The following is a 57671-nucleotide window of genomic DNA, read 5'->3' as shown; positions in this document are numbered from 1 at the left end:
GCTCGCCCTTCTCCAGCCGCTCCAGGACGGCGGCGCGGGGCGTGCCGTACCGGTTGCCGGCGAATTCGGCCCACTCCAGCAGCTCGCCGTTGGCGATCAGCTTGTCCATCTCGTCGTCGGTGACGAAGAAGTAGTGGACTCCGTGCTGTTCACCGGGGCGCGGCTTACGGGTCGTCGCCGACACCGAGAGCCAGACCTCGGGGTGTTCCTTGCGCATATGGGCGACGACCGTGCTCTTGCCGACCCCGGAGGGGCCGGAGAGCACGGTCAGCCGCGGACGTACGTCCGGGGGCTCGGGGGTCGTCCCCCGGAATGTTGCAGCCATGCAGCGATTATTCCAGCAATCCCGGGGTGCCCGGGACTCCCGGTCCGGTGCGGGGCCGGACTCAGGCGCCGGTGCTGCCGAACTCGCGCTCCAGGGAGGCGATCTGGTTGGAACCGAGACCCCGCACACGGCGGCTCTCGGAGATGCCCAGACGCTCCATGATCTGCTTGGCGCGGACCTTGCCCACGCCCGGCATGGACTCGAGCAGCGCGGAGACCTTCATCTTGCCGATGACGTCGTTCTCCTGGCCCTGCTTGATCACCTCGTGCAGGGAGGCGCCGGAGTGCTTGAGTCGATTCTTGACCTCGGCCCGCTCCCGGCGAGCCGCGGCGGCCTTTTCGAGCGCGGCTGCGCGCTGTTCAGGGGTAAGGGGCGGAAGAGCCACGCCTACGTCACCTCGGATGTCGAACTGTCGGATACGGACCGGTGAGGAACCTAGTCGCCCCACACCTGGGGAGCCACGAGCAACACGCTTGCCCGTTCACCCTCGCTCGGAGACTAGCGGCCAAGTCCGCCAGAGTCAGCGAGAACAGCGGAAAAGTCCTGGTCAGCCTCCGCCAGGCCGGACATTTCAGACATACTGCCCTTGTTTTGAGGATGTATTCACCCTCAAGTCGGCGCCGGTCCGCTCAACCGAGCGCCTCGGGGCGGGTGTCAGCCTCCGGCGACGGCCGTCCTGATCTCCTCCGCGAAGCGTTCGGCCGCCGCCCGCAGCGCCCCGACGTCGGGTCCGTGCCGCAGCACGCCCCGGCTGACGTTCGGCACCACATTGCGTACGGCCGCCCCGAAGACCCCCGGGAGGTCCGCCGGGGTCGCGCCCTGGGCGCCGATGCCGGGCGCGAGGAGCGGGCCGTTGATGTCCAGGTCGTACGCGGACAGATCGCCCAGCGTGGCGCCGACGACCGCGCCGAAGGAGCCCAGCGGCTCCGCTCCCGCGTTCTCGGCCGCCAGGTGGGCCAGCATGGTCGCGCCCACGCCCCGGCCGTCGGCGCGCACCGCGTGCTGCACCTCGCCGCCCTCCGGGTTGGAGGTCAGCGCCAGCACGAACAGCCCGGCGCCGTTCTCCCTGGCCAGCTCCACGGCGGGGCGCAGCGAGCCGTAGCCGAGGTACGGCGAGACGGTCAGCGCGTCGGAGAACAGCGGGGCGTCCCGGTGCAGGAACGCCTCGGCGTAGGCGGCCATGGTCGAGCCGATGTCGCCGCGCTTGGCGTCCATCACGACCAGGGCGCCGGCCTCGCGCGCCTCCTGGACCGACGTCTCCAGGACGGCGACGCCGCGCGAGCCGAACCGCTCGAAGAACGCGCTCTGCGGCTTCAGGACGGCCACCCGGTCGGCCATGGCCTCCACCACGGTGCGGCTGAACCGCTCCAGGCCCGCGATGTCGTCGGCGAGGCCCCACTCGGCGAGCAGGGAGGCGTGCGGGTCGATGCCGACGCACAGCGGGCCGCGCTCGTCCATGGCGCGGCGCAGCCGGGCGCCGAAGGGCTCCAGCGACGTCATGCGGACTTCCTCACGTCGGCGCCGACCGCGTCGGCGAGGGTGGCGTACGGGCTGGTGCGCAGGCGGGCCGCGAGGCCCTTGTGGATCGCGCGGCACCAGAAGGGGCCCTCGTAGATGAAGGCGCTGTAGCCCTGGACCAGCGTGGCGCCGGCCAGGATGCGCTGCCAGGCGTCCTCGGCGGTCTCGATGCCGCCGACGCCCACCAGGGTGATCCGGTCGCCCACGCGCGCGTACAGGCGGCGCAGGACCTCCAGGGAGCGTGCCTTGAGGGGCGCGCCGGACAGGCCGCCGGTCTCCCCGGTCAGCGCGGCGGGCGACGCCAGGCCGAGGCCGTCGCGGGCGATGGTGGTGTTGGTGGCGATGATGCCGTCCAGGCCCAGTTCCACGGCCAGGTCGGCGACGGCGTCCACGTCCTCGTCGGCGAGGTCCGGGGCGATCTTCACCAGGAGCGGCACGCGGCGGTGCGCGACCACCCGGTCGGCGGCCTCGCGGACGGCGGTCAGCAGCGGCCGCAGGTGGCCGACGGCCTGGAGGTCGCGCAGGCCGGGCGTGTTCGGCGAGGAGACGTTGACGACCAGGTAGTCGGCGTACGGCGCGAGGCGCTCGGCGGACTTCACGTAGTCGGCGACGGCCTCCGCCTCGGGGACGACCTTGGTCTTGCCGATGTTGACGCCGACGACGGTCCTGAAGACGGGCTCACGGGTGGCCAGGCGGGCCGCCACGGCCAGCGAGCCGTCGTTGTTGAAGCCCATGCGGTTGATCAGCGCGCGGTCCGCGACGAGGCGGAACAGGCGCTTTTTGGGGTTGCCGGGCTGCGGCTCGCCGGTGACCGTGCCGATCTCGACATGGTCGAAGCCCAGCATCGACATGCCGTCGACGGCGACGGCGTTCTTGTCGAAACCGGCCGCGAGCCCGAACGGGCCGTGCATCCGCAGCCCGAGCGCCTCGGTGCGCAGCTCCTTGTGGCGGGGCGCGAGGGCGGCCGCGACGAAGGTGCGCAGCACGGGGACGCGCACGGCGAGCCGGATCCAGCGGAAGGCGAGGTGGTGGGCCTTCTCGGGGTCCATCCGTGTGAAGACCAGACGGAAGAACAGCTTGTACATCGTGGGGAAGTCCTCTGGGGTCCTCATGAGCACCGAGGGGGTCCTCATGAAGAGGGGGACACCGTTTCCGGTGTCCCCCTCGGGGCTGCTAGTCGCGGGCGGCGGTCAGATGCCGTGCGTGTTCCTGGAGCGAGCGGACGCCCACGTCGCCGTGGTTGAGGGCGTCGATGCCCTGGACGGCCGCGGCGAGCGCCTGGACGGTCGTCAGGCACGGCACGGAGCGAGCGACGGCGGCCGTACGGATGTCGTAGCCGTCGAGGCGGCCGCCGGTGCCGTACGGCGTGTTGACGATGAGGTCGACCTCGCCGTCGTGGATCAGCTGCACGATGGTCTTCTCGCCGTTCGGGCCGGTGCCCTCGGACTGCTTGCGCACCACGGTGGCGTTGATGCCGTTGCGCTTGAGGACCTCGGCGGTGCCGGAGGTGGCCATCAGCTCGAAGCCGTGGGCGACCAGCTCGCGGGCCGGGAAGATCATCGAGCGCTTGTCGCGGTTGGCGACCGAGATGAACGCGCGGCCCTTGGTGGGCAGCGGGCCGTAGGCGCCCGCCTGCGACTTGGCGTAGGCGGTGCCGAAGACGGAGTCGATGCCCATGACCTCGCCGGTGGAGCGCATCTCCGGGCCGAGGACGGTGTCCACGCCGCGGCCCTGGATGTCGCGGAAGCGCGACCAGGGCATCACGGCCTCCTTGACGGAGATCGGCGCGTCCAGCGGCAGTTCGCCGCCGTCGCCGTGCTTCGGCAGCAGGCCCTCGGCGCGCAGCTCGGCGACGGTCGCGCCCAGCGAGATGCGGGCGGCGGCCTTGGCGAGCGGCACCGCGGTCGCCTTCGAGGTGAAGGGGACCGTGCGGGAGGCGCGCGGGTTGGCCTCCAGGACGTAGAGGATGTCGCCGGCCATCGCGAACTGGATGTTGATCAGACCGCGCACGCCGACACCCTTGGCGATGGCCTCGGTGGAGGCGCGCAGCCGCTTGATGTCGAAGCCGCCGAGGGTGATCGGGGGCAGGGCGCACGCCGAGTCGCCGGAGTGGATGCCGGCCTCCTCGATGTGCTCCATGACGCCGCCGAGGTACAGCTCCTCGCCGTCGTAGAGCGCGTCGACGTCGATCTCGATGGCGTCGTCCAGGAAGCGGTCGACGAGGACCGGCCGGGACGGGCTGATCTCGGTGGACTCGGCGATGTAGGCGGCCAGGCGGGTCTCGTCGTAGACGATCTCCATGCCGCGTCCGCCGAGCACGTACGAGGGCCGGACCAGGACCGGGTAGCCGATCTCGTCGGCGATGGCCTTGGCGCCCGCGAAGGTGGTGGCGGTGCCGTGCTTGGGGGCGGGCAGGCCGGCCTCGGCGAGGACGCGGCCGAAGGCGCCGCGGTCCTCGGCGGCGTGGATGGCCTCCGGGGAGGTGCCGACGACCGGCACGCCGTTGTCCTTGAGGGCCTGCGAGAGGCCGAGCGGGGTCTGGCCGCCGAGCTGGACGATCACACCGGCGACCGGGCCCGCCTGCTGCTCGGCGTGCACGATCTCCAGGACGTCCTCCAGGGTGAGCGGCTCGAAGTAGAGCCGGTCGGAGGTGTCGTAGTCGGTGGAGACGGTCTCCGGGTTGCAGTTGACCATCACGGTCTCGTACCCGGCGTCGGACAGCGCGAAGGAGGCGTGGACGCAGGAGTAGTCGAACTCGATGCCCTGGCCGATGCGGTTGGGGCCGGAGCCGAGGATGATGACGGCCGGCTTCTCGCGCGGGGCGACCTCCGACTCCTCGTCGTAGGCGGAGTAGAAGTACGGCGTGCGGGCGGCGAACTCGGCGGCGCAGGTGTCGACCGTCTTGTAGACCGGGCGGATGCCGAGCGCGTGCCGGACCTCGCGGACGACGTCCTCGCGCAGGCCGCGGATCTCGGCGATCTGCTGGTCGGAGAAGCCGTGCCGCTTGGCCTCGCCGAGCAGTTCGCCGGTGAGTTCGGCGGCCTCGGCCAGTTCGTCCGCGATCTCCTTGATGAGGAAGAGCTGGTCCACGAACCAGGGGTCGATCTTCGTGTAGTCGAAGACCTCCTCCGGAGTGGCGCCCGCGCGGATGGCCTGCATGACGGTGTTGATCCGGCCGTCGGTGGGCCGCACCGCCTCGCGCAGCAGCGCCTCCTTGTCGCCGGGGTCGCCGGTGAAGGTGAACTGGCTGCCCTTCTTCTCCAGCGAGCGCAGCGCCTTCTGGAAGGCCTCGGGGAAGTTGCGGCCGATGGCCATGGCCTCGCCGACCGACTTCATGGTGGTGGTCAGCGTGGAGTCGGCCTGCGGGAACTTCTCGAACGCGAACCGGGGCGCCTTGACGACCACGTAGTCGAGCGTGGGCTCGAAGGAGGCCGGAGTCTCCTGGGTGATGTCGTTCGGGATCTCGTCCAGGGTGTAGCCGACGGCCAGCTTGGCGGCGATCTTCGCGATCGGGAAGCCGGTCGCCTTGGAGGCGAGGGCCGAGGACCGCGACACGCGCGGGTTCATCTCGATGACGATCACGCGGCCGTCCGCGGGGTCGACCGCGAACTGGATGTTGCAGCCGCCGGTGTCGACGCCGACCTCGCGGATCACGGCGATGCCGATGTCGCGCAGGGTCTGGTACTCGCGGTCGGTGAGCGTCATCGCGGGCGCGACGGTGATGGAGTCACCGGTGTGCACGCCCATGGGGTCGAAGTTCTCGATGGAGCAGACGACCACGACGTTGTCGTTCTTGTCGCGCATCAGCTCCAGCTCGTACTCCTTCCAGCCGAGGATGGACTCCTCCAGGAGCACCTCGGTGGTCGGCGAGAGGGTGAGGCCCTGGCCGGCGATGCGGCGCAGCTCCTCCTCGTCGTGCGCGAAGCCGGAGCCGGCGCCGCCCATGGTGAAGGAGGGGCGCACGACGACCGGGTAGCCGCCGAGCGTCTCGACGCCCTTGAGGACGTCGTCCATGGAGTGGCAGATCACCGAGCGGGCGGACTCGCCGTGCCCGGTCTTGCGGCGGACCTCCTCCACGACGCCCTTGAAGAGGTCGCGGTCCTCGCCCTTGTGGATGGCCTCGGGCTTGGCGCCGATCAGCTCGACGCCGTACTTGGCCAGAACGCCGTTCTCGTGCAGCGAGATGGCGGTGTTCAGGGCCGTCTGGCCGCCCAGGGTGGGCAGCAGGGCGTCGGGGCGCTCCTTGGCGATGATCTTCTCGACGAACTCCGGGGTGATCGGCTCGACGTACGTGGCGTCGGCGATCTCCGGGTCGGTCATGATCGTCGCCGGGTTGGAGTTGACGAGGATGACACGCAGGCCCTCGGCCTTGAGCACGCGGCACGCCTGGGTGCCGGAGTAGTCGAACTCGGCGGCCTGGCCGATGACGATCGGGCCGGAGCCGATGACCAGGACGGACTGGATATCGGTGCGCTTAGGCACGCTGGCCCTCCATCAGGGAAACGAAGCGGTCGAACAGGTAGGCGGCGTCGTGCGGGCCGGCCGCCGCTTCGGGGTGGTACTGGACGGAGAAGGCGGGCTGGTCGAGCAGCTGGAGCCCCTCCACGACGTCGTCGTTCAGACAGACGTGCGAGACCTCGGCGCGGCCGAACTTGGTGTCGCTGACCTGGTCGAGGGGCGCGTCGACGGCGAAGCCGTGGTTGTGCGCGGTGACCTCGACCTTGCCGGTCGTACGGTCCTGGACCGGCTGGTTGATGCCCCGGTGGCCGTACTTCAGCTTGTAGGTGCCGAAGCCGAGGGCGCGGCCGAGGATCTGGTTGCCGAAGCAGATGCCGAACAGCGGCGTGCGGCGCTCCAGGACGGCGGTCATCAGGGCGACCGGGCCGTCCGCGGTGGCGGGGTCGCCGGGGCCGTTGGAGAAGAACACGCCGTCGGGGTCGACGGCGTAGATCTCGTCGGCGGTGGCGGTGGCGGGCAGCACGTGCACCTCGATGCCGCGCTCGGCCATCCGGTGCGGGGTCATGCCCTTGATGCCGAGGTCGATCGCGGCGACGGTGAACCTCTTCTCGCCGACCGCGGGGACGACGTACGCCTCCTTGGTGGCGACCTCCTCGTAGAGGCTCGCGCCCTTCATGTGCGGCTGGGCCTGCACCCGGGCGAGGAGTTCGGAGTCGGCGGCGAGCGCCTCGCCGGAGAAGATGCCGGCGCGCATGGAGCCGCGCTCGCGCAGATGGCGGGTGAGGGCGCGGGTGTCGATGCCGGAGATGCCGACGACGCCCTGGCGCTCCAGCTCGTCGTCCAGGGAGCGCTTGGCCCGCCAGTTGGACGGCACGCGCGCGGGGTCGCGGACCACGTAGCCGGAGACCCAGATGCGGCCCGACTCGTCGTCCTCGTCGTTCCAGCCCGTGTTGCCGATCTGCGGGGCGGTGGCGACGACGATCTGGCGGTCGTACGACGGGTCGGTCAGGGTCTCCTGGTAGCCGGTCATACCGGTGGAGAACACGGCCTCGCCGAAGGTCTCCCCCACGGCCCCGTAGGCGCGGCCGCGGAAGGTGCGGCCGTCCTCCAGGACGAGTACGGCGGGAGTCTTCGCGGCTCCCCTGGTGGAGGTCGTCATCGTGCGCCTTCCGTGTCGTGGATCATGTGGTTGAGCGTGTCGACCCATGCGGGGTGCTCGGCCGCGTGGTCGGAGCGGAAGCCGGAGTCGATCAGTTTGTCGCCGTGCGCCCAGGTCACCACCAGCAGTCCGCCCTCGGTGAGGACCTTGCCGGCGATGCCCTTGTCGAGCCGGGCCTCGCGCAGGGCGGCGGCGGGGATGAAGAAGTCGTTCGCGCCGGGGCGTTCGACCTCCAGGCCCGCGTCGGTGAGGGTGAGCTCGGCCAGGCTCCGGGTGCCCAGGCCGTGGGCCACGATGCGGTCCAGCCACTGCCCGGCGGTGGTGGAGCCGTGGTAGCGGCCGTTCATGGTCAGTTTCACCGGGCCGGTGTCCTCGGGCGCGGTGGGCAGCTCCGGGATGTCGCTCTGGAGCGTGGCGCGCCATTTCCAGCCCTCGCGCATCAGCCAGTAGACGAGCGCGATGAAGAGCAGGAGTCCGACGAGCCAGCCGATGCGCGCCGGCCAGTCGGTGACCGGGGCCGACTTCTCTGCCTCGGCCAGGAGGATTACAGGTGTCACGTGAGCTTCCCGTCGACGAGCGTGGCCTTGCCCCGCAGCCACGTGTGCGTCACACGGCCCGGCAGCTCGCGCCCCTGGTAGGGGGTGTTGCGGCTGCGCGAGGCGAAGCCCGCGGGGTCCACCTGGCCACGGTATGCCGTGTCGACCAGGGTGAGGTTGGCAGGCTCACCGGCCGAGACGGGACGGCCGTGTCCGGTGGCCTGTCCGATCTGCGCGGGCCTGGCGGACATCCGGTCGGCGACGCCGGCCCAGTCCAGCAGGCCCGTGTCGACCATGGTCTCCTGCACCACCGACAGCGCGGTCTCCAGGCCCACCATGCCCATGGCGGCGGCGGCCCACTCGCAGTCCTTGTCCTCGTGCGGGTGCGGGGCGTGGTCGGTGGCGACGATGTCGATCGCGCCGTCCGCGAGGGCCTCGCGCAGCGCCCTGACGTCGCGCTCGGTGCGCAGCGGCGGGTTGACCTTGTAGACGGGGTCGTAGGTGCGCACCAGCTCGTCGGTGAGCAGCAGGTGGTGCGGGGTGACCTCGGCGGTGACCTGGATGCCGCGGGACTTGGCCCAGCGGACGATCTCGACGGAGCCGGCGGTCGACAGGTGGCAGATGTGGACGCGGGAGCCGACGTGCTCGGCGAGCAGGACGTCGCGGGCGATGATCGACTCCTCGGCGACGGCGGGCCAGCCGCCGAGGCCGAGTTCGGCGGAGACGACGCCCTCGTTCATCTGGGCGCCCTCGGTCAGCCGGGGCTCCTGGGCGTGCTGGGCGACGACGCCGCCGAACGCCTTCACGTACTCCAGGGCGCGGCGCATGATCACCGCGTCGTCCACGCACTTGCCGTCGTCGGAGAAGACGGTGACCCCGGCGGCGGACTCGTGCATGGCGCCGAGCTCGGCGAGCTTCCTGCCCTCCAGGCCGACGGTGACGGCACCGATGGGCTGCACGTCGCAGTAGCCGTGCTCCCGGCCGAGCCGCCAGACCTGCTCGACGACGCCTGCGGTGTCGGCGACGGGGAAGGTGTTGGCCATGGCGAACACGGCGGTGTAGCCGCCGCTCGCGGCCGCGCGGGTGCCGGTGAGGACGGTCTCGGAGTCCTCGCGGCCGGGCTCGCGCAGATGGGTGTGCAGGTCGACCAGGCCCGGCAGCAGCACCTTGCCCTCGGCCTCGATCACCTCGGCGCCCTCGGCGGACAGTCCGCTGCCGACCTCGGCGATGGTCTCGCCGTCGACCAGCACGTCCCGCTGCTCGCCGCCGAGCACCTTCGCACCGCGGATCAGGATCTTGCTCATGTTCTTACTTCTCCTCAGCGCGAAGGGGGGCGACGGCGGGCTCGTTGCCGCCGAGCAGCAGGTACAGGACGGCCATCCGGATGGACACGCCGTTGGCGACCTGCTCCACGACGGTGCAGCGGTCGGAGTCGGCGACCTCGGCGGTGATCTCCATGCCGCGCACCATCGGGCCGGGGTGCATCACGATGGCGTGCTCGGGCAGCTTGGCCATGCGGTCGCCGTCGAGGCCGTAGCGGCGGGAGTACTCCCGCTCGGTCGGGAAGAAGGCCGCGTTCATCCGCTCCCGCTGCACGCGCAGCATCATCACCGCGTCGCACTTGGGCAGCGTGCTGTCGAGGTCGTACGACACCTCGCAGGGCCAGGACTCGACGCCGACCGGGATCAGGGTGGGCGGAGCGACCAGGGTGACCTCCGCGCCGAGGGTGTGCAGCAGGTCCACGTTGGAGCGGGCGACCCGGCTGTGCAGGACGTCGCCGACGAGGGTGACGCGCTTGCCGGCCAGGTCCTGGCCGAGGCCGGCGTCCCGGCCGACCAGGCGGCGGCGCATGGTGAAGGCGTCCAGGAGGGCCTGGGTGGGGTGCTGGTGGGTGCCGTCGCCCGCGTTGATCACGGCGGCGTCGATCCAGCCGGAGGTGGCGAGGCGGTAGGGCGCGCCGGAGGCGCCGTGCCGGATGACGACGGCGTCGACGCCCATCGCCTCCAGGGTCTGCGCGGTGTCCTTCAGGGACTCGCCCTTGGAGACGCTCGATCCCTTGGCGGAGAAGTTGATGACATCCGCGGACAGGCGCTTCTCGGCGGCCTCGAAGGAGATCCGGGTGCGCGTGGAGTCCTCGAAGAAGAGGTTCACGACGGTACGGCCGCGCAGGGTCGGCAGTTTCTTGATCGGCCGGTCGGCGACCCGGGCCATCTCCTCGGCGGTGTCGAGGATCAGGACGGCGTCGTCGCGGGAGAGGTCGGCGGCCGAGATGAGATGACGCTGCATCTGTCAGGCTCCGTAAGGCAGTTCGGGAGGATTGGGGCAAATCAGGGCACGGGCGGGTACGCTGAAGCGACCCTGGTGCGCCTGACCTGCTACTGGTCGGCCGGCTTCACACCGAGCAGCACGGTGTCGCGACCGTCCTCCTCGGCGAGCTGGACCTTGACCGTCTCCCGCAGCGACGTGGGGAGGTTCTTGCCGACGTAGTCGGCGCGGATCGGCAGTTCCCGGTGGCCGCGGTCGACCAGGACCGCGAGCTGGACCGCGCGCGGGCGCCCGAGGTCGTTCAGGGCGTCGAGGGCGGCGCGGATGGTGCGGCCGGAGAAGAGCACGTCGTCCACGAGGACGACCAGCTTGCCGTCGAGGCCGTCACCGGGGATCTCGGTGCGGGCCAGCGCACGCGGCGGGTGCATGCGCAGGTCGTCGCGGTACATCGTGATGTCGAGGGAGCCGACCGGGATGGCGCGGTCGGTGATCTGCTCCAGCTTGGCGGCCAGCCGCTGGGCGAGGAAGACGCCCCGGGTGGGAATGCCGAGGAGCACCACGTCGTCGGCGCCCTTGGCGCGTTCGACGATCTCGTGGGCGATGCGGGTCAGTACCCGCGCGATGTCGGGGCCCTCGAGAACGGGCCGGGCATCGGTTGCCGACAGATGGGCGTGCGTGTCCATAGAAAACGGACCTCCTTCTCCGCCTCACGGGACGGACCTTAAAGGACGTCGGAATTGCGCCATCTACGGTAGCAGGTCGCGCGGACCGCTTCGATTCACCCCCTTGGCCCAACGCGGCATCACTACCACGGAAGCGTCGGGGTGGCCCATTCGGCTTGACGCAGAAGAATCACGCTGCGTAACCTCACAGTGAGTTACCAAAACGCGCGGCGGGAAGACAGCCGGCCGCGTCGACACAGTGTCCGGGGAGCTATATGTCCAGCGAATACGCCAAACAGCTCGGGGCCAAGCTCCGGGCCATCCGCACCCAGCAGGGCCTTTCCCTCCACGGTGTCGAGGAGAAGTCCCAGGGTCGCTGGAAGGCCGTGGTGGTGGGTTCGTACGAGCGCGGCGACCGTGCCGTGACCGTGCAGCGCCTTGCCGAGCTGGCCGATTTCTATGGCGTCCCGGTGCAGGAGCTTCTGCCGGGCACCACGCCCGGCGGCGCCGCCGAGCCGCCGCCGAAGCTGGTCCTCGACCTGGAGCGGCTGGCCACGGTGCCGGCCGAGAAGGCGGGCCCCCTCCAGCGCTACGCGGCGACGATCCAGTCCCAGCGCGGCGACTACAACGGCAAGGTGCTCTCGATCCGCCAGGACGACCTGCGCACACTCGCCGTCATCTACGACCAGTCCCCCTCGGTCCTCACCGAGCAGCTGATCAGCTGGGGCGTCCTGGACGCGGACGCCCGCCGCGCGGTGGCCACGCACGAAGATGCGTGACGGCCCGGGTCTTTAGCGGACAAACAAGCAGAAACGTGTCACCGGGGTGGCCGGAACCAGATGGTTCCGGCCACCCCGGTGGTGTTTTCATACAACTGTTCAGGCCGGCTTCTCGATGCCGGCGACCGTGGACATGGCCAAGGGGCGCGGGGAACCGCGCGATCGGCCGCGGATCACCCGCAGCCGCCTCACGACAGTCTCCCGGCGCCCCTCCAGGCGGTCTTTCCGGTCAGGCCCGGCGGAGCGAAGGCTTCAGCTCCTTGAAGCGCCCCAGCAGACCGTTGACGAACGAGGGCGACTCATCGGTCGAGAACTCCTTCGCCAGCTGCACCATCTCGTCCAGCACGACGGCGTCCGGGGTCTCGTCCACCCAGATCAGCTCGTACGCGCCCAGCCGCAGGATGTTGCGGTCCACGACCGGCATCCGGTCGAGCGTCCATCCGACCGCGTACTGGGCGATCAGCTCGTCGATGCGCCGGGCGTGCTCGGCGTACCCCTCGACCAGCTGCATCGTGTACTCGCTGACCGGAGGCTGCCGGGTGTCGGACCGGGACAGCCGGACCCAGTCGGCGAGGACCGTCAGGACGTCGGCGCCGCGCTGGTCGCCCTCGAAGAGGATCTGGAAGGCACGCTTGCGGGCCGTGTTGCGGGCAGCCACGGTTAGCTGTTCACCCGGCCGAGGTAGTCGCTCGTACGGGTGTCGACCTTGATCTTCTCACCGGTGGTGATGAAGAGCGGGACCTGGATCTGGTGACCGGTCTCCAGGATGGCGGGCTTGGTGCCACCGGTGGAGCGGTCGCCCTGGACGCCCGGCTCGGTCTCCTGGATGACCAGCTCGACGGCGGCGGGCAGCTCCACGAAGAGCACCTCGCCCTCGTGCTGGGCCACCGTGGCGGTGAAGCCCTCGATGAGGAAGTTGGCGGCGTCGCCGACGGCCTTGCGGTCGACCATCAGCTGGTCGTAGGTCTCCATGTCCATGAAGACGAAGTAGTCGCCGTCCATGTACGAGAACTGCATGTCGCGCTTGTCGACAGTGGCGGTCTCGACCTTGACACCGGCGTTGAAGGTCTTGTCGACGACCTTGCCGGAGAGCACGTTCTTGAGCTTGGTGCGCACGAAGGCCGGGCCCTTGCCGGGCTTGACGTGCTGGAACTCGACGACGGACCAGAGCTGGCCGCCTTCGAGCTTGAGCACCAGGCCGTTCTTGAGGTCGTTCGTGGAAGCCACGGTTGCGGAATCTCCTGGACTGACGTACGACCCCGGGTCACGCGCTACAGCGCGAGCAGCTCCTTGGTCGTGATGGTGAGTAGCTCGGGTCCGCCGTCCGCCTCGGGGCGCACGACGAGCGTGTCATCGATCCGGACACCGCCCCGGCCCGGGAGGTGGACCCCCGGTTCGACGGTGACCGGCACGCAAGCGTCCAGTTTACCCATGGCCGCGGGGGCGAGCTGCGGGTCCTCGTCGATTTCGAGTCCGACACCGTGCCCGGTGAGCGCCGGAAGGGCCTCCGCGTAGCCTGCGGAGTCCAGCACATGGCGTGCCGCGCGGTCCACATCACGGTAGGCGGCCCCGGGCATGAGGGCCTCGCGTCCGGCGCGCTGGGCGGAGAAGACCAGGTCGTAGAGCTGGATCTGCCAGTCCGCCGGGGAGGTGCCGATGACGAACGTACGGCCGATCTCGCAGCGGTAGCCGCGATAGGTCGCGCCGAGGCACACGGAGAGGAAATCGCCCTCCTCCACCCGCCGGTCGGTGGGCCGGTGGCCGCGCCGGCCGGAGTTCGGGCCGGTGGCGACGGAGGTGGGGAAGGCCGGTCCGTCGGCGCCGTGGTCGACCAGACGGCGCTCCAGCTCCAGGGCGAGGTGCCGTTCGGTGCGGCCGACGAGGATCGACTCCAGCAGCTCGCCGAGGGCCTGGTCGGCGATCTCGGCGCCGATCCGCAGGCAGGAGATCTCCTCCTCGTCCTTGACGACCCTGAGCTGCTCCACGGCGCAGCCGACGTCGGCGAGGCGCAGGGCCGGGGCGACGGCGGCGATGGCCCGGTGCCGGGCGACCGTCAGATGGTGTTCCTCGACGGCGAGGGAGTCCGCGCCCTGGCTCCGGGCGAGGTCGGCGGCGGTCACGGCGGTGTCGCCGCCCCGTTCGGGCAGGACCCGCACCCGCAGGGCCTCGTCCGGGCGGCCCTCGAAGGGGCGGTCGTCGGGCGGGACCGCGCACACCAGGAGATCCTCGCTGCTGCCGAGGAGCAGCACGGCGCCGTGCGGGGCGGCGGCCGCGAGATAGCGCACGTTGGCGGGGCGGGTGACGAGCGCTGCCGCGGTGCCGGCCGCGTTGAAGTGGTCCCGGAGGCGGGATCGGCGGTTCGCGTACACCTCTGACATGAGATGAGCGTAGGAGTTTTATGTCGTTTGTGCCGATTTATGGGGGCCGAGTGGGGATGGTGGGGGTGGGTTCTGCCGCGACGCCGGGTGCGGGTTCGCCGTGGCTGATCGCGCCCGCGCGGCGGAGCCGCGCATCGACATGGCCTCGCGCCCCTCAGGCCGGACCAGGTCCCGCTGATCTACCAGTTCGGTGGGCTGGCTATCGCCCTCGCCAGGACCTCGTCCAGGACCCGCGCCGTGCCCGGGACGTCCAGTTGGGAGTTGTCGATGATGGGGAGGCCCGAGCCGTACCAGCCGGCCATGCGGCCGTGGATGCGGGCGACCTCCTCGTCGGTGAGGCGGCGGTTGCCGGAGCGTTCGGCGTTGCGTTCCAGGACGATGTCCAGGCCGGGCAGCAGGACGACCGGGAGCAGGCCGGGGCCGACATGGCGCTTCCAGCCGCCGAGGCCGACGACCGGGCGGTCCGGGAAGACCGCGTCGTCCAGGATGCAGGAGATGCCGTTGGCCAGGAAGTTGCGCGCGGCGAAGCCGCAGGTGCGGCGGGCCAGGCGGTACTGGGCCTCGGAGTGGTCGTTCCACCCGGACCGGGGGTCGGCGAAGCCCGAGCGGACCCACTCGCGGACGTCGTCCAGGCTGATGTGGGCCGTGGGCACGCGCCGGTGGTCCGCCCAGTACTTCGCCACGCTGGTCTTGCCCGCGCCCGCCGGTCCGATCAGCAGGACGGCCAGTGTGGTGGTCGTCGGATCGGGCACCGCGGTGGCGGTCGGCGCCGGGGTGGGCACGCCGAAGGGGGCGCCCGGGGGCAGGTGCACATGACCGGTGCCCTCGGGGGCCTGGGGCACGGGCCCCTGGGACCGGGCGGGAGCCGGGGGCTGCGGCGCGTACGGGTGCGGGTGTCCCGAGGGTGCGGGCGGGACCGGGGGCGGCTGCTGGGCCGGAGGGACCCGTGGCGAGGGCGGCGGGAAGGCCGGGGGCGGGGCGGCGGGGCCCTGCGCGGGGGGTTCGCCCGGGGGCGGGGCGGCCGACGGCCAGCCGGTGTGCGGCCGGTGCCCCGGCTGGTGGGGCGGTGGCAGCGGAGCTCCCACTGCGTGCTGCATCCGTTGCCACTCCGTCTCGTACAGGCAGTTGGGGGTGCAGGCGGCGGGGGTGGGCCCCGCTCCTTTGCGAACGGTACCGTCCCCGGCCGTCGTTCGGTGAAACGGCCGGGGGCGATCCGAAGTGCCCGGTGCGCCGTAAAAGTTGGCGCAACCTGCGAGAACGCGGAGCTACTCGCCGACTTCCCCGTAGGCGGCCAGCAGGACGGCCGGGTCGGGGCCCTCCAGGACGGTCGGCTTGGCCAGTCCGTCGAGGACGATGAAGCGCAGCAGGTCGCCGCGGGACTTCTTGTCGACCTTCATGTTCTCGACCAGCTTGGGCCACTGGTCGTAGCGGTAGTGCAGCGGGAGGCCGACGGCTTCCAGGATCGCGCGGTGCCGGTCGGCGGTCGCGTCGTCCAGCCGGCCCGCGAGACGGCCGAGTTCGGCGGCGAAGTGCATGCCGACCGCGACCGCGGCGCCGTGCCGCCACTGGTAGCGCTCGTTCTTCTCGATGGCGTGCCCGAGTGTGTGGCCGTAGTTGAGGATCTCGCGGCGGCCGGACTCCTTCAGGTCCGAGGAGACGACCTCGGCCTTCACCCGGATCGAGCGCTCGATCAGCTCGGCCGTGTGCGGGCCCTGGGGGCTGCGCGCGGCCTCGGTGTCGGACTCGATCAGGTCGAGGATCACCGGGTCGGCGATGAAACCGGCCTTGATGATCTCGGCGAGCCCGGAGACGTAGTCGTTGACCGGCAGGGACTCCAGCGCGGCCAGGTCGCACAGCACACCGGCCGGCGGGTGGAAGGCACCGACCAGGTTCTTGCCCTCGGCGGTGTTGATGCCGGTCTTGCCGCCGACGGCCGCGTCCACCATGGCGAGCACGGTGGTCGGTACGGCGATCCAGCGCACCCCGCGCAGCCAGGTCGCGGCCACGAACCCGGCGAGGTCGGTGGTCGCGCCGCCGCCCACGCCGACGATGACGTCGGTGCGGGTGAAGTGGGACTGGCCGAGCGCCTTCCAGCAGTAGGCGGCGACCTCGGCGGTCTTGGCCTCCTCGGCGTTGGGCACCTGGATGGCGACCGCCTCGTAGCCCTGGCCGGCCAGGTCGGCGCGGAGCGCGTCCCCGGTCTCGGCCAGCGCCTCCGGGTGGATCACGGCCACGCGCTTGGCCTTGGGGCCGATCAACCCGGCCAGTTCGCCCAGGAGCTGGCGGCCGACCAGCACCTCGTACGGGTCGGTGCCCGCGGTGCCCGCGACCTGGATCCGGGTGACTGCCTCGCTCATGCCTTCTTCAACTCCAGTGCGTCCAGCGCTGCTCGGGTGACCTCGTCGGGGGTGCGCCCATCGGTGGTGACGACGGCGGTGGCGACCTCCTCGTACAGATGGCGCCGGGCCTCCATCAGCTCGCGCCACTGCTTGCGCGGGTTGACCGCGAGCAGCGGGCGGGCCACGTTCAGACCGGTGCGGCGGACCGCCTCCTCCACGTCCATGGAGAGGTAGACCACCCGGTGCCGGGCGAGCAGCGCCCGGGTGTCCGCGTCGAGGATCGCGCCGCCGCCGAGCGCGAGGACGCCCTCGTGCTCGGCGAGCGCGGTGGCCACGGCCGCCTTCTCCAGCGCCCGGAAGCGCTCCTCGCCCTCGTCCACGAAGATCTCGGAGATCGCCCGGCCCTCGGCGGCCACGATGTCGTCGTCGGTGTCCCGGAAGCCGGTGTCCAGCCGCTCGGCCAGCAGCCGGCCCACGGTGGACTTGCCGACGCCCATCGGGCCGACGAGGACGAGACGCGGCCCGCTCATCGGATCCGCAGGTGGTCGAGGTACGAGCGGACGTTGCGGCGGGTCTCGCCCACCGAGTCGCCGCCGAACTTCTCCGCGACCGCGTCCGCGAGGACCAGCGCGACCATGGCCTCGGCGACGATGCCCGCCGCGGGCACCGCGGAGACGTCGGAGCGCTGGTGGTGGGCCTGCGCGGCCTCGCCGGTGGTCACGTCCACGGTCCGCAGCGCGCGCGGCACGGTCGCGATCGGCTTCATCGCGGCCCGCACCCGCAGCAGCTCACCCGTGGACAGACCGCCCTCGGTGCCGCCCGCGCGGCCGGAGACGCGCCGGATGCCCTCCGGGGTGCCCACGATCTCGTCGTGCGCCTCGGAGCCCGGCACCCGGGCCAGCTCGAAGCCGTCGCCGATCTCCACGCCCTTGATCGCCTGGATGCCCATCAGGGCGCCGGCGAGCCGCGCGTCCAGCTTGCGGTCCCAGTGCACGTGCGAGCCCAGACCGACCGGCACGCCGTACGCCAGCACCTCGACCACACCGCCGAGGGTGTCGCCGTCCTTGTGGGCCTGGTCGACCTCCTCGACCATCGCCTTCGACGCCTCCGCGTCCAGGCAGCGCAGCGGGTCCGCGTCCAGCTTCTCCACATCGGCGGGCGTCGGGTACACCCCGGCCGGGGCCTTCACCGAGCACAGCTCGACCACATGGGAGACGATCTCGATCCCGGCCGTCTCCTTCAGGTACGACCGGGCCACCGCGCCCAGCGCCACCCGGGCGGCCGTCTCCCGGGCGGAGGCGCGCTCCAGGATCGGGCGGGCCTCCTCGAAGTCGTACTTCTGCATGCCCGCGAGGTCCGCGTGACCGGGCCGCGGGCGGGTCAGCGGGGCGTTGCGGGCGAGCCCGTCGAGGATCTCGGCGTCGACCGGGTCGGCCGACATGACCTGCTCCCACTTCGGCCACTCGGTGTTGCCCACCATGATCGCGACCGGGGAGCCGAGGGTCAGTCCGTGCCGGACACCACCCAGGAAGGTGACCTCGTCACGCTCGAACTTCATCCGCGCACCGCGGCCATAGCCGAGCCGCCGCCGCGCGAGGTGGTCGGCCACCATCTCCGTGGTGATCGGTACGCCGGCGGGAAGGCCCTCCAGCGTCGCCACAAGTGCGGGACCGTGGGACTCCCCCGCGGTCAGCCAACGCAGCCTGCTCAACGGTGCTCCTCAGTGTTCACGCCCGGTACTGCCCGGCCCCCGCGTCTTTCAGCGGGCGCCGACGGAGGGACCGGATGCGCGACCCCGGTCCGCCATGTCCGATCCTCCCACGTCCGCGGCGGGGCTCCGGTGTCCGGTCCAGCAAGCGGACGACGTACGGGCGGCTCGGCGGGCCGGACGGGGGCCGGTCAGCGGGCGGCGAGCGCCTGTTCCCCGGCCCTGCGCATGGCCTCCAGCGGGGCCGGGGCGCGTCCGGTCATCTGCTCGACCTGGAGGACGGCCTGGTGGACCAGCAGGTCGAGGCCGCCGACCACCGCGCCGCCGTACATGGACCAGCGGGCCGCCAGCTCGGTGGGCCAGGGCTCGTAGAGCACGTCGAAGAGGGTGGCGGGGCGCTCGGGCACGGCGGCGGCGAGAGCGTCGGTGGTGCCGGCCGGGGTGGTGGCGATCACCAGCGGGGCGCGCAGCGCCTCGGCCGCGTCCGACCAGTCGGCCGTACGGACGTCCACGTCGAGGCGGCGGCCCCACTGGCGCATCTCGGCGGCGCGGGGCTCGCTGCGCACATAGGCGACGACCTCGCCGGTGCAGACCCGGGACAGGGCGGCGAGCGCGGAGGAGGCGGTGGCTCCGGCGCCGAGGATCGCGGCGGACTCGACCTCCTCGATGCCGTGTTCGCGCAGCGCGGCCACCATGCCCGGGACATCCGTGTTGTCCCCGCGCGTGCGGCCGTCCGCGCCGAACACCACGGTGTTGACCGCGTCCACCGAGGCGGCCGTCTCGCTGATCTCGTCCAGCAGCGGGATGACCGCCCGCTTCAGCGGCATGGTCAGCGACAGCCCCGCCCACTCGGGCCCGAGCTTCTCGAAGAAGCCGGGCAGCTCCGCCTCGTCGGCCTCGAACCGGTCGTACGACCAGCCGGTGAGCCCGAGTTCGGCGTAGGCGGCCCGGTGCAGCACCGGGGAGAGCGAGTGGGCGATGGGCTTTCCGAGCACGGCGGCCCGGCGGGCGTCAGTTGCCCGAGCTGGCATTGAACTTGTCCTTGAGCTGTTTGAATTCTTCGTAGGTGCGGGCGAATTCGGTATTGGTCGTACCGTCGGTCGCCACGAAATAGATCCAGCCGTCGTGGGTCGGATTCAGCGCCGCCTTGAGCGCGTCCTCGCCGGGGTTTCCGATCGGACCGGGCGGCAGGCCCTTGTGGGTGTACGTGTTGTACGGGCTCTGGTTGCTGTTGATCTCCTTCTCGGAGATATGGATGTTGCTGGTGCCCTTGGCGTAGTTGTACGTCGAGTCGAACTGGAGGAGCTGGTTCGTCTCGGTGTTGGTGGGCTTCAGACGGTTGTAGACCACCTCGGCCATCTTGCGGAAGTCCTCGTGCGTCTTGCCCTCGGCCTGGACCAGGCTCGCGACCGTGACCAGCTCGAACCCGTCATGCAGACCAAGGGACTTGGCCTTCGCGTCCAGCCCGTAGGCGGCGTACCGCTCCTTGGCCTGGGCCACCATCTGCTTGAGGATCGCGTCCGGCTTCATACCCTTGGCGGCCGGGTACGTGCCCGGGAAGAGGAAGCCCTCCAGCGGGTCCTTCATCTCCGGGCTGCTGCGCACCCAGGTCGGCATACCGAGGTCCCGGTATTCCTTCTGTGCGACCTTCTGAGTACTTCCGGCGGAGATTTCGAGCTTCTTGTCGATGTCCTGGTAGACGGACACATTGCGCTCGCCCGGCCGCACCATCACATTGTTCTGGCTCTTCGGGTCGAGCATCATCCGCACCGCGCTCGCGGCGGACATCTCCTTTTTCAGGAGATAGGCACCGGCCTGGATCGAGTCGCCGCCCGATGTCGTGCCCTGGGCGTGTACGAACGCTTCGGCGCTCTTGACGACACCGGCTTCTTTCAGCCGCCGCCCGATGTCCCAGCCGCCGGCGCCCTTGGGGATCTCGACGGTCACCGTCTCGCCGGTGCCGTCGCCCGCGTAGTCCGGGGCCGGGGCGAAACGATTTTGGTAGAACTTGTAGCCGAAGTAGCCGACTCCGCCGAGGCCGCCGCCGAAGACCAGGACGACGACCATGCAGGCGCAGCCGGTGCGGCGTTTCTTGCTCTTGACGGGTTTTCTGCCTTTGCCGCCGCGCCGCTCCCGGCGGCCGGCCAGCTCGTGCTCCTCGGCGTCCTCGTCATCGTCGCCGCCGCCCGCGAAGAAGGCGTGCTCCTCTTCCTCGTCGGCGGGCGCCTCCGGAGCGGGTTCGGCCTCGGGGCGTCTGCGGCCGGGGGGCTCCGGCGGGGGGTAGGCGTCCTCGGTGCCGTAGAGGTCGGGCTGCTCGGCGCCGTACGCCACGGGCTGCTGCCCGTAAGGGTCACCCGGGTCGGCCGCGTAGGGCACCTGGCCGTGGGTGCCGGTCGCGTCCCAGCCGCCCTGGTGATGGCCGGGCTGCTGCGGATGGCCCGGCTGCTGCGGGTGCTGCGGATACTGGCCCTGGTACTGGGGGTCGTACTGGGGATGGCCCTGGTCGCCGTAGTACGGGTACTGCTGACCGTCGTACCCGTGCTGGATGCCCTGGCTCCACTCGCCGCCGTACTGCTGCTGCGGCTGCTGCGGGTACTGCTGCTGCGAGAGGCCGCCGTAGGCAGCCTGTTGCCCGGCGTACGCCTGCTGCCCTTCCCATCCGCCGTCCCCGTACAACGGGTCCTGCGGATGCCACGGTTCGGAGCCTGGGCCCCGGCCATACTCAGTCATCGATCCCCTAGAGCCGCGAGGCCGACGGTCACCCGGCTCCGGGGCCGGCTTCCGCTCCGCCTCTTGCTGTGCGGCGGCTGTTCGAACGCCGCCGCATCGCGCGGAACGTTACCGTATCGCGATCAGATGACCACTTCGACGCCCTCACCGGGTGGCTTACCTGACACCCGTTCGGATTCGAGGGCCTGCTGGAGGATGATCACAGCGGCGGCCTGGTCGATGACGGACCGGCCCTTCTTGGACTTCACGCCCGAGGCCCGCAGTCCCTGCGTGGCCGTCACGGTCGTCATGCGCTCGTCCACGAGGCGGACCGGCACCGGCTTGATGCCTTTGGCGAGCTCCTGGGTGAAGGCGCGGACCTTGACGGCGGCCGGGCCCTCGCCCCCCTTGAGGGAGCGAGGGAGACCGACGACTACCTCGATCGGCTCATACTCCGCCACCAGTTGACGCAACCGGCGGTGGGCGGCGGGGATGTCCCGGCCGGGGACCGTCTCCACCGGGGTGGCGAGGATCCCGTCGGGGTCGCACGAGGCGACCCCGATCCGGGCGTCCCCGACGTCGATCGAAAGCCGACGTCCTCTGCGCATTTCCGACCGTTTCCTTACTGGGATATCACTTGGCGGTCTCGGCGACGAGCCGTTCGACGGCCTCGGCGGCCTCGCCGACGGCGGCCGGGTTCTGACCGCCGCCCTGGGCGACGTCCGGCTTGCCGCCACCGCCGCCACCGAGGGTCTTGGCGGCCGTACGCACCAGGTCACCGGCCTTCAGACCACGCTCGCGGGCGGCCTCGTTGGTGGCGATGACCGTCAGCGGCTTGCCGTTGTTCACGGTGAACAGGGCGACCACGGCGGCCCGGCCGCCCTGGATGCGGCCGCGCACGTCGAGGACCAGCTTGCGCAGGTCGTCCGGCGTGGTGCCGTCCGGCACCTGGCCGGTGACCAGGGCGATGCCCCGTACGTCCTTGGCCGAGTCGGCGAGACCGGCGGCGGCCTGGAGCACCTTCTCGGCGCGGAACTTCTCGATCTCCTTCTCGGCGTCCTTCAGCTTGCCGAGCATGGCGGCGACCTTCTCGGGCAGCTCCTCGGAGCGGCCCTTGAGCAGTTCGGTCAGCTGGTTGACGACCGTGTGCTCACGGGCGAGGAAGTTGTAGGCGTCCACGCCGACCAGGGCCTCGATACGGCGCACACCGGAGCCGATGGAGGACTCGCCGAGCAGCTTCACCAGGCCCAGCTGGGCGGTGTTGTGCACATGCGTGCCGCCGCACAGCTCCTTGGAGAAGTCGCCGATGGTCACCACGCGGACCCGCTCGCCGTACTTCTCGCCGAACTCGGCGATGGCGCCCTGCTTCTTGGCCTCGTCGATGCCCATGACCTCGGCGTGTACGTCGAGGTCGCGGGCGAGGACCTCGTTGATCTTCTGCTCGACGTCGGTCATCACGGCCGTCGGCACGGCGGACGGCGAACCGAAGTCGAAGCGGAAGCGGCCCGGCTGGTTCTCGGAACCGGCCTGGGCGGCCGTCGGGCCGAGGGCGTCGCGCAGGGCCTGGTGGGTGAGGTGGGTGGCCGAGTGGGCGCGGGCGATGGCCTTGCGGCGGCGCACGTCGATGGAGGCCTGGGCCTTGGCGCCGACGGTCACCTCGCCGACCTGGACGACGCCCTTGTGCACGTACACACCCGGGACCGGCTTCTGGCAGTCGCGGATCTCGATCACGGCACCGGAGTCGGCCTTGATCCGGCCGGTGTCGCCGATCTGGCCGCCGCCCTCGGCGTAGAAGGGGGTGCGGTCGAGGACGACCTCGACCTCGTCGCCCTCGGAGGCGGCGGGCGAGGAGACGCCGTCGACCAGGAGGCCCACGATGGTGGACTCGCCCTGGGTGTCGGCGTACCCGATGAAGTCGGTGGCACCGGCGCTGTCGGCGATCTCGCGGTAGGCACCGAGGTCGGCGTGGCCGGTCTTCTTGGCCTGGGCGTCGGCCTTGGCGCGCTCCCGCTGCTCCTTCATCAGGCGGCGGAAGCCGTCCTCGTCCACGGCGAGGCCCTGTTCGGCGGCCATCTCCAGGGTGAGGTCGATCGGGAAGCCCCAGGTGTCGTGGAGCAGGAAGGCCTTCTCGCCGGACAGGATGCTGCCGCCGGACCGCTTGGTCTCGGTGACGGCGGTGTCCAGGATGTTGGTGCCGGCCTTCAGCGTCTTCAGGAAGGCGTTCTCCTCGGCGAGGGCGACCTTCTCGATGCGCTCGCGGTCGGTGATCAGCTCCGGGTACTGCTGGCCCATCATGCCGATCACGGTGTCGATCAGGCTCTTGACGACCGGTCCGGTGGCGCCCAGGAGCCGCATGTTGCGGATGGCGCGGCGCATGATGCGGCGCAGCACATAGCCGCGGCCCTCGTTGCCCGGGGTGACGCCGTCGCCGATGAGCATCACGGACGTGCGCATGTGGTCGGTGACCACGCGCAGGGAGACGTCCGAGTCGTGGGCGTCGCCGTAGCGGACGCCGGTCAGCTCGGTGGCCTTCTCGATGACGGCCATGGAGGTGTCGATCTCGTACATGTTCTGCACGCCCTGCAGAATCATGGCGAGGCGTTCGAGGCCGAGGCCGGTGTCGATGTTCTTGCTGGGCAGGTCGCCGAGGATCTCGAAGTCGTCCTTGCCGGTGCCCTCGCCCCGCTCGTACTGCATGAAGACGAGGTTCCAGATCTCCACGTATCGCTCGTCGTTGACGGCCGGGCCGCCCTCGACGCCGAACTCGGGGCCGCGGTCGTAGTTGATCTCGGAGCAGGGGCCGCAGGGGCCGGGGACGCCCATGGACCAGAAGTTGTCCTTCTTGCCCAGGCGCTGGATGCGCTCCTTGGGCACGCCGACGACCTCGTGCCAGATCCGCTCGGCCTCGTCGTCGTCCAGGTAGACGGTGATCCACAGCCGCTCGGGGTCGAGGCCGTAACCGCCCTCGTCCCGGGAGCTGGTGAGCAGCTCCCAGGCGTACTTGATGGCGCCTTCCTTGAAGTAGTCGCCGAAGGAGAAGTTGCCGCACATCTGGAAGAACGTGCCGTGGCGGGTGGTCTTGCCGACCTCTTCGATGTCGGGCGTGCGCACGCACTTCTGCACGCTGGTGGCGCGCTGGAAGGGCGGCTTGACCTCACCCAGGAAGTAGGGCTTGAAGGGCACCATGCCGGCGGGGACGAGGAGCAGAGTCGGGTCGTCCGCGATGAGCGACGCCGAAGGGACGACGGTGTGACCGCGCTCCTCGTAGAAGCTCAGCCAGCGGCGGCGGATCTCGGCCGACTCCATCAGTGGTCCTCATTCCGGTTGTACGAGTGCATCGGGGATTCGATGTACTTCGGGTTGGTGCGGTCGGTGCTCGGGGTGTACTCGATGGCGGTGAGCCGCCGGGGCGCCGGGAGCGCGTCGTCCTGGATGCCGAGGGCCTCCTGGAGCTCGTCCTCCCGCTGGGCCATGTTGTCGCGGACGTCGAGCGCGAAGCCGACCGCGCGGTCCTTCAGGCGCTGACCCGTCTCCAGGGCCTTGTTGGCCGCGGTCGCGGCCAGGCTCTCGGGGGTCAGCTGCCTCAGCTTGCGGTTGACCTTGGTGGTGGCCCAGACGCCGGCGGCGACGCCGGTGCTGAACCAGAAGGTACGACGGAACATGGCTCGGTCTCAGTCCCTCTTCCCGCGGAGGTTGCGCCTGCGTCGTGCGGCGGGGACCGTGCGGCCCACGATCACGGTACGCCGGGCCGATTTCTCGGGCACGTCCTCCTCCTTGCGGCCGCCGAGCGCCCTGCGGACGCCGTAGCCGAAGGCCGCGACCTTGACCAGCGGGCCGCCGAAGGTGGAGGCGACCGTGGTGGACAGGGCGGAGGCGTTGGAGGTGACCTCCTGGACGTCGGTGGCGATCGCGTCGACCCGGTCGATCTGGGTCTGCGCGGAGCGCACCGCCTGGGAGGCGTCCGCGAGCAGCGGCACCGCCTGGTCGGTCACGTCCGCCACGAGCTTGGTGGTCGCCTTGAGCGTCTGGGCCACCCTCGCGAGGGCGACCGCGAGGAAGGAGACCAGGATCGCCCAGAAGACGGCCACCAGGATCCCGGCCACCTCGCCACCGGACACTGTGCGCACCCGCTCCCTGAAACGTGCCTGAGCATCGGAAAAGTCGTGTCCCGAGCCTATCGCGCCGGGGCGGACGCTCCGTACCGGATTACCGGCGGGAACGGTGGAGTCACGGGAAGCGATTGTACGGACCGAACACGGTTCAGTACGCTCCGTGTCCCATGCGAGGTCCTCAGTGCCCAGAACCTTTCGCCGACGGCGAGCCGCCCCTCGAACTGACCGGATTCGTCGGACGTACGGCGGAGGCGGCGGGGCTCGCCGAGGCGCTGCGGTCGGCCCGGCTGGTGACGCTGACCGGGGCCGGCGGGGTGGGCAAGTCCCGGCTGGCCGCGCGGGTCGTGACGGACCTGGAGACGGCGTACGGCTGGGTGGAGCTGGCCCCGGCGCACGACCCGGAGTTCGTGGAGTACGCGGTGGCGGAGGCCCTCGGGCTGACCGACCACACCACCCGGACACCGCGCGAGACGGTGCTGGAACGGCTGGCCGCGCGCCCGACGCTGCTGGTTCTCGACGGGTTCGAGCATCTGGTGGCGGCCACCGCCGAGCTGGTCGCGCTGCTGCTGCGCAGGCTGCCCCGGCTGCGGGTGCTGGCGGTGGGCCGGCGCCCGCTGGGCCTCGCGGGCGAGCGGCTGTTCCCGCTGGCGCCGCTCGGCGCGGACGAGGCGGTGCGGCTGCTCACGGACCGCGCCCGGGAGCAGGGGATCAGGGTGTCCGACGGTCCCGAGGTGCGGGAGCTGTGCGAACGGCTCGACGGCGTCCCGCTGGCGCTGGAACTGGCGGCGGCGCGGCTGCGGGCCCTGTCCCCCGCGCAGCTGCTGGACCGGCTGGACGACCGGTTCCGGCTGCTGACCGGCGGCGGCCGCGGTGTGCTCCCGCGGCATCAGGCGCTGCGCACCGCGATCGGCTGGAGCCATGAGCTGTGCACCCCGCCCGAGCGGCTTCTGTGGGCGCGGCTCACGGTGTTCGCGGGGACCTTCGACCTGGAGGCGGTCGAGTACGTGTGCAGCGGGGACGGGCTGCCGGACACGGACATCCTCGATGTGCTCTCGGAGCTGCTGGCCCAGTCGGTGATCGCCCGCGAGGAGAGTGCGGCGGGTCCGCGCTACCGGATGCTGGACACCGTGCGGGCCTACGGCGCCGACTGGCTGGAGGCGACCGGGGACGCGGCCCGGCTGCGGCGGCGGCACCGGGACTGGTACCTGGGCCTGGCGACCTGGTGCGAGCTGGAGTGGTTCTCGCCCCGGCAGCGGGAGGTGGCCGCGCGGGTGGCGGTGGAGCTGCCCAGCCTGCGGGCCGCGCTGGAGTTCTGCCTCGGCGAGCCGGCGGAGGCGCATCTGGGGCAGTACCTGGCGGGGTCGCTGTGGTTCTGCTGGGTGGGCTGCGGGCGGCTGGCGGAGGGGCGGCGCTGGCTGGAGCGGAGCGTGGCGCTGGAGTCGGGCTACGAGCGGTCCCGGCTGAAGGCGCTGTGGGTGCTCGGCTATGTGGCGGTGCTCCAGGGCGACAGCGGGCCCGCGCGGCGGGCGCTGCGCGCGTGCCGGGAGCGGGCGCGGCGGTCGGCCGACGCGCGGGCGCTGGCGTACGCGGAGCACCGCACCGGCTGTCTGGCGCTAGTCACGGACGATCTGCCGCGTGCAGAAACGCTGCTGCGCTCGGCGCTGGCGCGCTATGCGGAGATCGGCGAGCTGAACAGCAATGTGCTCATGGGGCGCGTCGAGCTGGCGATGGCGCGCGCCTTTCAGGGGGATCTGCCGGACGCGGTACGGCTGTGCGAGGACGTGCGCCGGGTGTGCGAGGAGCACGGGGAGCGCTGGGCGCGGTCGTACGCGCTGTACGTCCTGGCGTACGCGGCCTGGCGGGAGGGCGCGGCGGAGCGGGCGCGGGAGCTGCTGGCCGAGTGCCTGCGCCACGCCCATGCCTTCGACGATCTGCTCGGCTCGGTGCTGACCCTCGAACTGCTCGCCCTGGTGACGGCGACCGAGGGCGATCCTGCCGAGGCGGCCGTCCTCCAGGGCGCGGCGGCCCGTCTGTGGCCCTCGGTGGGCCTCCCCCTGTTCGGTTCGGAGCACTACAACGCCCCGCACGAGCAGTGCGAGTCGGCCGCCCGCGGGGCGCTCGGCGACGCCCGTTACGAGGAGTGCGTACGACGCGGGGGGCGCCTGGACCGGGAGGCGGCGGTGAGCCGGGCGCTGGGCCGGGCGGGGAACCGGCCGCCGGCGTCGGTACCGGCGCCGCGCGGGGCGGGGCGATGGGACGCGGTGCGCACCGGCGGGAGCCTGGAGGCGGGGCAGGGCAGGTAGGCCGGGCGGCACGTCGGGGAGGCGCCGGGAACCACGGAGGGCCGGGGAAACGCGGAACCGCCGCCTCCCCCGCCCAGCGGGACGGGGAGGACGGCGGTCCGGAGTGCGGTGCTGCGCCGGGGCTGGGATCAGCGGGCGTAGTACTCGACGACGAGCTGCTCGTCGCAGATCACCGGGATCTCCTTGCGGTTCGGCTCACGGTCCAGGCGGAACGCCAGGGCCTTGAGGTTCACCTGGAGGTAGCGCGGGGTCTCGCCGTCCGCGGCGAAGCCACCCTCGCGGGCGATCTGGAAGAGCGTCTTGTCCTTGGAGCGGTCGCGGACCTGCACGACGTCGTCCGGACGGACACGGAAGGACGGCTTGTCGACCTTCTGGCCGTTGACCTGGATGTGGCCGTGGACGACCATCTGGCGGGCCTGGTAGATCGTGCGGGCGAGACCCGAGCGCAGGACCAGCGCGTCGAGGCGGCGCTCCAGCTCCACGATCAGGGCCTCACCGGTCTTGCCCTGGACCTTGGAGGCGCGGTCGTAGGCACGGACCAGCTGGCGCTCGGAGATGTCGTACTGAGCGCGCAGGCGCTGCTTCTCCAGCAGACGGACCTTGTAGTCCGAGTTCTGCTTGCGGCCGCGGCCGTGCTCACCCGGCGGGTAGGGGCGGGCCTCGAAGTACTTGACGGCCTTCGGGGTCAGCGCGATGCCGAGGGCACGCGACTTCTTGACCTTGGGGCGGGACTGGTTCGCCACTGTCTCAATCTCGTTTCGTAGTGTTCGGCTTGCCAGAGGTTTCGGGAGGTCGCATCCGCAGCCGGGAAGACCCGCCGGTCCGCTCGGGACCCGCTGGGCAGCCGCTTCCCTGATCTGGGCACATACGTGCAGCACGCGAGTGGCCCACCGACCGCTTCCGGGATTCCGGGTGGTGGTGGGCTGCCCGCGACACCGTTCGACGGTGCGCGACGCTCCTGGAGTCCGTCCCCGGGGGGACGGGGTCTCCGGCCCGTTGTCCCGCTCTGACGGCACGGGACTGGGCGCTTCGGAGCATTCTACAGGCTGCTCAGGACCGCCTGCGACCGAGGTGCTTGCGGGTCCAGTCGACCGCGTCCGCGTAGCGCGCCTCGGCGCCGTGCCGGGTCGGCGCGTAGTACTCGCGGTCCTTGAGCGCGTCCGGGGCGTACTGCTGCTCGGCGATGCCCTCGGGCAGGTCGTGCGGATACACATAGCCCTGAGCGTGGCCGAGTTTGGCGGCGCCCTTGTAGTGGCCGTCGCGCAGATGCGGCGGCACCGTGCCGGCCACGCCCTTGCGGACGTCCTCCAGGGCGGCGCCTATCGCGGTCGTCGCGGAGTTGGACTTGGGGGCGAGGGCGAGGGCGATGGTGGCGTGGCTGAGGGTGAGGGCCGCCTCGGGGAAGCCGATCATGGCGACGGCCTGGGCGGCGGCGACCGCGATGGGCAGCGCGTTCGGGTCGGCCAGGCCGATGTCCTCGCTGGCGGAGATCATCAGGCGCCGCGCGATGAACCGGGGGTCCTCGCCGGCCTCGACCATGCGGGCGAGGTAGTGCAGGGCCGCGTCCACGTCGGAGCCGCGGATGGACTTGATGAGGGCGCTGGCGACGTCGTAGTGCTGGTCGCCGTCGCGGTCGTACGTGACCGCCGCCCGGTCCACGGTCTGCTCCAGGGTGGCGAGGGAGATCTCGCTCTCGTCCTGGTCGAGGGCGGCCCCGGCGGCGGCCTCCAGGGCGGTCAGGGCGCGCCGGGCGTCGCCGCCCGCGATGCGCAGCAGGTGCTCCTCGGTGTCCTCGGGGAGGGTGACCGCGCCCTTGAGGCCGCGCTCGGCGTCCAGGGCGCGGCGGAGCAGGCCGCGGATGTCGTCGTCGGTGAGGGGTTCGAGGGTGAGCAGCAGGGAGCGGGACAGCAGCGGGGAGATCACCGAGAAGTAGGGGTTCTCGGTGGTGGCCGCGATCAGCGTGACCCAGCGGTTCTCGACGGCGGGGAGCAGGGAGTCCTGCTGGGCCTTGCTGAAGCGGTGGATCTCGTCCAGGAAGAGGACGGTCTCGGTGCCGAAGCCGCCGGTGGCGCGGCGCGCGCCGTCGATGACCGCGCGCACCTCCTTGACGCCCGCGGTGATCGCGGACAGCTCCACGAAGCGCTTGTTGGTGGCTTTGGAGACCACGTACGCGAGGGTGGTTTTGCCGGTGCCGGGAGGGCCCCAGAGGATCACCGAGGACGGTCCGGCGGGGCCGCCGGAGCCCTCGCCGACCAGGCGGCGCAGGGGCGAGCCGGGCTTGAGCAGGTGCTGCTGGCCCACGACCTCGTCGAGGGTGCGCGGGCGCATGCGCACCGCCAGGGGGCTGGCCGCCGGGTCCTTCTCCTGGCGTTCTTCTGCTGCGGCGGTGAAGAGGTCGGGTTCCACGCTGAAACCCTAAGTCACGGCACTGACAATGCGGCGCGGCCCGGTGCGGGGACCGGGCCGCGGGCGGGGTCTCAGGCCCAGAGGGCGCTGCCCCAGCGGGTCAGGATCAGCATGGCGATGATGCCGCAGTGGGTGACCGGCAGGACCCAGGTGAACTCGCCGAGGAAGGAGCGCAGCCAGCGCGGGGCGGGCAGGAAGGCGTGCCGGACGTTGAACGAGGTGACGTACCAGAACATGGTGATCGTGGCGACCCAGGCCAGCGAGCACCACAGGCACAGGGCGTTGATCCGGTACAGGGACTGGAACTGGAGCCAGGTGACGAAGCAGACGCCGAAGAGGGTGCCGAAGTTGAAGGTCAGCCAGTACCAGCGCGGGAAACGGGCGCGGGTCAGCAGGCTCATGCCGACGCAGATCACGATGCCGTAGCAGACCAGGCCGAGCATCGGGTTGGGGAACCCGAAGGCGGCGGCCTGCTTGCTCTCCATCACGCTGCCGCAGGAGACCACCGGGTTCACGCTGCAACCGGGCGTGAAGGTCTTGCCCGCGACCTTGTACTCGAGGATCTTGAACTTGTCGAGCGTGATCACCCAGGCGGCCAGCAGCCCGGCCGCGCCGGTGATGACCAGCAGCAGGGCGAAGGCGCGGCTGCCGCCCACGGTGCGGCCGTCGGCGGGGCGGTCGGGACCGGACACCGCGGAGACGTCGTTGACTGTCGTCTTGCTCATCACGCCGATTCCGTCACTTGAGAGTTGGACCATCTTCGGGCACCGGCCATTGTGCCGCACCCTTCTGTGTCTCCACCGTTCGGCGGAGATAAGGAAGTCCGCCCGGTGGTCACGGACCGTATGGTTCCGGCCAGACCATCAAGGGCCATGACAGCACACGTGAACGAATTCACGGTGAACGTGCGGGGCCACGCGAGCGCTACGGGGGCGTGACCGCGGTGGACGGCCCGGATCCCGGTGTCCGGCGCGGTGAGATGTTCGGAATCCTCTGGCAGGACGAATCGGCACCCACCGGGTTGACGGCGGCCCCGGGGCGCGCCGGCGCGGGCCTGCCGGAGTGCGAAAAAGGGCGCCGGGAAAGCCCCCGGCGCCCTTCTCGCTCGCTGCCGGCCGCTAGCCGAGCCGCGACTCCAGCTCCGCCACGATCTCGTTGACACCGATCGCGCTCTGCTCGCCGGACTCCATGTCCTTCAGCTGGACGACGCCCTCGGCCAGGTCGCGCTCACCGGCGACCAGGGTGAAGCGCGCGCCGCTGCGGTTGGCGTTCTTCATGGCCCCCTTGAGGCCCTTGCCGCCGTACGCGAAGTCCGCCGCGATGCCCACCTTGCGCAGCTCGGTGACTTTGGCGAACAGCACGCGGCGGGCCTCCTCGCCGAGCGGGACGGCGTACACGGACGTGGTGGACGGGAGGTCCAGCGCCACGCCCTCGGCCTCCAGCGCGAGGACCGTGCGGTCGACGCCGAGGGCCCAGCCGACGGAGGGCAGCGCGGGGCCGCCGATCATCTCGGACAGCCCGTCGTAGCGGCCGCCGCCGCCCACCGCGGACTGCGAGCCGAGGCCGTCGTGCACGAACTCGAAGGTGGTGCGGGTGTAGTAGTCCAGGCCGCGGACCAGCTTCGGGTCGTCCTCGAAGACCACGCCCGCCGCCGTGATCAGCTCACGGACCTCCTCGTGGTACGCCGTGCAGGCGTCGCACAGGTGGTCCCGCAGCAGCGGGGCGCCGGTGAGCTGCTTCTGCACCGACTCGCGCTTGTCGTCCAGGACGCGCAGCGGGTTGATCTCGGCGCGCCGCAGCGTGTCCTCGTCGAGGTCGAGGCCGCGCAGGAAGTCCTGGAGCGCGGCCCGGTACACCGGCCGGCACTCCTTGTCGCCCAGGCTGTTGAGCAGGATGCGGAAGTTCCGCAGGCCCAGCGAGCGGTACGCCTGGTCGGCCAGGATGATCAGCTCGGCGTCCAGCGCCGGGTCCTCCGCGCCGATCGCCTCGGCACCGACCTGGGAGAAGTGGCGGTAGCGGCCCTTCTGGGGGCGTTCGTAGCGGTAGTACGAGCCCGAGTACCAGAGCTTGACCGGGAGGTTGCCGGTCTTGTGCAGATTGGCCTCCAGGGCCGCGCGCAGCACGGAGGCCGTGCCCTCGGGACGCAGGGCGAGCTTGTCGCCGCCCTTGGTCTCGAAGGCGTACATCTCCTTGGTGACGATGTCGGTGGACTCGCCCACACCGCGCGCGAACAGCTCCACGTTCTCAAAACCGGGGGTCTCGATGTAGCCGTAGCCGGAGTCGCGCAGCGGCGCGGCGATCGCCTCGCGGACCGCCAGGTACGTCGCGGAGTCCGGCGGGATCAGGTCGTAGGTGCCCTTGGGGGCCTGGAAGGTGCTCACGGAAGCTCTCTCGTCACATTCCTCGTCGGGGAGCGGTGGGGGCTCCCTGGCCGGCTGCCACTTCCCGCAGATAGGGGTTGGTGGCGCGCTCGCGGCCGATGGTCGTCTGGGGGCCGTGGCCGGACAGGACCACGGTGGAGTCGTCGAGCGGCAGGCACACCCGTGCCAGCGACCCGAGGATGTCCGCCATGGATCCGCCCGGCAGGTCGGTGCGTCCGATGGAGCCGGCGAACAGCAGATCCCCGGAGAAGAACACCGACGGCACATCGGCGCTCTCGGGCATCCGGAAGGTCACCGACCCCTTGGTATGGCCCGGCGCGTGCGCGACGGAGAACTCCAGCCCGGCCAGCTCCAGCTTCGCGCCGTCGGCCAGCTCCCGGACGTCGTCGGGCTCGCCCACGGTCAGCTCGCCCATCAGGGGCATGCCGATCGAGCGGCCGAGCGCCTTCTCCGGGTCGCTCATCATGAAGCGGTCCTCGGGGTGGATCCAGGCGGGCACGTCGTGGGCGCCGCACACGGGGACGACCGAGGCCACATGGTCGATGTGGCCGTGGGTGAGGACGACGGCGACGGGCTTGAGCCGATGCTTCTTCAGCGCTTCCTCGACGCCCTCGGCGGCCTGGTGGCCCGGGTCGATGATCACGCACTCCTCACCGGCGGCGGGGGCGACGAGGTAGCAGTTCGTCCCCCAGGCCCCGGCGGGGAACCCGGCAATGAGCACGATCGTCCTTCGTTTCATCGGTGTGCAGGTGGTGACAAGGCGGCCTCGGCCGCAGTCAGAGCCTACCGGCGCTGCCGTTTCCTCAGCGAACCCATATACGGTACGGGGCTACACGCAGTGGTCGGCCCACGAGGACGCACGCGTACCGCTCGACACACGACACGCATGAGGAGAGAACCCGGTGGTCAGCCAGGAGCAGCGGCGGCGTCAGCTCGCCCGGGAGAAGTTCTTGCGGCAGCAGCAGCGACGCACCGAGTCGCGGCGCAAGGCCCGCGTGCGCAACTCCGCGATCGCGTCGGTTCTCGGCGTGATCGTGATCGGCAGTGTGGTGCTCTACACCACCCACGCGCTGGGGGGCGACGACAAGAAGACCGACGCCGGTGCCAAGACGACGCCGAGCGCGTCCGCGCAGCAGAGCAAGGCGCCGGACCCGTGCCAGAAGCCGGCGGCGGGCTCGGTGAAGAAGCTCAGCTGGAAGAAGGAGCCGGCGATGTCGATCGACACGTCGGCGAAGTACACGATGAACCTCGCGACGACGTGCGGTGACATCCCGGTCGCGCTGAAGGCGTCGGCGGCCCCGCACACGGTCAACTCCTTCGACTTCCTCGCGGGCAAGGGCTTCTTCGACCACACCAAGTGCCACCGGCTGACCACGCAGGGCATCTTCGTGCTCCAGTGCGGCGACCCGCAGGGCACCGGCATGGGCGGTCCCGGCTACACGCTGCCGGACGAGAACCTGAAGGACGCGAGCCTGAAGAAGAACACCTACCCGGCGGGCACGGTGGCGATGGCCAACACCGGCCAGAAGCACACCGGTGGCAGCCAGTTCTTCCTCGTCTACAAGGACAGCCCGCTGCCGCCCCAGTACACGCCGTTCGGCACGATCTCCGCGTCCGGCATGAAGGTGCTGAACAAGATCGCGGCGGCGGGCGAGAGCACCGGCCAGGGTGACGGCGCCCCGAACGCGACCGTTGTGATCAACAAGGCGACGGTCACCAAGTCCTGAGTGCGGCCGGGGCCGTCGGTGGAATTTCGGTCGCGCTGGATGCGGACACGGAACCCGCTGGTCGCCTATGTTGGCCGTGACGAAACTGTGGTCGATGCCGGGGGCGCTGAGGCACCCCGCAGGCATCATGTGGAGGAGGCGCTGTGAGCAGCGACCCGTGGGGCCGCGTCGACGAGACGGGGACCGTGTACGTGCGTACGGCCGACGGCGAGCAGGTCGTCGGATCCTGGGCGGCCGGCTCCCCTGAGGAGGCGCTGGCCTACTTCGAGCGCAAGTACGAGGGCCTGGTTGTCGAGATCGGCCTCCTCGAGAAGCGAGTGCGGACCACCGACCTGTCGGCGAAGGACGCCCAGACCGCCATCGACCATCTGCGCGAGCAGGTGGACGCGCATCACGCGGTCGGCGATCTGGCGGCGCTGCGCGTTCGGTTGGACAAGCTCGTGGAGACGGTCGAGGCGCGCCGCGAGGAGCGCAAGGTCCAGCGGGCCAAGCAGTCCGACGAGGCCCGCAAGGCCAAGGAGGACCTGGTCGCCGAGGCGGAGCAGCTGGCGCAGTCCGACCAGTGGCGGGCCGCGGGTGAGCGGCTGCGGGCGCTGGTGGACACCTGGAAAGGGCTGCCGCGTCTGGACCGCAAGTCCGACGACGAGCTGTGGCACCGCTTCTCGCACGCCCGGTCGGCGTTCTCCAAGCGCCGCAAGGCGCACTTCGCGCAGCTGGACGCGCAGCGCGAGGACGCCCGCCGGATCAAGGAGCGGCTGGTCGCCGAGGCCGAGTCGCTGTCGGGTTCCACGGACTGGGGTCCGACGGCGGCCCGTTACCGCGATCTGATGGCGGAGTGGAAGGCCGCGGGCCGCGCCCAGCGCGAGCACGAGGACGATCTGTGGAACCGCTTCCGCGGCGCCCAGGACGTGTTCTTCGCGGCGCGCAGCTCGGTGTTCGCCGAGCGGGACGCGGAGCAGGCGGAGAACCTGAAGCTCAAGGAGGAGCTGGCCGAGGAGGCCGAGAAGCTCCTGCCGGTCGGCGAGCTGAAGGCCGCCCGTGCCGCCTTCCGTTCGATCAACGAGCGCTGGGAGGCCATCGGCCACGTCCCGCGGGACGCGCGTCCGAAGGTCGAGGGGCGGATGCACACGGTCGAGCGGGCGATCCAGGAGGCCGAGGAGGCCGAGTGGCGCCGGACGAACCCGGAGGCGCGGGCGCGTGCCGAGGGTCTGACCGGTCAGCTCCAGGCGGCCGTGGACAAGCTCGGGGCGCAGATCGAGCAGGCCCGCGCCCAGGGCAACAACTCCAGGGCCGACAAGCTCCAGAAGGAGCTGGAGGGCCGCCAGGCACTCCTGGACCAGGCTCTGAAGGGCCTCCAGGAGTTCGGCGGCTGATTCCCCTGTTGCCGGTGTGAAAGGGCCCCGTACGCGTGTACGGGGCCCTTTACCGTGCTCCGCGGCACGGCGGGCGCGGCAGTTACGACCGGGTGCGTCCCGAGGTCACGCGGTACACGTCGTACACGCCTTCCACGCCCCGTACGGCCTTCAGGACGTGACCGAGGTGCTTGGGGTCGCCCATCTCGAAGGTGAAGCGGGAGGTGGCGACGCGGTCGCGGGAGGTCTGGACGGCGGCCGAGAGGATGTTGACGTGCTGGTCGGACAGCACGCGGGTGACGTCCGAGAGCAGGCGGGAGCGGTCCAGGGCCTCGACCTGGATGGCGACCAGGAAGACCGAGGACTGGGTGGGCGCCCACTCGACGTCGAGGATGCGCTCCGGCTCCCGGGACAGCGAGTCCACGTTGACGCAGTCGCTGCGGTGCACGGAGACGCCGCTGCCCCGGGTGACGAAGCCGATGATCGGGTCGCCGGGCACGGGGGTGCAGCAGCGGGCCAGCTTGACCCAGACATCGTCGACGCCCTTGACCACGACGCCGGGGTCGGCGCTGGAACGGCGCTTGCGGCGGCTGCGGGACGGCGGGACCGTCTCGTCGATCTCCTCGGAGGCGGCCTCCTCGCCGCCGAGGGCCTGCACCAGCTTCTGCACGATGTTCTGCGCGGAGACATGGCCCTCGCCTATCGCCGCGTACAGCGCGGAGATGTCCGAGTAGCGCATCTCGTGCGCGAGCGTGATCAGGGAGTCACCGTTGAGGATGCGCTGGATCGGCAGGTTCTGCTTGCGCATGGCCCGCACGATGGCGTCCTTGCCCTGCTCGATCGCCTCGTCCCGGCGCTCCTTGGAGAACCAGGCACGGATCTTGTTGCGCGCCCGGGGCGACTTGACGAAGCCGAGCCAGTCCCGGGAGGGTCCGGCGCCGGGTGCCTTGGAGGTGAAGACCTCGACCAGGTCGCCGTTGTCCAGGGTGGATTCCAGCGGTACGAGGCGGCCGTTGACCCGCGCTCCTATGGTGCGGTGGCCGACCTCGGTGTGCACGGCGTAGGCGAAGTCCACCGGGGTGGCGCCGGCCGGGAGCGCTATGACGTCGCCCTTGGGCGTGAAGACGAAGACCTCGTTGCGCGACAGGTCGAAGCGCAGGGACTCCAGGAACTCGCCCGGGTCCTCGGTCTCCTTCTGCCAGTCGAGCAACTGCCGCAGCCACGCCATGTCGTTGATGGCGTCCTTGTCCTTGCCGGCGGTCCTGGGCGCGTCGGTGCGCACCTTGGAGGCGCCGGCGACGGCCTCCTGCTTGTACTTCCAGTGCGCGGCGATGCCGTACTCGGCGCGGCGGTGCATGTCGAACGTGCGGATCTGCAGTTCGACGGGCTTGCCGTTGGGGCCGATCACCGTGGTGTGCAGCGACTGGTACATGTTGAACTTGGGCATCGCGATGTAGTCCTTGAACCGGCCGGGGACCGGGTTCCATCGCGCGTGCACGGTGCCGAGGGCGGCGTAGCAGTCGCGGACCGTGTCGACCAGGACACGGATGCCCACCAGGTCGTAGATCTCCGCGAAGTCGCGGCCGCGGACGATCATCTTCTGGTAGACGCTGTAGTAGTGCTTCGGGCGGCCGGTGACGGTCGCCTTGATGCGGGCGGCGCGCAGGTCGGACTGGACCTCGTCGGTCACTATGGCGAGGTATTCGTCGCGCTTGGGCGCCCGTTCGGCCACCAGCCGGACGATCTCGTCGTACATCTTGGGGTAGAGGATCGCGAAGGCGAGGTCCTCCAGTTCCCACTTGATGGTGTTCATGCCCAGGCGGTGGGCGAGCGGCGCGTAGATCTCCAGGGTCTCGCGCGCCTTCTTCTCCTGCTTCTCGCGCTTGAGGTAGCGCATGGTGCGCATGTTGTGCAGGCGGTCGGCGAGCTTGATGACCAGGACGCGGGGGTCCTTGGCCATGGCGACGACCATCTTGCGCACGGTCTCGGCCTGCGCGGCCTCGCCGAACTTGACCTTGTCCAGCTTGGTGACGCCGTCGACCAGCAGGGCCACCACGTCGCCGAAGTCGCGGCGCAGGTCCTCCAGGCCGTACTCGGTGTCCTCGACGGTGTCGTGCAGCAGGCCCGCCATCAGCGTGGCCGGGTCCATGCCCAGCTCGGCGAGGATGGTGGTGACCGCGAGCGGGTGCGTGATGTACGGGTCGCCGCTCTTGCGCTTCTGGCCGCGGTGCCAGCGCTCGGCGACCTGGTAGGCGCGCTCGATCTGGCGGAGGGTGGAGTTCTCGATCTTCGGATCGTTGCTGCGCACTATCCGCAGCAGCGGTTCCAGGACCGGGTTGTACGGGTTCGCGCGCTGGACGCCGAGGCGGGCCAGACGGGCGCGGACGCGGTTGGAGGAGCCGGAGCGGCCGTTCTGCACGGCGGGCGGGCGCACGACCGGCGGCTGGGCGGGGCGCTCGGCGGAGGTCGCCGGTTTGGGACGCGAGGACTCCGAGGGCTTCTCGACGGGCGCGGCCGGGGCGTGTTCGACCGCCCCGCGGGTGTCGTTCTTGGCGGTCGACACGTTCGGCGCGGGCTTGGCCGCGGGCGCCGAGGCGGGCTCGGGCTTGGCGGCGGTCAGTGGCTGGGCCTCGTCTGGCAAGAGGGCTCCTCGTGCACGTTCCGGGTCCCCCGGTCAGGCTCCGGAGACCCCATGGTAGCGATCCCGCCGCCACGGATCGCCCGGAGGCGGCTCGTAGGGACCGACTACCCCTGTAACGCCAGGGGCGCACCTGGGATTCCGGGAGGTGGCCGGAAGGTGATGTTTGAGGGCGACAGGGGCGGTTGAGGTGGGGCTCGTGAGAGGTAGACGGGGTGGAGTGGGTGGAGGGCCGGGGGAACCGGGCGGATGCCGAGAAAGGCGCCAGGACCGGGAGATCCGGGGCAGCGGAGGGAACCGGGTAGGGGGCCGAGGAATCGGCCGGACGCCGGAGGGTGGGCGGCCCGGAGAAGCGGGCGGGCCTCAGAAGTCCAGGCTGGGGCCGGGCCCGGGCGGGCGCCGGGAGCCAGGCGGAGGCCGAACGCCGCGTGGGCGGCGGCGAGAATCGAGGCGGATACCCGGGGGTCGGGGTCGGGGTCGGGGTCGGGGTCGGGGCAAGTCTGGCGGAGGCGAGGGGATCGCGGGGGGGGCGGCCGGGCCGAATCGGCGTGGCCGGGGAGAGGACCCGGCCGGGAACGTCGTACGGCCGCCCCGGCGGGGTGCCGGGGCGGCCGTACGGTGTTGCTGGCGGACGGAGCCTGGTCAGACCTGGAGGAGGGCTTCCAGGGGGGCTCCGGTGAGGGTCGGTTCCAGACGGGAGCGGGCGCCGAGGAAGCCCAGCTCCATCAGGACCGCGAGACCCGCGACCTCGGCACCGGCGCGCTGGATGAGGCGGATGGCCGCCTCGGCGGTGCCACCGGTGGCCAGTACGTCGTCCACGATCAGGACGCGGTCGCCGGAGGTCAGGTCCTCCGCGTGCACCTCGATCTCGGCCGAGCCGTACTCCAGGTCGTAGGCCTGCCGCAGGGTGGCACCGGGCAGCTTGCCCGCCTTGCGGACCGGGATGAAGCCCAGGCCCGCGCGGACGGCGACCGGGGCGCCGAGGATGAAGCCCCGGGCCTCCAGACCGACGATCTTCGTGGCGCCGGTGCTCGTGGCGATGCCGGCGAGCGTGTCGGTCAGGGCGGTGAACGCGGCGGGGTCCGCCAGGAGCGGGGTGATGTCCTTGAACATCACCCCCGGCTCCGGGTAGTCCGCGACATCGCGGATGCGGCTGAGCAGCAGCTCCTGGATGTCGGTCATCGGCGCTTGCCCGTCTGGCGGCCGCGGCCACGGCCACGGGAGGAGGGCTGGTTGCGCGGGCCGACCACGGCGGGCGCGGCGTCCTCGGCGTCACCACCGGCGGTGGCGAGGCCCTCGCCCGAGGCGGCCTGGGCGCGCTTGGCCATGACCCGCTTGGTGAGTGCCTTCATCGCGGGCTCGCGCTCCTTGAGGTCGGCGACCAGCGGAGTGGCGATGAAGATCGAGGAGTACGCACCGGCCGCGAGGCCGACGAACAGCGACAGCGAGATGTCGTTGAGGTCGCCGGCGCCGAGGAAGCCGCCGCCGATGAAGAGCAGACCGGCGACCGGCAGCAGGGCGACGACCGTGGTGTTGATGGAGCGGACCAGGGTGCCGTTGATCGACCGGTTGGCGATCTCGCTGTAGGTGAAGCGGGTCTGCTTGGTGAGGTCCTTCGTCTGCTCCTTGAGGCTGTCGAAGACGACGACCGTGTCGTAGAGCGAGTAACCGAGGATGGTGAGCAGGCCGATGATCGTGCCGGGCGAGACCTCGAAGCCGACCAGGGCGTAGATACCGGTCGTGATGGTGATGTCGTGGATCAGCGCGACCAGGGCCGCGATGGCCATGCGCCACTCGAAGGCGATGGCCAGGTAGATCACGACGAGCACCATGAAGATCGCCAGGCCCTCCCAGGCCTTGTTGGCGATCTCCTGGCCCCAGCTCGGGCCGACCAGGTCGGCGGCGAGCTTCTCGGGGTTGAGCTTCAGGTCCTTGGCCAGGCTCTGCTTGACCTGGTCGGACTTGGCCGTGTCCAGGCCGGCGACCTGGATGCGCAGGCTGCCGTTGCCGAGCTTCTGCACGACGGCCTCGTGGCCGGAGGCGTCCTTGGCGTACGACTCCGCCTGGGACACCGAGACGCTCATGTTGGTCGGCGTCGTGAAGACGGCACCGCCCTGGAAGTCGATGCTCATGTTCAGGCCGCGCACCGCCAGGCCGAGGATGGCCGTGATGGTGATCAGGATGGAGACGCCGTACCAGATCTTGCGCTTGCCGATGAAGTCGTAGCTGATCTCGCCGCGGTGCAGCCGGGCGCCGAGGGAGCCGAGTTTCGACATCGCTCACGCCTCCTTCGGGTCGACAGGGCCGGCGGCGGGACCGGCGGGACGGCGGGTGCGGCGCAGCGGCGGGTTGCCGCCGAGGCTCTTCGGGTCGAGGCCGGACCACTTGTGGCCGTTGCCGAAGAACGTGCGGCGGGCGAGCAGGGTCATCAGCGGCTTGGTGAACAGGAAGACGACGACCACGTCGAGCACGGTGGTCAGACCCAGCGTGAACGCGAAGCCCTGGACCTTGCCGACGGTCACGATGAACAGCACGGCGGCGGCGAGGAACGACACGAAGTCGGAGACCAGGACGGTGCGCCGGGCGCGCGGCCAGGCACGCTCGACGGCGGGTCGCAGCGAGCGGCCCTCGCGGATCTCGTCCCTGATGCGTTCGAAGTACACGATGAACGAGTCGGCGGTGATACCGATGGCGACGATGGCGCCGCAGACGGCCGGCAGGTTCAGCGCGAAGTGGATGGCCGGGCCGAGCAGCGACATGATCACGTAGGTGAGGATCGCCGAGACGAGCAGCGAGGCCATCGCGACGAGCGACAGGCCGCGGTAGTAGACCACCAGGTAGAGCACGACCAGGGCGAGGCCGATGGCACCCGCGAGCAGACCGGCGTGCAGCTGCTGGCCGCCGAGCGCGGCGGTCACGGTGGTGACGGACTGCTCCTGGAAGGAGAGCGGCAGCGCGCCGTACGACAGCATGTTGGCGAGGCTCTGCGCGTCCTGCTGCGTGAAGCTGCCGGAGATCTCCGCCTGGCCGCCGGTGATGGCGGTGCTGACATACGGGCTGGAGACGACCTCGCCGTCCAGGACGATGCCGAACTCGTTCTGCGGGGCCTGGTTCTTGGCCAGCTCGCCGGTGATGTCGGCGAACTTCTTGGCGCCCGTGGAGTTGAAGGTCATCTGGACCTGCCAGCCGGAGGCGCCCTGGGTGTCGAAGACGGCCTGGGCCTTCTTCACCTCGGTGCCGTCCACGCCGGCCGGGCCGAGCAGGTACTTGTAGTAGCCCTTGCCGACCTTGCCGCAGGCGATGGTGGGATCACCGGGCTTGGCGTTGTTGCCGGCCTCGGCGCGGTCGGCCTTCTTGGAGCAGTCCAGGGCGGTGTACGCGGCCTGGAGCTTGGAGGTGTCCGTGCCGCCGGAGGCCGAGGGGGTCGGCTTCGGCGAGGAGCCGCCGGTGGGCGTCGCGCTCGGCGAGGGGCTGGAGCCGGCCTTGAGGGCGTCGGTGACCGCACGGCCCTGCGTGGTCGCGGAGGCGGTCGGGGACGTGCTCGACGACGGCGAGGACGACGAGGAGGATGCCTTCTGCGGGGAGGAGGCGCTCGGGGAGGAGCTGGAGCCCGGCTTGGGCGAGGAACCGCTGGTCGGGGAGCCGCTCGGCGAGGGGCTGGCCGCGGCACCGCTGGGCTCGCTGGCCAGAACCGGCCGGAAGTAGAGCTTGGCGGTGGTGCCGACCTGCTGCTGGGCCTCCTTGGAGTTGGTGCCCCGCGGGATGTTGACGATGATGTTGTCGGTTCCCTGGGTCTGCACCTCCGCCTCGGAGACGCCGAGGCCGTTGACACGGCGGTTCATGATGTCGACCGCGGTGTCCATGTTGGCCTTGTTGACCGCGGACCCCTGGTCGGCCTTCGCCTTGAGCGTGATGCTCGTACCACCGGCGAGGTCGATGCCGAGACGCGGAGTGGTGTGCCCGGAGGCGAACATCCCTCCGGTGAGCGCCACGATGGCGATCAGGATGAGGGCCAGTGAGCGCCCTGGTTTGCTCTGGGCGCTCGCGCTCCGGCCCTTCTTAGGTGCTGCCACCTTCTCGTACTCCCTCTCGGGCCGCTCGGCGCCCGGTCGGCGCTCGGCGGCCATGACATGGTGTCGGGCTCCCCGTGCGGGAAACAGACGCGCCCGGTGGTGCGCGGGGCGTGATTATGCCGTCTCGCGCACCACCGGGGCGTGACTACTTCGCGTCGGAATCGCCGTCGGTCTTCTTCGGCTTGTCCTCCGCCGGGGCCGCGGCGGCCTCGGACTCGCCGGCGGTGTCCTCGCCGGCGTCCTTCTTACCGAGGTCGATCTTGTCGTCGGAGGCGGCGGCAGCGGCGGCAGATCCGTCGGTCTCGTCGGTCTCGGTGAGAGAGGACGCGTCGTCCGGGACGATGTCGGCGTCGGACTTCAGGTCGTGCTCGATGCCGTGCACGATGCGGTTGTACTCGTCGTCGGTGAGGACGGCGCCGATCGCGTTCTTCGCGAAGAGGAGGTCCACGCCAGGAGCGGCGTCCAGGAGGACGGTGTCCTCGTTGACCTCCTTGACCGTCGCGTACATTCCCCCGATCGTGCGGACACCGGAGCCGGGCTGCATCTCATTGCGCATCTGCGCGGCCTGAGTCTGCTTCTTCTTGGCAGAGCGCGTCATCAGGAACATGGCCGCGATGAGCACGATGAACGGGAGAAGGGTATACGGATTCACGGGACGGGATTTCCTTCGCGCGACCGCGACGGAGAGCGGCCTTTTCGGGGATGGGGGTGTGTCGGCGCCGCCCGCAAGGGCGGCATCGGCGGAGTCTAAGCGAGTCCGCGCACATGGAACAACGCCCAGCATGGCACCTGGGTTCCGCACCGGGCCACTGCCGAAGCGGAGGGGCGGCCGGGGCCGGTGACATCACGTCCCGAACAGGTCCGGTTGTCCGTTTCCCGGTGTGGCGGAGCCGGGCGGGGTCAGCCCGAGGTGCGTCCAGGCGGCGGGCGTGGCGACGCGGCCGCGGGGGGTGCGGGCCAGCAGTCCCTCGCGGACCAGGAAGGGCTCGGCGACCTCCTCGACGGTCTCCCGCTCCTCCCCCACCGCGACGGCCAGGGTGGACAGGCCGACGGGGCCCCCGGCGAAAAGCTTCAGCAAAGCCTCCAGGACGGCGCGGTCCAGCCGGTCGAGGCCGCGCGCGTCGACCTCGTAGACGGCGAGGGCGGCCGCGGCGATGTCCCGGTTGATCACGCCGTCCGCCTTGACCTGCGCGTAGTCGCGGACGCGGCGCAGCAGGCGGTTGGCGATACGGGGGGTGCCGCGGGAGCGGCCCGCGATCTCGGCGGCGCCGTCCGTATCGATGCCGACGTCCAGGAGCTGCGCGGAGCGGTGCACGACGCGCTCCAGTTCGCGGGGCTCGTAGAACTCCATGTGCGCGGTGAAGCCGAAGCGGTCGCGCAGCGGGGGCGGCAGCAGGCCGGCCCGGGTGGTGGCGCCGACCAGGGTGAACGGGGGCAGTTCGAGGGGGATGGCGGTGGCGCCGGGGCCCTTGCCGACGATGACGTCGACGCGGAAGTCCTCCATCGCCATGTAGAGCATCTCCTCGGCGGGCCGGGACATGCGGTGGATCTCGTCCAGGAAGAGCACCTCGCCCTCCTGGAGGGAGGAGAGGATCGCGGCGAGGTCGCCGGCGTGCTGGATGGCCGGACCCGAGGTGATGCGGATCGGGGCGCCCATCTCGGCGGCGATGATCATCGACAGGGTGGTCTTGCCGAGGCCGGGAGCGCCGGAGAGCAGGACGTGGTCGGCGGTGGCGCCGCGCGCGCGGGCCGCCCGCAGCACCAGGTCGAGCTGTTCGCGGACCTTCTCCTGGCCGATGAACTCGCCGAGGTCCTTGGGGCGCAGGGCGGCCTCGACGGCCTGGTCCTCGCGGTCGGCGGCGGAGCCCACCAGCCGCTCGGCGGCGGGTGTGCCGGCGGTGTCGGCCGTGTCGTCCCAGTTCATGTGGTGTGCCTCAACAAGGGGGTGGGGATCAGCGGGCGCGGTTCAGGGTCTGCAGGGCGGCCTTCAGGAGCTGGCCGACCTGCGGGGTGCCGCCCGCCGCCTCCGCCTGCGGGGCCACGGCGGTCACGGCCTCCTCGGCCTCGCGGGTGGCGTAGCCGAGGCCGATGAGGGCCGCGTGCAGCTGGTCGCGCCAGCCCTGGGTGACCGGGGCGCCGACGGCGGGGGCGGTGCCGACGGGCGCGCCGAGGCGGTCCTTCAGTTCCAGGAGGAGTTTCTGGGCGCCCTTCTTGCCGATGCCGGGGACCGCGGTGAGGGCCTTCTCGTCACCGGTGGTGACGGCGCGGCGCAGCGCGTCCGGGGAGTGCACGGCGAGCATGGCCTGGGCGAGGCGGGGGCCGACGCCGCTGGCGGTCTGGAGCAGGACGAAGACCTGGCGGGCGTCGTCGTCCGCGAAGCCGTACAGGGTCAGCGAGTCCTCGCGCACGACCAGGGAGGTGTGCAGTCTGGCGGGCTGTCCGACGCGGAGCGTGGAGAGCGTGTCCGGGGTGCACTGGACGGACATGCCGACACCGCCGACCTCCACCACCGCGGCGTCGGGGGCGAGCGCGGCGACCGTGCCGCTGACGAAGGCGATCATGCCGTACGGCCTTTCGTTGCGTGGGTGGTGTGCAGGGCGACGGCCTGCTGGAGGCGGTTCTGGGCGGGGGCGCGCCAGATGTGGCAGATGGCGAGGGCGAGGGCGTCGGCCGCGTCGGCGGGCTTGGGGGGCGCGGCGAGCCGGAGCAGCCGGGTGACCATGGCGCCGACCTGGGCCTTGTCGGCGCGGCCCGAGCCGGTGACGGCGGCCTTGACCTCGCTGGGGGTGTGCAGGGCGACGGGGATGCCGCGGCGGGCGGCGCACAGCATGGCGACGGCGCTGGCCTGGGCGGTGCCCATCACGGTGCGCACATTGTGCTGGCTGAAGACGCGCTCCACGGCGACGAACTCGGGCCGGTGTTCGTCCAGCCATGCCTCGATGCCCTGCTCGACGGCGAGCAGCCGCCGGCTGAGCTCGGCGTCCGCGGGGGTGCGGACGACGCCGACGCCGATCATGGTCAGCGGGCGCCCCGCGACCCCCTCGACCACGCCGACCCCGCACCGGGTCAGTCCCGGGTCCACCCCCAGTACCCGCACGGGCCCCTCCCCTCCGACCGCTCGATCACCTGTTTGTGCAGGCTATCGGGTGGCACTGACAACGCCGCGCACCAACGCCCCCGTCGGCGTCCGCACCGGCACCCGGCAACGCGACGGGCCGACGGGGTGTGTCCCGTCGGCCCGGTCGGTCAGCCGTACGCGTTACGCGTCGACCTTCTCCATGACCTCGTCGCTCACGTCGAAGTTGGCGAAGACGTTCTGCACGTCGTCGCTGTCCTCCAGGGCGTCGATCAGCTTGAAGATCTTCTTGGCGCCCTCCTCGTCCAGCTCGACCTGCATGGTCGGGACGAAGTTGGCCTCGGCCGAGTCGTAGTCGATGCCGGCCTCCTGGAGGGCGGTGCGGACCGCGACCAGGTCGGTGGCCTCGCTGAGCACCTCGAAGGACTCACCGAGGTCGTTGACCTCCTCGGCACCGGCGTCCAGGACGGCACCGAGCACGTCGTCCTCGGTCAGCTCGCCCTTGGGGACGATGACGACGCCCTTGCGGTTGAAGAGGTACGACACCGAGCCCGGGTCTGCCATGTTGCCGCCGTTGCGGGTCATGGCGACGCGCACGTCGGAGGCGGCGCGGTTGCGGTTGTCGGTGAGACACTCGATGAGCACCGCGACACCGTTCGGGCCGTAACCCTCGTACATGATCGTCTCGTAGTCGGCGCCGCCGGCCTCGAGACCGCCACCGCGCTTGATCGCGGAGTCGATGTTCTTGTTCGGGACCGACTGCTTCTTGGCCTTCTGGACGGCGTCATAGAGCGTCGGGTTGCCTTCGAGGTCGACGCCGCCCATACGCGCCGCGACCTCGATGTTCTTGATCAGCTTCGCGAAGAGCTTGCCGCGCTTGGCGTCGATCACGGCCTTCTTGTGCTTCGTCGTAGCCCATTTAGAGTGGCCGGACATCTGCCTGTCTCCTTCGCGTTACCCATCTATGAACGAACGCCTGAGATCCTACAAGGACTCCGCGGTGGCGTTGGCGCGCACCATGTCGACGAACAGGGCGTGCACCCGGTGGTCGCCGGTCAGCTCCGGATGGAACGACGTGGCGAGCGCGTTGCCCTGGCGGACGGCGACGATGTGGCCGCCGTGCTCGGCGAGCACCTCGGTGTCCGCGCCCACGGACTCCACCCAGGGGGCGCGGATGAAGACGCCCTCCACAGGATCGCCCGCGACGCCGCGCACGTCGACCTCGGCCTCGAAGGACTCGTTCTGGCGTCCGAAGGCGTTACGGCGCACGATCATGTCGATGCCGCCGATGGTCTCCTGGCCCGAGCGCGGGTCGAGGATCTTGTCGGCCAGCATGATCATGCCCGCGCAGGTGCCGTAGACGGGCATGCCGGCGCGCACCCGGGCACGCAGCGGCTCCATCACGCCGAAGAGCACGGCCAGTTTGGAGATGGTGGTGGACTCGCCGCCGGGCAGGACGAGCCCGTCGACCTCGGCGAGTTCCTCGGGGCGCCGCACCGGCCTGGCCACGGCGTCCGCCGCGGCCAGGGCGATGAGGTGCTCCCGTACGTCGCCCTGGAGCGCCAGGACACCGATGACAGGAGTGTTCATGGGGTTCGGATACCTGTGAGCCTGTGCTTACCAGCCGCGGTTCGCGTAGCGCTCGGTCTCGGGGAGGGTGTCGCAGTTGATGCCGACCATGGCCTCGCCGAGGTCGCGCGACGCGTCCGCGATGATCTTCGGGTCGTCGTAGAAGGTGGTGGCCTTCACGATGGCGGCGGCGCGCTTGGCCGGGTCGCCGGACTTGAAGATGCCGGAGCCGACGAACACGCCCTCGGCGCCGAGCTGGCGCATCAGAGCCGCGTCGGCCGGGGTGGCCACGCCGCCGGCGGAGAACAGCACCACGGGGAGCTTGCCCAGCTCGGCGACCTCCTTGACCAGCTCGTAGGGGGCGCGCAGCTCCTTGGCGGCGGCGTACAGCTCGTTGTTGTCACAGCCGCGCAGCTTGGCGATCTCGCCCTTGATCTGGCGCAGGTGGCGTACGGCCTCCACGACGTTGCCGGTGCCGGCCTCGCCCTTGGAGCGGATCATCGCGGCGCCCTCGGCGATACGGCGCAGGGCCTCGCCCAGGTTGGTGGCGCCGCACACGAACGGGGTGGTGAACGCCCACTTGTCCGAGTGGTTGACCTCGTCGGCCGGGGTGAGGACCTCGGACTCGTCGATGTAGTCCACGCCGAGGGACTGCAGGACCTGGGCCTCGACGAAGTGGCCGATGCGGGACTTGGCCATGACCGGGATCGAGACGGCGTCGATGATGCCCTCGATCATGTCCGGGTCGGACATCCGGGCCACGCCGCCGTCCTTGCGGATGTCGGCCGGGACCCGCTCCAGGGCCATGACGGCGACGGCGCCCGCGTCCTCGGCGATCTTCGCCTGCTCCGGGGTGACGACGTCCATGATGACGCCGCCCTTGAGCTGCTCGGCCATGCCGCGCTTCACGCGGGCGGTGCCGGTCTCGGGAGCCTGGTTCTCGGTGGTGGACACGGGCGACCTCACTGAAGGGAAAGAGGGTTCTCTGCTGCACCGAGGAAACGCGAGCGGACCAGGCCACAGCAAGGGCCAATGGAAAGCCGGTGGCTCGTTTTCGCTGGGAATGCCAGGTGAGGGGCGGTCAGGCGATCCGTTCCACCAGCGCTGCGGGGGGTTCGTCGTCCATCTCGAAGGCCAGCGGGAAAGGGGCGTGGCCGGCCAGCCGGAACCAGCGGACCTTGCGGTGCTCGCGCAGCCGGCGGGCGGCGCCCACGGCGTCGTTGTGGAAGCGGCGGGCCATCGGGACCCGGCGTACGGCCTCGGCCAGCTCATGGGCCGCGTCCTCGCCGCCGGGCGCCTCGCGCAGGGCCTCCACCTGCGCCGGTTCCGCGAACACCGCGCGCAGGGCCTGGCTCAGCTCGCTCTCGGCGACCTCCCGCTGCTCCTCCTCGGCCTGCCGGGCGGCGTGCGCGGCCTCGTACAGCACGATCGAGGCGGCCGGGTCGAGCACGCCCGAGGTGGCGAGCTCCTGGGCCACGGAGGCGCGGCGCAGCAGCTGGGCGTCGAGCGCGGCGCGGGCGGCGTCCATCCGTACGTGCAGCCGGTCCAGGCGTCCTGCGGTCCAGCTCAGGTAGACGCCGATCGCGAGGAGGGCGACGAGGATCCAGATGAGGGTTGCGGTCACCCGGAAAGGCTATCGGCAGCCCCGCGCCCACCGGACGCGCGCCCGGGAGGCGCCTGTCTCACTCCCGCTTTCACCCCCGCCCGAGGTTTTGGCCCCGGACGAGGCCTCAGCGCCGTCGAAGGTCCCGGCGCCACCGGAGGCCCTGGCGCCCGCCAGAGGTCCCGGCGCCACCGGATGCCCCGGCGCCACCGGAGGTCCCGGCGCCGCCCGCGGCCTCAGTCCCGCGCCAGCCCGAACCGCGCCCGCAGCCCCGTCGACCGTTCGTCCGCCGCGACCGCCGTCGTGCCGTCCGTGACCGTCTCGTAGACGGAGAGGATGTCCGCGCCGACCGTGGACCAGTCGAAGCGCCGCACATGGGCGCTGCCGCGGGCGCGCAGCGCGGCCCGGCGCTCCGGGTCGGCCAGCAGCCGTACGGCGGCGCCGGCGAGCGCGTCGGCGTCCTCGTTGGCGAAGATCTCGCCCGCCCGGCCCTGGTCGAGGACCTGGACGAAGGCGTCGAGGTCGGAGGCGAGCACGGGGGCGCCCGCGGACATGGCCTCGACCAGGATGATGCCGAAGCTCTCGCCGCCGGTGTTGGGCGCCACGTACACGTCCACGCTGCGCAGCAGCCGGGCCTTGTCCTCGTCGCTGACCATCCCGAGGAACTCCACCCGGGAGCGCAGCTCCTCGGGCAGGTTCTCGACGGCGGCCTCCTCGTCGCCGCGGCCGGCGACCAGCAGTCGGGCGCCGGGCCGGGCGGCCATGATCTTCGGCAGGGCCTTCATCAGCACGGGCAGGCCCTTGCGGGGCTCGTCGATCCGGCCGATGAAGCCGATCGTCTCCTTCTGCCACTCGGGTTTCGGCTCGGCTCTGGCGAAGAAGTCGACGTCGACACCGTTGGGGATGACCACCGCGTCCCCGCCCAGATGCTCGACCAGGGTGCGCCGGGCGTACTCGCTGACCGCGATCCGGGCGCTGATCTTCTCCAGGGCGGCCTGGAGGATCGAGTACGCGGCGATCATGGCCCGCGAGCGCGGGTTGGAGGTGTGGAAGGTGGCCACGATGGGGCCCTGCGCCGCCCAGCAGGTGAGCAGACCCAGCGAGGGCGAGGTCGGCTCGTGGATGTGCACCACGTCGAAGGCGCCGTCGTGCAGCCAGCGCCGTACCCGCGCGGCCGACAGGAAGCCGAAGTTCAGCCGGGCCACCGAGCCGTTGTACGGCACCGGGACCGCGCGGCCCGCCGAGACCACGTACGGCGGCAGCGGGGTGTCGTCGTCGGCCGGGGCCAGCACGGAGACCTCGTGGCCGAGGCGGATGAAGTACTCGGCCAGGTCGCGGATGTGGAACTGGACGCCACCGGGCACGTCCCAGGAGTACGGGCAGACGATCCCGATTCTCACGAGGGTCCCTTCGCGGGGTCGAGGTCGGCGAGCCACAGCCGCTGGAGCATGTGCCAGTCCTCCGGGTGCTCGGCGATCCCGGTGGCGAAGGCGTCGGCCAGGGCCTGTGTCATGACGGACGTCTTCTCGGCGCGGGTGCCCGGCTCCGGCACCTCGACCGGGGGGTGCACCCGGCCCCGCATGACGGGCGAGTCGTCGTACCAGAGGGTGACCGGCAGCAGCAGGGCGCCGGTGTGCTGGGCGAGCAGGGCGGGGCCCGCGGGCATCCGGGCCTTCTCGCCGAAGAAGTCGACCTCGACGCCGGAGGCGGACAGATCACGGTCGGCGACCAGGCAGACCAGGCCGCCGTCGCGCAGTCTGCGGGCCAGGGTGCCGAAGGCGGAGCCGCCGCTGTGCGGCAGCACCTCCATGCCGAGGCCCTCGCGGTAGGCGACGAAGCGGTCGTAGAGCGTCTCGGGCTTGAGGCGTTCGGCGACCGTGGTGAACGGGGTGCGCAGCTCGGTGGTGACCCAGGCGCCGGCCAGGTCCCAGTTGGCCAGGTGCGGCAGGGCGAGGATCACGCCCTTGCCGGCGGCCAGGCCCTCGGTCAGGTGGTGTATGTCCTTGGGGACGAAGCCGCCCTTGATCCGCTCGGGGCTCCAGGCGGGCAGCCGGAAGGACTCCATCCAGTAGCGCAGATAGGAGCGCATGCCCTTGCGGGAGAGTTCCGCGAGACGCTCGGGGGTGGCGTCGGGCACCACGCGCGCGTAGTTCGCCTCCAGGCGGAGCACGCCCTTGCCGTGCTTCTTCCAGGCGAGGTCCGCGATGGTCCGCCCGAGGCGGGCGGCGGCGGGCTCCGGGAGCTTCTTGACGGTGCTCCAGCCCGCGCCGTACAGCGCGTCGCTGAGCCGGTCCGGGACGCTCACTGCGCCGCCCCGCTCGCGTCCCGCGCGGCCGCCTCGGCCTCCGCCGACTCGCGGCGCACGGTGACGACCCGCTGGATCAGCGTGACCAGGCTGCCCGCGGCCACGATCCACAGGGCGATCGGCAGCAGCCACTGGATGCCCGGCACACCGAACTTGTGCAGCCCCGCGAAACCGGCCGCGACCAGCGAGATCACCAGCCGCTCGGCGCGCTCGACCAGTCCGTTGACGGCGACCGGGAGGCCGATCGACTCGCCGCGCGCCTTGGTGTACGACACCACCTGACCGCTGGCCAGGCAGAAGATCGAGACCGCGCACATCATGTTGTCGTCGCCCTGCCCGGCGTACCAGAGCGCGAAGCCGCCGAAGATCGCGCCGTCGGCGACCCGGTCGAGAGTGGAGTCCAGGAAGGCGCCCCAGCGGCTGGAGCGGCCCAGCTGGCGGGCCATGTTGCCGTCGACCAGGTCGGAGAAGACGAACAGGGTGATCACGACGGTGCCCCAGAAGAACTCGCCCCGGGGATAGAAGACCAGCGCGCCCGCCACCACGCCCGCCGTGCCGAGCAGCGTGACCGTGTCGGGGCTCACCCCCCGCCGGATGAGAAACGCGGCGAACGGTGTGAGGACACGCGTGAAGAATGCACGCGCGTACTTGTTCAGCATGGCCTTCCCGACGGTCGGTGTCGCCGCGGCCCTGATGGCCGCCGGCTGGCCCATCGTAGCCACGCGCGCGTACGCGTGGCGGGCGGGCACCCGCGGCCCGTGCGCCGAGGTGGTGCGCCGGGCTCGCGCGAAGCCGCCCGGGAGCGGCGCGTACGACCCCGTGCGCGGCGCCGCCGCGAGGAAACGGTACGACTCCGCGCGGGCCGCCGGCGGCGGGATCGGGACCGTCGCCGGTCCGTAGCCGGTCCGTCGTATGGACGCCGCGTGACGGGAGTGGAAAGCTCGAATGACCGCGGGCGTCGCCGAAGCCGCCGCAGCACGCGGTTCGCGTGTCCGCGCCCCGATGACCTCACCGTGCACGGGAGGCAGGACCATGGGCGACAAGACTCACACACACCCCGGGGCCGCCGGCAGGGCTCTGACGGCCGACCAACCCGCGTCCATACGGAATGTGGTGCTGGTCGGCCACTCCGGATCGGGCAAGACGACCCTGGTGGAGGCCCTCGCGCTGACCGCCGGGGCGGTGAACCGGGCGGGCCGCGTGGAGGACGGCGGCTCCGTCTCCGACTACGACGAGATCGAGCACCGCCAGCAGCGCTCCGTCCAGCTGTCCCTGGTGCCGGTGGCCTGGGACGGCATCAAGATCAATATTCTGGACACCCCCGGATACGCCGACTTCGTCGGAGAGCTGCGGGCCGGTCTGCGCGCCGCGGACGCGGCCCTCTTCGTCGTCTCCGCCTCCGACGGCGTGGACGGCTCCACCCGCATGGTCTGGGAGGAGTGCGCGGCCGTCGGCATGCCCCGCGCGATCGTGATCACGCACCTGGAGGCGGCCCGCGCCGACTTCGAGGAGACCACCCGGGTCTGCGCGGAGGCCTTCGGCGACGACGACCCGGACGCCGTCCTGCCCCTCTACCTGCCGCTGCGCGGACCCGAGGGCCCCGACGGACACGCGCCCGTGACCGGCCTGGTGGGACTGCTCACCCGCAAGCTGTTCGACTACTCCACCGGCGAGCGCAGGGAGTCCGAACCCGGCGAGGACCAGCTGCCCGGCCTGGACGAGGCCCGCAACCGGCTCATCGAGGGAATCATCGCCGAGAGCGAGGACGAGACCCTCATGGACCGCTACCTCGGCGGCGAACAGGTCGAGATCAAGACGCTGATCCAGGACCTGGAACGGGCCGTGGCCCGCGGCACCTTCTTCCCGGTGCTCGCCGCCGCCCCCGCCGCCGACGGCGCCCGCCAGGGCCTGGGCACCGTGGAACTGCTCGACCTGATCACCGGCGGCTTCCCGACCCCGTTCGAACACCCGGTGCCCGGTGTGACCACCCCCGACGGACAAGTCCGCGAACTCAAGCCCTGCGACACCGACGGTCCCCTGGCCGCCGAGGTCGTCAAGACCGCCTCCGACCCCTACGTCGGCCGGATCTCCCTGGTCCGCGTCTTCTCCGGCACCCTGCGCCCCGACCGGACGGTGCACGTCTCCGGGCACGGACTGACCGACCGGGGCCACGAGGACCACGACATCGACGAGAAGGTCGGCGCCCTGTCCATGCCCTTCGGCAAACAGCAGCGTCCGGTCACCCAGGCCGTCGCCGGGGACCTGGTGTGCGTGGCCAAGCTCGGCCGCGCCGAGACCGGCGACACCCTCTCCGCCAAGGACGACCCGCTGCTGATGGAGCCCTGGCGGATGCCGGACCCGCTGCTCCCCGTCGCCATCCAGGCGCACAGCAAGGCCGACGAGGACAAACTCTCCCAAGGGCTGTCCCGGCTGGTCGCCGAGGACCCGACGATGCGCCTGGAGCACAACCAGGACACCCACCAGGTGGTGCTGTGGTGCCTCGGCGAGGCGCACGCGGACGTCGCGCTGGAACGGCTGCGCAGCCGCTACGGCGTCCAGGTCGACGTCGTACCGCACAAGGTCGCCCTGAGGGAGACGTTCGCCGACAAGGCGGCCGGACGCGGCCGGCACGTCAAGCAGTCCGGCGGGCACGGCCAGTACGCCATCTGCGAGATCGAGGTCGAACCGCTGCCGGGCGGCTCGGGCATCGAGTTCGTGGACAAGGTGGTCGGCGGCGCGGTGCCGCGCCAGTTCATCCCGTCCGTGGAGAAGGGGATCCGCGCCCAGGCCGCCAAGGGCGTCGCCGCCGGACACCCGCTCGTGGACGTACGGGTCACCCTGCTCGACGGCAAGGCGCACTCGGTGGACTCCTCGGACGCCGCCTTCCAGACCGCGGGCGCGCTCGCCCTGCGCGAGGCCGCCGCCGAGGCGAGGATCCATCTGCTGGAGCCGGTCGCCGAGGTGGGCGTCCTGGTCCCCGACGACTATGTGGGTGCCGTGATGAGCGACCTGTCGGGCCGCCGCGGCCGGCTGCTCGGCACCGAACAGGTGGGCACCGGACGCACCTTGATCCGGGCCGAGGTCCCCGAGTTCGAGATCGGCCGCTACGCCGTCGACCTGCGCTCGCTCTCCCACGGCACGGCCCGCTTCGACCGGGCGTACGCGCGCCACGAGCCGATGCCCGCGCAGATCGCCGAACGCATCCGCGAACAGGGCGGCGACGAGGGCTAGTTCCCGGCTCCCGGGGCGGACGGCTTCGGCCGTCCGCCCTCCGCTTGTCGGTGCCGGCCGATACGCTGATCACCTGGGCACGTCCGCGCCGGCCGTCCGGTTCCGGTACGACGACGGGCCCAACAGGTGTGCGGGACAGGGAAGTCGGGAAGGCCGCAGAAGCGACACCGGCGGCGATGGGGGCGGGAATGTCGTTTGGAACGGAGTGGGACGGGCCCCAGGTGCCCGTCTCCGGCGACGGCCAGCAGGCGGCGACGGCCGCCCTGGCCTCCGCGGCCTACCGGGACGGCCCGGTCGACAAGATCAAGGACGCGGACAACGAGTGGCATCAGTCCACCGTCAAGGGCGGCAGGATCGCGCTGTTCCGGCCCAACCTCGGCGAGGCGTTCTCGCGCGCCGTCGTGGACCGCATGCTCGGCGCCGGCCGCAAGCCGCTCATCCAGTCGTTCGGCTCCGAACCCCAGTTCGTGGTCGAGCACTGCCTGGCGGCCAACAACATCCGCCGGGAGCGCGACAACCGGCTGACGCTCGTCACCGTCCTGTGCGGCGTGCTCTTCCTGCCGGGCCTGATCGGCTGGCTGCTCGTCTTCCAGCTGCGCGCCTTCGTCGCCAGACGGGACGACAAGCGGGCCGGCACCCTGGGCACCACCCTGCTCCTCGGCGTGGGCCTGCTGGCCGCGCTGTTCCTGTGGAAGATGCCGTTCGGCGGCTTCTGGGGCTGGTACGCGCGGGCGGCCGTGGTGCTGCCCGTCGTCGGCTGGTACCTGGCCAAGCGGATCTGCGAACACACCGCCCAGGACCTGCGCGCCCGCTGGGACGGCCTGCTCTCGGGCAGCAGCGTCGGCATCAAGGTGCCCGAGGCGGTGCCGCGCGGCCCGAACCAGACCGCGGCCGACGCGCTGCGCGAGTCCCTGGCCCGGCTCACCGCCGAACAGCAGTCCAACTCGGTCTTCTACGCGGGCCCCAAGGGCATACTCGGCATGGGCACCCGCTGGGGCTCCTGGCAGCTCGCCGAGGAGCTGGTGTCCGACGACCCCGGCCGCGAGATCCACCCGTTCCGCAGCTGGGACGTCATCCGCGCGATCCATGACCAGCTGGCCCTGCTGGAGCGCGGCCCGCTGAACACCGGGGGCTTCCCCAAGCCGTCGGTCAAGCACTGGATCGTCACCCCGATCCCCGAGGGCGCGGGCGCGGTGTCCCGGCCCGAGGGCACCGACGTGGAGGCCTTCCAGGTCAAGCCGCACGCCATACAGGACATCTGCAACAAGCAGCAGTTCGGCAAGGGCGACCGGCACTACCTGGGCGTGCAGTGGACGCTGTGGGACGGCCAGCTGGTGATCACCATGATGATCACCGTCACCGTGCTGCACGAGACGCTGCGCATCGAGGTCACCGGCCACGCGCTCGGCCCGGTGAACGGCATGTTCTGGAGCAAGCCGGAGGGACGGACCAAGGAGGTCACCAAGACCTTCAGGTTCTGGGAGACCCGCAAGATCAACCTGCCGCTGATGACCACGGACGAGGTCGTACGGCTCGCCGTGCGCGCCCCGCTGGCCTGGTACCCGCCGCTGCTCAACTGGCTCGGCGGCTCGCTGGGCCTGCCCGAGCCGTTCGGCCTGCGGCACGCCTGGGCCGACCAGCCGTGGAAGCACCGCTTCATGGCCGACGACGCGCTGCGCGCGGCCACCCCGGTGCTGCGGGTCGTGCACTCGGCCGCGATCAAGGTCCTCAAGGACCACGGCGTCGACACGGAGAAGTTCGGCAACCGCTCCTCGGTGCTCAGCGGGATGATCCAGGACCCGTCGCCGCGGAAGGCGGACCTGTACGACGCGTGAGCCGTCCGGAACCCGAAGAGGGCGCCTCCCCGAGCGGGGGGCGCCCTCTTCTGCGCTACGTACCGGTCTACGCGGGCCAGGCGTCCGCCAGCATCTTGCGGGTGTCGGCGAGGAGCTGCGGGAGGACCTTGGTGTGGCTGATCACAGGCAGGAAGTTGGTGTCCCCGCCCCAGCGCGGCACGACGTGCTGGTGCAGATGGGCGGCGATTCCGGCGCCGGCCACACCACCCTGGTTCATGCCGATGTTGAAGCCGTGTGCTCCCGACGCCGTGCGCAGCGCCGTCATGGCCTGTTTGGTCAGCTCCGCAAGTTCGGCGGTCTCCGACCCGGTCAGGTCCGTGTAGTCGGCGATATGGCGGTAGGGCACGACCATGAGGTGACCGCCGTTGTACGGGTACAGGTTGAGCACCGCGTACACCTGCTCGCCGCGCTTGACGATCAGGCCGTCCTCATCCGGCTTGGCCGGGATCGAGCAGAAGGGACAGCCGTCTCCGGCCTCCGGGCCGCTCGGCTTGTTCTCGCCCTGGATGTAGGCCATCCGATGAGGCGTCCACAGGCGCTGGAACGCGTCCTGCGTCCCCACGCCGATCTGCTGCTCCGGCTCACTCGTCATGCTGTGCAGCATATGGCGTAAGGCCCCCGTACAGGCCAGGGCCCCCGGGGACCGGAGTCCGCCGGGGGCCCTTCTCGGCCAGGGTCAGACCTGGGCCCGCTCCGCCACGATCTTGGCGATCTTGGCGATGGCCTCGTCGACCGGGATGCCGTTCTCCTGGGAGCCGTCGCGGTAACGGAAGGACACCGAGCCGTTCGACATGTCCTCGTCGCCCGCGATGACCATGAAGGGCACCTTCTGCTTCTGCGCGTTGCGGATCTTCTTCTGCATGCGGTCCGAGGAGGAGTCCACCTCGATGCGCAGGCCCTGCTTGCGGGCCGCCGCGGCGAACTTCTCCAGGTACTCGACATGGCCGTCGCCGATCGGGATGCCGAGCGCCTGCACCGGAGCCAGCCACGCCGGGAACGCGCCCGCGTAGTGCTCCAGGAGCACCGCGAAGAAGCGCTCGATGGAGCCGAACAGCGCGCGGTGGATCATGACCGGGCGCTGCTTGGTGCCGTCGGAGCCGGTGAACTCCAGGTTGAACCGCTCGGGCAGGTTGAAGTCGAGCTGGATGGTCGACATCTGCCAGGTGCGGCCGATGGCGTCACGCGCCTGGACCGAGATCTTCGGGCCGTAGAACGCGGCGCCGCCCGGGTCCGGGACCAGGGGCAGGCCCTGTTTCTCGGCGACCTGGCGCAGGGTCTCGGTCGCCTCCTCCCACGCCTCGTCGGAGCCGACGAACTTCTCCGGGTCCTTGGTGGACAGCTCCAGGTAGAAGTCGGTCAGACCGTAGTCCCGCAGCAGGCCGAGGACGAAGGTGAGCGTCCTGTCCAGCTCCTCGGACATCTGCTCACGGGTGCAGTAGATGTGCGCGTCGTCCTGCGTGAAGCCCCGGGCGCGGGTGAGGCCGTGCACGACACCCGACTTCTCGTACCGGTACACGGTCCCGAACTCGAAGAGGCGCAGCGGCAGTTCGCGGTAGGAGCGGCCGCGCGCGTCGAAGATCAGGTTGTGCATCGGGCAGTTCATGGGCTTGAGGTAGTAGTCCACGCCCTCGTCGAGCTGCATGGGCGGGTACATGCCGTCGGCGTACCAGTCCAGGTGGCCCGAGGTCTCGAAGAGCTTCCCCTTCGTCGCGTGCGGGGTGTAGACGAACTCGTAGCCCTCCTCCTCGTGGCGGCGCCGCGAGTAGTCCTCCATGGTGCGGCGGATGATGCCGCCCTTGGGGTGGAAGACGGCGAGGCCGGAGCCGATCTGCTCGGGGACGGAGAAGAGGTCCAGCTCGGCGCCGAGCTTGCGGTGGTCGCGCTTCTCGGCCTCGGCGAGGAACTCCAGGTACGCCTTCAGCTCGTCCTTGGACGGCCAGGCGGTGCCGTAGATGCGCTGGAGCTGCTTGTTCTTCTCACTACCGCGCCAGTACGCCGACGCGTTGCGCATCAGCTTGAACGCCGGGATGAGGCGGGTGGAGGGCAGGTGGGGACCCCGGCACAGGTCCTTCCAGCACAGCTCGCCGGTCTTGGCGTCCAGGTTGTCGTAGATCGTCAGCTCGCCGGCACCGACCTCGACGTCCGCGCCGTCGTCGTGCGACGCGGCGCCCTTGAGGCCGATCAGCTCCAGCTTGTACGGCTC

General features: G+C 71.1%; 52 protein-coding genes (2 of these 52 only partly in view). 7 read left to right on the top strand and 45 right to left on the bottom strand.

The features are described from left to right. The 10 genes from gmk to pyrR form a co-directional block, all read right to left on the bottom strand. Nucleotides 1-325: the 5' portion of a guanylate kinase gene (gene gmk, locus QHG49_RS28810; protein WP_111587006.1), read on the bottom strand. It extends 269 nt beyond the left edge of the window; 325 of the gene's 594 nt are visible here — the first part of the coding sequence; it begins with the start codon at nucleotides 323-325; the stop codon falls past the left edge of the window. Nucleotides 326-386: 61 nt separating this feature from the next. Further along, entirely contained in the window at nucleotides 387-710 is a 324-nt protein-coding gene (locus QHG49_RS28805) for an integration host factor (protein WP_037651003.1), read from the bottom strand. A gap of 269 nt (nucleotides 711-979) precedes the next feature. Continuing rightward, the gene (gene pyrF, locus QHG49_RS28800; protein ID WP_301491757.1) at nucleotides 980-1825 is read right to left on the bottom strand and encodes an orotidine-5'-phosphate decarboxylase; all 846 of its coding nucleotides are present in this window, start codon (nucleotides 1823-1825) and stop codon (nucleotides 980-982) included. Next, nucleotides 1822-2928 carry a quinone-dependent dihydroorotate dehydrogenase gene (locus tag QHG49_RS28795; protein ID WP_301492951.1) on the bottom strand — a complete coding sequence of 369 codons (1107 nt, stop codon included), beginning with the start codon at nucleotides 2926-2928 and terminating at the stop codon, nucleotides 1822-1824. Before QHG49_RS28795 ends, pyrF begins: the two co-directional genes overlap by 4 nt. 88 nt (nucleotides 2929-3016) lie before the next feature. Continuing rightward, nucleotides 3017-6325, bottom strand: coding sequence for a carbamoyl-phosphate synthase large subunit (gene carB / locus QHG49_RS28790; protein WP_145484034.1), 3309 nt, complete (start codon nucleotides 6323-6325; stop codon nucleotides 3017-3019). Continuing rightward, nucleotides 6318-7460 (bottom strand): glutamine-hydrolyzing carbamoyl-phosphate synthase small subunit, encoded by a 1143-nt coding sequence (gene carA, locus QHG49_RS28785; protein WP_145484032.1) that lies wholly within the window; start codon nucleotides 7458-7460, stop codon nucleotides 6318-6320. Before carA ends, carB begins: the two co-directional genes overlap by 8 nt. Beyond that, entirely contained in the window at nucleotides 7457-8017 is a 561-nt protein-coding gene (locus QHG49_RS28780; RefSeq protein WP_159699657.1) for a hypothetical protein, read from the bottom strand. The genes carA and QHG49_RS28780 overlap by 4 nt, the downstream gene beginning before the upstream one ends. Beyond that, entirely contained in the window at nucleotides 8014-9300 is a 1287-nt protein-coding gene (locus QHG49_RS28775) for a dihydroorotase (protein ID WP_301491756.1), read from the bottom strand. The genes QHG49_RS28780 and QHG49_RS28775 overlap by 4 nt, the downstream gene beginning before the upstream one ends. Before the next feature lie 4 nt (nucleotides 9301-9304). Then, complete coding sequence (locus QHG49_RS28770) at nucleotides 9305-10282, bottom strand: aspartate carbamoyltransferase catalytic subunit (protein ID WP_301491755.1); 978 nt, start codon at nucleotides 10280-10282, stop codon at nucleotides 9305-9307. 89 nt (nucleotides 10283-10371) lie between these two features. Further along, the gene (pyrR, locus tag QHG49_RS28765; RefSeq protein WP_145484025.1) at nucleotides 10372-10944 is read right to left on the bottom strand and encodes a bifunctional pyr operon transcriptional regulator/uracil phosphoribosyltransferase PyrR; all 573 of its coding nucleotides are present in this window, start codon (nucleotides 10942-10944) and stop codon (nucleotides 10372-10374) included. A 254-nt stretch (nucleotides 10945-11198) separates the two neighbouring features. Between pyrR and bldD the strand changes: the two genes are divergently transcribed. Next, a complete protein-coding gene (gene bldD, locus QHG49_RS28760) occupies nucleotides 11199-11702 on the top strand; it encodes a transcriptional regulator BldD (RefSeq protein ID WP_020938842.1) in 504 nt (167 codons plus the stop codon). A gap of 229 nt (nucleotides 11703-11931) precedes the next feature. On the opposite strand, the gene nusB is transcribed toward bldD, so the two are convergent. The 13 genes from nusB to QHG49_RS28695 form a co-directional block, all read right to left on the bottom strand. Further along, nucleotides 11932-12360, bottom strand: a complete 429-nt coding sequence (gene nusB, locus QHG49_RS28755) for a transcription antitermination factor NusB (protein WP_037651022.1) — start codon at nucleotides 12358-12360, stop codon at nucleotides 11932-11934. A gap of 2 nt (nucleotides 12361-12362) precedes the next feature. Next, nucleotides 12363-12929, bottom strand: coding sequence for an elongation factor P (efp, locus tag QHG49_RS28750; RefSeq protein WP_085562553.1), 567 nt, complete (start codon nucleotides 12927-12929; stop codon nucleotides 12363-12365). Nucleotides 12930-12973: 44 nt separating this feature from the next. Beyond that, nucleotides 12974-14080, bottom strand: coding sequence for an aminopeptidase P family protein (locus QHG49_RS28745; protein WP_159699663.1), 1107 nt, complete (start codon nucleotides 14078-14080; stop codon nucleotides 12974-12976). A 179-nt stretch (nucleotides 14081-14259) separates the two neighbouring features. Continuing rightward, entirely contained in the window at nucleotides 14260-15177 is a 918-nt protein-coding gene (locus QHG49_RS28740) for a Pro-rich N-terminal domain-containing protein (protein WP_301491753.1), read from the bottom strand. 168 nt (nucleotides 15178-15345) lie between these two features. Then, nucleotides 15346-16437, bottom strand: a complete 1092-nt coding sequence (aroB, locus tag QHG49_RS28735; RefSeq protein WP_301491752.1) for a 3-dehydroquinate synthase — start codon at nucleotides 16435-16437, stop codon at nucleotides 15346-15348. Next, on the bottom strand, nucleotides 16434-16949 hold the full coding sequence (locus QHG49_RS28730; protein ID WP_301491751.1) for a shikimate kinase: 516 nt from the start codon (nucleotides 16947-16949) through the stop codon (nucleotides 16434-16436). The genes aroB and QHG49_RS28730 overlap by 4 nt, the downstream gene beginning before the upstream one ends. Further along, nucleotides 16946-18130: a chorismate synthase gene (aroC, locus tag QHG49_RS28725; RefSeq protein ID WP_159699675.1), complete on the bottom strand. Its 1185-nt coding sequence runs from the start codon at nucleotides 18128-18130 to the stop codon at nucleotides 16946-16948. The genes QHG49_RS28730 and aroC overlap by 4 nt, the downstream gene beginning before the upstream one ends. A gap of 188 nt (nucleotides 18131-18318) precedes the next feature. Then, a complete protein-coding gene (locus tag QHG49_RS28720; protein ID WP_159699678.1) occupies nucleotides 18319-19158 on the bottom strand; it encodes a shikimate dehydrogenase in 840 nt (279 codons plus the stop codon). Continuing rightward, nucleotides 19139-20857: an endolytic transglycosylase MltG gene (gene mltG, locus QHG49_RS28715; protein ID WP_301491750.1), complete on the bottom strand. Its 1719-nt coding sequence runs from the start codon at nucleotides 20855-20857 to the stop codon at nucleotides 19139-19141. Before mltG ends, QHG49_RS28720 begins: the two co-directional genes overlap by 20 nt. A 122-nt stretch (nucleotides 20858-20979) precedes the next feature. Continuing rightward, complete coding sequence (gene ruvX, locus QHG49_RS28710) at nucleotides 20980-21444, bottom strand: Holliday junction resolvase RuvX (protein WP_145484008.1); 465 nt, start codon at nucleotides 21442-21444, stop codon at nucleotides 20980-20982. 25 nt (nucleotides 21445-21469) lie between these two features. Next, nucleotides 21470-24142: an alanine--tRNA ligase gene (alaS, locus tag QHG49_RS28705; RefSeq protein WP_159699684.1), complete on the bottom strand. Its 2673-nt coding sequence runs from the start codon at nucleotides 24140-24142 to the stop codon at nucleotides 21470-21472. Beyond that, nucleotides 24142-24498, bottom strand: coding sequence for a hypothetical protein (locus tag QHG49_RS28700; protein ID WP_046427995.1), 357 nt, complete (start codon nucleotides 24496-24498; stop codon nucleotides 24142-24144). The genes alaS and QHG49_RS28700 overlap by 1 nt, the downstream gene beginning before the upstream one ends. A 9-nt stretch (nucleotides 24499-24507) precedes the next feature. Continuing rightward, the gene (locus tag QHG49_RS28695) at nucleotides 24508-24963 is read right to left on the bottom strand and encodes a DUF948 domain-containing protein (RefSeq protein WP_145484002.1); all 456 of its coding nucleotides are present in this window, start codon (nucleotides 24961-24963) and stop codon (nucleotides 24508-24510) included. Between the two features lie 152 nt (nucleotides 24964-25115). Here QHG49_RS28695 and QHG49_RS28690 point away from each other — a divergent pair, with 152 nt between their 5' ends. Then, complete coding sequence (locus tag QHG49_RS28690; protein ID WP_301491749.1) at nucleotides 25116-27251, top strand: AAA family ATPase; 2136 nt, start codon at nucleotides 25116-25118, stop codon at nucleotides 27249-27251. A 128-nt stretch (nucleotides 27252-27379) separates the two neighbouring features. On the opposite strand, the gene rpsD is transcribed toward QHG49_RS28690, so the two are convergent. The 5 genes from rpsD to QHG49_RS28665 form a co-directional block, all read right to left on the bottom strand. Further along, complete coding sequence (gene rpsD, locus QHG49_RS28685; protein ID WP_046427991.1) at nucleotides 27380-27994, bottom strand: 30S ribosomal protein S4; 615 nt, start codon at nucleotides 27992-27994, stop codon at nucleotides 27380-27382. 307 nt (nucleotides 27995-28301) lie between these two features. Further along, on the bottom strand, nucleotides 28302-29657 hold the full coding sequence (locus tag QHG49_RS28680) for a replication-associated recombination protein A (protein WP_159699687.1): 1356 nt from the start codon (nucleotides 29655-29657) through the stop codon (nucleotides 28302-28304). 71 nt (nucleotides 29658-29728) lie between these two features. After that, nucleotides 29729-30382: a vitamin K epoxide reductase family protein gene (locus QHG49_RS28675; protein WP_145483997.1), complete on the bottom strand. Its 654-nt coding sequence runs from the start codon at nucleotides 30380-30382 to the stop codon at nucleotides 29729-29731. A gap of 393 nt (nucleotides 30383-30775) precedes the next feature. Then, nucleotides 30776-32038 carry a histidine--tRNA ligase gene (gene hisS / locus QHG49_RS28670; protein WP_301491748.1) on the bottom strand — a complete coding sequence of 421 codons (1263 nt, stop codon included), beginning with the start codon at nucleotides 32036-32038 and terminating at the stop codon, nucleotides 30776-30778. A gap of 13 nt (nucleotides 32039-32051) precedes the next feature. Continuing rightward, a complete protein-coding gene (locus tag QHG49_RS28665) occupies nucleotides 32052-32759 on the bottom strand; it encodes an MBL fold metallo-hydrolase (protein WP_159699693.1) in 708 nt (235 codons plus the stop codon). Between the two features lie 181 nt (nucleotides 32760-32940). Between QHG49_RS28665 and QHG49_RS28660 the strand changes: the two genes are divergently transcribed. Continuing rightward, nucleotides 32941-33765, top strand: coding sequence for a peptidylprolyl isomerase (locus tag QHG49_RS28660; RefSeq protein ID WP_301491747.1), 825 nt, complete (start codon nucleotides 32941-32943; stop codon nucleotides 33763-33765). Nucleotides 33766-33908: 143 nt separating this feature from the next. Next, complete coding sequence (locus QHG49_RS28655; protein ID WP_301491746.1) at nucleotides 33909-35138, top strand: DUF349 domain-containing protein; 1230 nt, start codon at nucleotides 33909-33911, stop codon at nucleotides 35136-35138. 82 nt (nucleotides 35139-35220) lie between these two features. On the opposite strand, the gene QHG49_RS28650 is transcribed toward QHG49_RS28655, so the two are convergent. The 15 genes from QHG49_RS28650 to pgsA all read right to left on the bottom strand — a co-directional run bounded on the left by QHG49_RS28650 (nucleotide 35221) and on the right by pgsA (nucleotide 51094). Continuing rightward, nucleotides 35221-37758, bottom strand: a complete 2538-nt coding sequence (locus QHG49_RS28650; protein ID WP_301491745.1) for a bifunctional (p)ppGpp synthetase/guanosine-3',5'-bis(diphosphate) 3'-pyrophosphohydrolase — start codon at nucleotides 37756-37758, stop codon at nucleotides 35221-35223. Nucleotides 37759-38397: 639 nt separating this feature from the next. Next, nucleotides 38398-38937: an adenine phosphoribosyltransferase gene (locus QHG49_RS28645; RefSeq protein WP_159699699.1), complete on the bottom strand. Its 540-nt coding sequence runs from the start codon at nucleotides 38935-38937 to the stop codon at nucleotides 38398-38400. Beyond that, the gene (gene secF, locus QHG49_RS28640; protein WP_301491744.1) at nucleotides 38934-40031 is read right to left on the bottom strand and encodes a protein translocase subunit SecF; all 1098 of its coding nucleotides are present in this window, start codon (nucleotides 40029-40031) and stop codon (nucleotides 38934-38936) included. The genes QHG49_RS28645 and secF overlap by 4 nt, the downstream gene beginning before the upstream one ends. Nucleotides 40032-40034: 3 nt before the next feature. Continuing rightward, entirely contained in the window at nucleotides 40035-41828 is a 1794-nt protein-coding gene (gene secD, locus QHG49_RS28635) for a protein translocase subunit SecD (RefSeq protein WP_186337809.1), read from the bottom strand. A gap of 145 nt (nucleotides 41829-41973) precedes the next feature. Then, on the bottom strand, nucleotides 41974-42480 hold the full coding sequence (gene yajC, locus QHG49_RS28630) for a preprotein translocase subunit YajC (protein ID WP_145483971.1): 507 nt from the start codon (nucleotides 42478-42480) through the stop codon (nucleotides 41974-41976). A gap of 192 nt (nucleotides 42481-42672) precedes the next feature. Beyond that, nucleotides 42673-43752, bottom strand: a complete 1080-nt coding sequence (gene ruvB / locus QHG49_RS28625; RefSeq protein ID WP_301491743.1) for a Holliday junction branch migration DNA helicase RuvB — start codon at nucleotides 43750-43752, stop codon at nucleotides 42673-42675. 28 nt (nucleotides 43753-43780) lie between these two features. Further along, nucleotides 43781-44389 carry a Holliday junction branch migration protein RuvA gene (gene ruvA / locus QHG49_RS28620; protein WP_301491742.1) on the bottom strand — a complete coding sequence of 203 codons (609 nt, stop codon included), beginning with the start codon at nucleotides 44387-44389 and terminating at the stop codon, nucleotides 43781-43783. Beyond that, on the bottom strand, nucleotides 44386-44925 hold the full coding sequence (ruvC, locus tag QHG49_RS28615; protein ID WP_182775203.1) for a crossover junction endodeoxyribonuclease RuvC: 540 nt from the start codon (nucleotides 44923-44925) through the stop codon (nucleotides 44386-44388). The genes ruvA and ruvC overlap by 4 nt, the downstream gene beginning before the upstream one ends. Nucleotides 44926-45087: 162 nt before the next feature. Beyond that, nucleotides 45088-45840, bottom strand: a complete 753-nt coding sequence (locus QHG49_RS28610; protein WP_145483963.1) for a YebC/PmpR family DNA-binding transcriptional regulator — start codon at nucleotides 45838-45840, stop codon at nucleotides 45088-45090. Nucleotides 45841-45888: 48 nt separating this feature from the next. After that, complete coding sequence (gene pdxT, locus QHG49_RS28605; protein WP_301491741.1) at nucleotides 45889-46494, bottom strand: pyridoxal 5'-phosphate synthase glutaminase subunit PdxT; 606 nt, start codon at nucleotides 46492-46494, stop codon at nucleotides 45889-45891. A gap of 27 nt (nucleotides 46495-46521) precedes the next feature. Beyond that, nucleotides 46522-47427, bottom strand: coding sequence for a pyridoxal 5'-phosphate synthase lyase subunit PdxS (gene pdxS / locus QHG49_RS28600; RefSeq protein WP_145483957.1), 906 nt, complete (start codon nucleotides 47425-47427; stop codon nucleotides 46522-46524). A 127-nt stretch (nucleotides 47428-47554) separates the two neighbouring features. Next, on the bottom strand, nucleotides 47555-48097 hold the full coding sequence (locus QHG49_RS28595) for a hypothetical protein (protein ID WP_159699711.1): 543 nt from the start codon (nucleotides 48095-48097) through the stop codon (nucleotides 47555-47557). A 215-nt stretch (nucleotides 48098-48312) separates the two neighbouring features. Then, nucleotides 48313-49476, bottom strand: a complete 1164-nt coding sequence (locus QHG49_RS28590) for a glycosyltransferase family 4 protein (RefSeq protein ID WP_145483951.1) — start codon at nucleotides 49474-49476, stop codon at nucleotides 48313-48315. Continuing rightward, complete coding sequence (locus QHG49_RS28585) at nucleotides 49473-50381, bottom strand: phosphatidylinositol mannoside acyltransferase (RefSeq protein ID WP_301491740.1); 909 nt, start codon at nucleotides 50379-50381, stop codon at nucleotides 49473-49475. Before QHG49_RS28585 ends, QHG49_RS28590 begins: the two co-directional genes overlap by 4 nt. Next, a complete protein-coding gene (gene pgsA, locus QHG49_RS28580) occupies nucleotides 50378-51094 on the bottom strand; it encodes a phosphatidylinositol phosphate synthase (protein WP_145484135.1) in 717 nt (238 codons plus the stop codon). The genes QHG49_RS28585 and pgsA overlap by 4 nt, the downstream gene beginning before the upstream one ends. On the opposite strand from pgsA, the gene QHG49_RS28575 reads away from it, so the two are divergent. From QHG49_RS28575 to QHG49_RS28565, 3 genes are all read left to right on the top strand, one after another. After that, on the top strand, nucleotides 51009-51281 hold the full coding sequence (locus QHG49_RS28575; RefSeq protein WP_301493015.1) for a hypothetical protein: 273 nt from the start codon (nucleotides 51009-51011) through the stop codon (nucleotides 51279-51281). The two genes, pgsA and QHG49_RS28575, sit on opposite strands and share 86 nt — an antisense overlap. A gap of 132 nt (nucleotides 51282-51413) precedes the next feature. Continuing rightward, the gene (locus tag QHG49_RS28570) at nucleotides 51414-53612 is read left to right on the top strand and encodes an elongation factor G-like protein EF-G2 (protein ID WP_301491739.1); all 2199 of its coding nucleotides are present in this window, start codon (nucleotides 51414-51416) and stop codon (nucleotides 53610-53612) included. Between the two features lie 188 nt (nucleotides 53613-53800). Then, nucleotides 53801-55447: a hypothetical protein gene (locus tag QHG49_RS28565; RefSeq protein WP_159699723.1), complete on the top strand. Its 1647-nt coding sequence runs from the start codon at nucleotides 53801-53803 to the stop codon at nucleotides 55445-55447. Between the two features lie 67 nt (nucleotides 55448-55514). Here QHG49_RS28565 and QHG49_RS28560 read toward each other — a convergent pair whose 3' ends face one another. Continuing rightward, nucleotides 55515-56072 carry an HIT domain-containing protein gene (locus QHG49_RS28560; RefSeq protein WP_159699726.1) on the bottom strand — a complete coding sequence of 186 codons (558 nt, stop codon included), beginning with the start codon at nucleotides 56070-56072 and terminating at the stop codon, nucleotides 55515-55517. Nucleotides 56073-56144: 72 nt separating this feature from the next. After that, a protein-coding gene (gene thrS, locus QHG49_RS28555; protein WP_301491738.1) for a threonine--tRNA ligase crosses the window boundary here: on the bottom strand, nucleotides 56145-57671 show its 3' portion. 450 nt of this gene lie beyond the right edge of the window; the window shows 1527 of its 1977 coding nt (coding positions 451-1977); its start codon lies off the right edge, out of view; its stop codon occupies nucleotides 56145-56147.

It is taken from the genome of Streptomyces sp. WP-1, assembly GCF_030450125.1.
In the GTDB taxonomy this organism is placed as follows: Bacteria; Actinomycetota; Actinomycetes; order Streptomycetales; family Streptomycetaceae; genus Streptomyces; species Streptomyces incarnatus.
The sequence above is the reverse complement of the archived record's forward strand: the minus strand, read 5'-3'. Positions and strand labels throughout refer to the sequence as shown.

Bases quoted from the DNA above. Each gene is read 5' to 3' on its own strand.
- pyrF (WP_301491757.1), bottom strand. From the start codon at position 1,825: ATGACGTCGCTGGAGCCCTTCGGCGCCCGGCTGCGCCGCGCCATGGAC.
- QHG49_RS28795 (WP_301492951.1), bottom strand. From the start codon at position 2,928: ATGTACAAGCTGTTCTTCCGTCTGGTCTTCACACGGATGGACCCCGAG.
- carA (WP_145484032.1), bottom strand. From the start codon at position 7,460: ATGACGACCTCCACCAGGGGAGCCGCGAAGACTCCCGCCGTACTCGTC.
- QHG49_RS28775 (WP_301491756.1), bottom strand. From the start codon at position 9,300: ATGAGCAAGATCCTGATCCGCGGTGCGAAGGTGCTCGGCGGCGAGCAG.
- QHG49_RS28770 (WP_301491755.1), bottom strand. From the start codon at position 10,282: ATGCAGCGTCATCTCATCTCGGCCGCCGACCTCTCCCGCGACGACGCC.
- pyrR (WP_145484025.1), bottom strand. From the start codon at position 10,944: ATGGACACGCACGCCCATCTGTCGGCAACCGATGCCCGGCCCGTTCTC.
- bldD (WP_020938842.1), top strand. From the start codon at position 11,199: ATGTCCAGCGAATACGCCAAACAGCTCGGGGCCAAGCTCCGGGCCATC.
- QHG49_RS28745 (WP_159699663.1), bottom strand. From the start codon at position 14,080: ATGTCAGAGGTGTACGCGAACCGCCGATCCCGCCTCCGGGACCACTTC.
- QHG49_RS28740 (WP_301491753.1), bottom strand. From the start codon at position 15,177: ATGCAGCACGCAGTGGGAGCTCCGCTGCCACCGCCCCACCAGCCGGGG.
- aroB (WP_301491752.1), bottom strand. From the start codon at position 16,437: ATGAGCGAGGCAGTCACCCGGATCCAGGTCGCGGGCACCGCGGGCACC.
- QHG49_RS28730 (WP_301491751.1), bottom strand. From the start codon at position 16,949: ATGAGCGGGCCGCGTCTCGTCCTCGTCGGCCCGATGGGCGTCGGCAAG.
- QHG49_RS28720 (WP_159699678.1), bottom strand. From the start codon at position 19,158: ATGCCAGCTCGGGCAACTGACGCCCGCCGGGCCGCCGTGCTCGGAAAG.
- mltG (WP_301491750.1), bottom strand. From the start codon at position 20,857: ATGACTGAGTATGGCCGGGGCCCAGGCTCCGAACCGTGGCATCCGCAG.
- ruvX (WP_145484008.1), bottom strand. From the start codon at position 21,444: ATGCGCAGAGGACGTCGGCTTTCGATCGACGTCGGGGACGCCCGGATC.
- alaS (WP_159699684.1), bottom strand. From the start codon at position 24,142: ATGGAGTCGGCCGAGATCCGCCGCCGCTGGCTGAGCTTCTACGAGGAG.
- QHG49_RS28700 (WP_046427995.1), bottom strand. From the start codon at position 24,498: ATGTTCCGTCGTACCTTCTGGTTCAGCACCGGCGTCGCCGCCGGCGTC.
- QHG49_RS28690 (WP_301491749.1), top strand. From the start codon at position 25,116: ATGCGAGGTCCTCAGTGCCCAGAACCTTTCGCCGACGGCGAGCCGCCC.
- QHG49_RS28675 (WP_145483997.1), bottom strand. From the start codon at position 30,382: ATGAGCAAGACGACAGTCAACGACGTCTCCGCGGTGTCCGGTCCCGAC.
- QHG49_RS28645 (WP_159699699.1), bottom strand. From the start codon at position 38,937: ATGACCGACATCCAGGAGCTGCTGCTCAGCCGCATCCGCGATGTCGCG.
- secF (WP_301491744.1), bottom strand. From the start codon at position 40,031: ATGTCGAAACTCGGCTCCCTCGGCGCCCGGCTGCACCGCGGCGAGATC.
- ruvB (WP_301491743.1), bottom strand. From the start codon at position 43,752: ATGAACTGGGACGACACGGCCGACACCGCCGGCACACCCGCCGCCGAG.
- ruvA (WP_301491742.1), bottom strand. From the start codon at position 44,389: ATGATCGCCTTCGTCAGCGGCACGGTCGCCGCGCTCGCCCCCGACGCC.
- QHG49_RS28610 (WP_145483963.1), bottom strand. From the start codon at position 45,840: ATGTCCGGCCACTCTAAATGGGCTACGACGAAGCACAAGAAGGCCGTG.
- pdxT (WP_301491741.1), bottom strand. From the start codon at position 46,494: ATGAACACTCCTGTCATCGGTGTCCTGGCGCTCCAGGGCGACGTACGG.
- pgsA (WP_145484135.1), bottom strand. From the start codon at position 51,094: ATGGGCCAGCCGGCGGCCATCAGGGCCGCGGCGACACCGACCGTCGGG.
- QHG49_RS28570 (WP_301491739.1), top strand. From the start codon at position 51,414: ATGGGCGACAAGACTCACACACACCCCGGGGCCGCCGGCAGGGCTCTG.
- QHG49_RS28565 (WP_159699723.1), top strand. From the start codon at position 53,801: ATGTCGTTTGGAACGGAGTGGGACGGGCCCCAGGTGCCCGTCTCCGGC.
- QHG49_RS28560 (WP_159699726.1), bottom strand. From the start codon at position 56,072: ATGCTGCACAGCATGACGAGTGAGCCGGAGCAGCAGATCGGCGTGGGG.